The organism is Paenibacillus sp. SAFN-054, from assembly GCF_051966755.1.
GTDB lineage: Bacteria > Bacillota > Bacilli > Paenibacillales > Paenibacillaceae > Paenibacillus_AQ.
In genome coordinates, this window is the sequence record NZ_JBQCKS010000001.1 from 2,400,117 (window position 1) to 2,457,787 (window position 57,671).

The following is a 57,671-nucleotide window of genomic DNA, read 5'->3' on the forward strand; positions in this document are numbered from 1 at the left end:
GGCAAAGGCGAACGCTTCGCTTGTGCGCATTCGTCTGCCCTCTTCGCTGGGATTGTGCTTGTTCGTCACTTCTTCGAGCGGATTCAGGATGCCTCTGCGGCATATTGAAGACGCTGCGAATGAAATTGTTACGCATCACTCGGCGCAATAAAGCCCTGCGCGGTCAGACGATGTTTATGGACTACCGATTACCCCCACCACTTTCCCCTCAATTTTATCTATGGGTAATGGGCCGAACAACCTGCTATCATTACTCCGAAACCAATCATCCCCTACCAGATACACGCTGTCTTCGGGAATCCTGATTTCTTCCATGCTCTGTTGTCGGAAATATTTCAACTGATTTTCTATGTTTTTTCGTATGTACTCTTCGAAGTCTTCCCGCTCTAAAGCTTTTTCCAAACTCTCAAGATCATCACCCAGTCGATGTGCTCTTCCGTAAAAAGTTTCAAGCCGTTTGCCGTTAATATAGATCTGTCCTTTTTCCATCTTTATTTTTTCGCCGGGCAGTCCGATAACTCTAGAAATACTGTTTTTGCCAAGATTTTTATTAGTTTCAGGATTTGTGAAGTATACGATATCGCCACGGCTAATCGCTCGATCATGGTAATACTTCAAATCAAGTACAATCTGTCCTTCTAAATCATGATTCCCACGATCCATATTGTCATAGTTATGATGATAAATCATCTGACCGGATTTCAACTCATTGCTGGTCCATGTACTCATCGCTGGCTTGCTTATGGAATCCGTAATGATATCATCTGAACTGCATCCAGCAAATATCAATACCGATACAATAGCGAAAATGACCACTTTCATCATTTCTCACTCCCTTCGATTTCTTATTCCTTATACGAAATCTCAAGGCTAATTATACCTCATCAGCAGCAGAGCACCGGTTGGATAACTCATCCATAAGAAAAGGAACAGGCCTCACTTTTCAGTCTGCTCCTTTATTTATATCACTCACCATTACTCTGAATAGAGGAACATAGAATGTTATTTCGCGCGCCGGTCCCAATCCCATGGAGCAAAACTGGTGAAGGTGAGCGTTTTGACCATAAGCAGCGTAATGGCTGGCACGGCCGTCAGCCCCAGTATAACAGCAATCCGATGTCTCCCTTTACTGGGTTTTATCCGTAACCTTCTTTATGGCTTTGCTGACTTCTTGGTGAACAGATGCCTGATAGAGGTCGGCGTAAGTTTTCGAATCTTTGATGAGATCGTCGCAGAAAGCCGCTACGTCTCTGCCGGTGACTACGAGCACGCCTTTTCCCGAAGCGGCACCTTCTTCAAACAGATCGACAATCCCCGATAGCACCCCCGTTCCTTCCGTTAGCTCCACAGGGCCGACCTTAAAAAGATATTTTTGAATCTCTTTATACACGGTCTGGTAGTCTTGCGGAAGCGCTTTGACACGCGCCACGTGTGCCCGCCACTCTTTTTTGCCCTCGATTATATCTCTTATTCTCATGATATCCTCCTCATTATAGATAGAATGAACGAAAAGAAATAATGATTTACTCACCTAATTTTTTAGCGATATTATTGTTGAGCTGCTTGCGCCACTTGTCGCGAAAAGACTTGGTTCCCTCTTCGCCGGCCAGCGCTGAACAGAAGCCCTGGATATCGTCCCCCAGCACCTCTTGAACGCTCTGACCGTCCGCCGCTGTTTCTTCAAGCAGACCAAGCACACCGTCAAGAATAGGCATGAGGTTGCGGCCCGTGAAATCGGAGTGCGGCCAAAGGTAGGCATTGATCTTTGCCCATGCCGCTTGATAATCAGCCGGCAGCTTTTGGGCACGTGATTCAAAAGCTTTCATTTCCCTCGTCATGTCACTTCCCGTAATTTTTTCCCAAAAATTCATTGTTTCTCCTCCTTTAACTCGTTCAGTTTTGATGATACGAACTCCCATTTTTCCCAGAACGTCCGCAGCTCCTTCAGCCCTGCGTCGTTGATCGCAAAAAACTTCCGCGGCGGTCCCATGTCGGAGGGCTTTTTGGTGATCTCCACCCATTTGTTTTTCTCAAGCCGAGTCAGAATGGTGTACACGGTTCCCTCCACGACATCGGTAAAACCAAGGGCGTTCAGCTGCCGCGTAATTTCATAGCCGTAGGTTTCTTTGCGGCTTATAATTTCGAGGACGCAGCCCTCAAGCACACCTTTGAGCATTTCTGTTAAGTTATCCAGCTCAATCACCCCAAGCTATTCTGTATGACTGGTATAAAGTATTACTTACTTCAGGTATAAAGTATTACTTACTTCAGGTATAAAGTATTACTTACTTCAGGTATAAAGTAACACGCAGTAGTTGGTTTGTCAATCCTATTTGCTCTGCTCTTTTCCGTTTGAGTTTTAAGCTTATGTTTCGCTACAAAACAAAAAGCTGTCCATAAAGACAGCTTTTTGTCATTCCGATTGACTTTCATCCTCCAGAAGGATATCCAGCATCTGCTCGCGGTTGTTCATCATTTTCCGGGTGATAATGTAATGCTCGGTATCCTCGAGTGCGACCAAACGCATTCCTTCCTCATCCAGCTGCCAGATCTCGGCATTCGGATAGGACATTAAGATCGGCGAATGCGTGGCGATGATGAACTGCGACCGCTGGCGCACCAGTTGATGCATGCGCGTCAGCATCGACAGCTGTTTGAGCGGAGACAAAGCTGCCTCCGGTTCATCCATCAGATACAGCCCCCGGCCTCCGAACCGGTGCATGAAAGTTGCAAAGAAGCTTTCCCCATGGGATTGCTCATGAAGCGATTTGCCCCCATACGAGTGCCTGATGGGCGGCCCGCCCCCACCCTCGGCATCCATTTGGTCGATATTCGTTGCAACGTTATAGTAGCTTTCCGCCCGGAAGAAAAAGCCATCCTTGGGGCGGATCACGCCACGGGCCAATCGCATGTAACGGTGCAGCTCCGAGTGGGATGCCTGCGTTTCGAACGTAAAATTCTTGGTTCCTCCCTCTGGATTAAAACCCCAGGCAACCGCCATCGCTTCCAGCAGCGTCGACTTGCCCGATCCATTCTCGCCCACGATAAAGGTAACCGGTTTTTGAAAAGAAAGACTGTAAAAGTCGTGAACGGCCGGCAGACTAAAGGGATAAGAGCGGAAGGAAGGGACCTCTTCCCTTCTCAGCATGATGCTCCTTAAATACAGTGAGCGCGCATCCAGCATAATCAGCCCATCTCCTTTCGGCTTGGGTTCGTTCCTCTCCTTGCAAAAAAAAGGCATCATTTCAATCCATTATGGATTGAATGATGCCTTTTTACAACTTATCCGCTCTAAATTACAGCAGCTCTTTGCGAAGCTGTTCGGCCGATTTAGGCGACAGCATCCCAAACGGAATGTCGAACACGGTTTTGGCGCCTTTATCCCCTTGAGCAGACAACTTCGCTGCCGCACGGGCATAAGCCACCAGTACGCTTGCCGTGAACTCCGGATTGCTGTCCAGCTTCAAGCCGAATTCGATGATCTGCGTGCTGTTCTCGCCGGTACGTCCGCTGCGCAGCACGGTACCGCCATGCGGCATTGCCGAATGGCTTGCCTTCAGCTCTTCTTCGCTAATGAAGTTCACTGTCGTGTCATAGTCGGAGAAGTAGTTAGGCATTTCTTTGATTTCTTTTTCGATGCGTGCTTGGTCCGCGCCTTCTTCGGCTACCACGAAGCACTCGCGCAGATGCTTTTGGCGGGTCGTAAGCTCCGGATTTTCGCCAGAACGCACCTTGGCTACCGCTTCTTCGACCGGAATGGTGTACTGCACGCCGTTCTTCACGCCTTCGACGCGGCGGATCGCGTCCGAGTGACCTTGGCTCACGCCGCGGCCCCAGAAAGTATATTCCTTGCCTTCAGGCAGGATGGCTTCTGCAAGCATGCGATTCAAGGAGAAGAGACCTGGATCCCAGCCCGTGGAAATGACGCTGACATGACCGGCAGCCGAAGCTTCCGCGTCCACCGTCGCAAAATATTCAGGAATACGTGCATGCGTATCAAAGCTGTCAACCGTGTTGAACAGTTTAGCAAACTGAGGACCTTGCTCAGGCAAATCCGTCGCAGAACCTCCGCACAGGATCATCACATCGATTTTGCCGATATATTGTTCAGCTGCGGAAATATGCAGCACCGGTACGCTGGCCTCAACGCCATTCGGCTCGCGGCGGGTGAAGATCGCTTCAAGCTGCATGTCCGGGTTTTGGCGGATTGCCTTCTCCACACCTTTACCCAAGTTTCCGTACCCTACAATACCAACCGTAATTTGTTTCATATAATCCTCCCAAAGCAATCATTATAGTATCTTTTTTTCGTTCTCTATAAAATGAACTCATGTTCTATCTTTCTCTGGTTCATTTTATGTAACTGTCCTCTATTATAAACAGAATTACGCAGACATGCCATCTGGTGTGAGGAAAAGCACAAATTTTTCATCAAAAAATACAGGGACTAGAATGCCCCTGTACCACCGCCGCCACCGCCGCCGCCTCCTCCGCTGCTGTAACTGCTGCCGCTCGAGCTGGAGGAACTCGAGGGACTGAAGCTGAGATGGCTTTGCGTATACTGCATGGACGACAAAATATCTGTGCTGAACAGCAGCGGAACCGCTGCGGCATAAGCAGCCGTGCTGCCCTGCTCATCGGATTTCAGGCGCTTGACATATTTCGGAATCACACCGAGCAGAACCGCATGCTCCGCATCCCGCTCCGCCTGTATGGGATCGGATACCGCGTTCACGCCTTTGCCTTTGCGAAGCTCTTTTCTCCAATCCTTGAGCGCATACCGGAGCTGCAGCGTTCTCCATCTCATCCGGTATTTTGGAATCAGCGCCGCAAACAGGGCTGAACACACGACGAGCAGTACATAATCCCCCACCGCTTCCTCATGAACGATCTGACTTCCAATGATGAAGCAGGCCAGGTGGAAAAGGAGTATCCACAGCTTGGATTGATACTTGACCACAGTCCAAATTCCGCCAAGGCCGAGTAAACCTGCGACCAGAACGATGCTCACCAGGGATGCCACATCCGCGTAATACAGATAAAGCAGCAGCAAATAGTGAATGATTACCGTCACCGGAACGAATATCTTCAGCAGCCCGTTCTTTGTGATCTCTTCTGCATATGGTTCCGTGCTCGCCAGGGATTTGCTCCACTCTTTAAAATGCGCTGCATGCTCAAGAGATCTTTTGCGGTATTTTGCGATTAAATGGTCATCCTGCTTTTCTTTAAAAGTAGGTCCAGCCAGCGAGTCCATGCGGAAGGTCCGCACCCCGTCTTTTTCCACGAACAGCCATTCGACCAGCTTGCGGTCGGCAGCATTCAGCAGCCCCCTGTCCCCTTGGAAGGTGAACAGAAGCGTCGTATCCGGCGCGGTCGGCTCTTCCTGGAACCTTTTGGCGGAAGGAACCTCCTTGACCGTGACGAACCCGCGGCTGCGCAAGGACAGCAGGCCGGCAATGAAGTCCTTTTGCTTCAAACGGCTTTTTCGGATAATGAAGGTTTTCATCAAGGGGTCCAGCTGCTCCAGCTCTTCTTTGGAGACCTGCCTGCGGCTGAGCCATGCCGATATTCTTTTCCAGGACAGCAAATACAGGACGGCGCCTGCAAGAAAGACAACCGACAATACCTGAATGACCTTTCCAGCTTCCGTCATCCTTCCCTCGCGCTGCTCCAGCCGTCCTTCGCGCTTCTGCTCGGCGGCAAGCATCTGTTTCAGGGATACATCCTTATTGCTTACTTTCATTTGGGAGAGCTGGTCCTGAGGGAACAGAATCCTCATTTCCGCGTCACCGTATTCGGAAAGCGTTTCGTTCTCGTAATGAACCGCAGGCTCCCCCTGAGTCGTAATCTTGCCTCCGGTCCGATCATGGAGGAACGCATGCACGTCGGCTTTGTTGTAATCCGATGGCAGGAACACATCCACGCTGACGTGATGAATATCCTGGTTGCTGTTCTCAAAAAAACGGAAGTCCAGCTGTCCCACATCGCTGTATCTTACGGCAGCCTGACTGATGCGGTAGCGGTAGTACACCTGCTTCACTTCGTCTTTGGCGCTGTTGTATATGTAATACGTGTCGTCTTCCCCATCCCATTGAACGTTCAGGCTTTCGAGATTTTCATGGGAAAACTCGCCCAACTTTTTTCCTTGCGGAGGGGTATAGGCCTCAAAAAACTCGATGCCTTTCTTTTCACCCGGGTCGATATATCGGGTCGTCCCCTGGTAGCTGCCATGAAATGTGTACGTAAAAAGCTCTTCCACGTACAAATCCCCGTCAGGCATGACGTATGCTTTCGTGTCGACTTGGTCCATGGAGAAGCTTTTTTTGTCGCCGCAGCCAGCCAGAACCAATATAAAAACAAGACCGACCACCACCAGCATCCATTTCTTCATCCACTCACTCCTATCCTCATGCTCTAAGTTGAATGTCTCTCTACGTAAATTAAATCCGTTGTGTTCTCTTTAATATTAACAAATGCTGCCTATGGTGAATCAAGAGGATATGGTACCAAAATAAGGCCAAACTCAAAGCAGTAGCCTGTGTCATGCAAAAGAATCCCCTCGCCCTGATGAAAACGTATACATGGCGAAGGGGCAAGGCTTGGAATGTTAGCCTGCAGCTGTATTCCAACCCATTCACGGGATCAGCTCACGATGAATCTTAGGCACTCGGTCATAGGTGGGCAGTCTTCTCATTTCCTGCTTCCTGTCGGTAATCTCGTATACCGGAGGCCCTGAACGGCTGCTGATCCCCGGATCCGGTCCAATAGACCGCTGCAAGCAGGCAAGAAAATCCGAGTCCTACATGATCATCACAGCCATTACAAAAAACCGCTGTCAGCGCGGCGCCGGCCCGCTTTGAAGCCGGGCGGAACGCTCGCATGACAGCGGCTCTTCGCTTGAAACGACTATGAATTGAAATGCGGTATGAATTGGCGTGGCACAGGGTCGACCGGATGAAAGCCGGTGGACGTCTCAAACTGCATGTGATGAGAAAAGGGCTCCAGCAGCAGCTGGCCTGGAGCAAGTGCAGGCTCCTCCCGGGGCATGCCCTGTCGGTCGAAACAAACGGACAATATCGTTACATACTCCTCCTGACCGCTCTCCAGATTGGCCATCGTATCCCTGGCATGGACCAGAACGGTCGTCAGCGGCAGCAGCGCAAACAGCTCGCGGGCAATCCGGAACACGGAGCCGCATACGTACTTCAGCTCCAGTTCATGATATTCCCCGGGACTGAAACGGGTACGGATCACGCTGCCTTCGTCCGTCAGCCGCTTAGATTCATTCGGTATGATTCCGCCTAAATTAACGTCGAGTTCGACCTCGACGTTTTCAGCATCCAGAACGCTAAATTCCATGCCGCTGCCGAGCGAAAGCAAATCTTCAATTGGAGCAAGCTCCTCCAGAACCCGAAGATACGCCGTCCGGTTTCCCTCCAGAATATCCTGCGCAAAAGCGGTCAACGACTTCCATCCTGCATATTCCTGCCGGTCTTTATCCCTCGCTGATTCCAGCCTTTCCTCCATCTCTTGCTTTATTATGGCCTCCTGCTTGAGCAGCTTCTGCATCCGAGTCGGCTTATATTCAGTGTACTCTGCCTCTATCTGCCTTTCATGCGGCCCCTGTTCCCCCCGAACGAATGGTGCGGGCATTGCAGCGATCTCCTCCCAGGAAACCGGCTTCCCGCAAATATAGTGGATCGTTTCAATCCACGCCAGCTCATTCTCATACCACTCAGCTTCGAATGCTGCTTTTTCAGCCTCGGTCCAGTCCGCCCCATTCCGATGTTGGGAGCTTTTCTTCGCAATCAGCTCCTGCCGCTTCAAGCAGACGTCGCTCTGAATGTGCCGTTCGCGGAAAGGCTTCATGAATATATCGTATCCCATATCATTCTTCTCCTCATAAACATCCATGAATAGATCACAGATAATAGGTCAAAAATACTAGTGTTATGTAGGTAAATTTCGCCATCTCCTCCGAAATTCCTTCATAAATCCTCTGAATATTCAAAGAAATCGCTGGCTTGAGCTTAACTTCGTTCTTAATCATAGGAATTAAACCCAAAAAGAGAAGCCTAATCTGTTATAGGCTTCTCTTTTTGGGATCATGCTCCATTTTCGTCTTATAAGGCTAGTAGCTCGCGTATTTCCTTCTCCGAAAGGGCGGTCTGAACTTCCTCACCAGGCTCCATCACCTCGCGGATCAGATCCTTTTTACGCTGCTGAAGCTCAAGCATCTTCTCTTCGACCGTACCTTTGGTGACAAGCCGGATGACCTGAACGACATTCTTCTGGCCCATCCGGTGGGCGCGTCCGGCCGCCTGCTCCTCCACCGCCGGGTTCCACCACAGATCATACAATATGACCGTGTCAGCCCCAGTCAGGTTCAGCCCCGTTCCACCGGCCTTTAGCGAGATCAGAAACACGTCGTGCTCTCCGCTGTTAAACCGGCTGCAGATGTCCACCCGTTCTTTTGCCGGCGTCTGTCCATCCAGATAAAAGACAGGGATTCCCAGCTTCCCAAGCTCGCTGCGGATGATACGCAGCATGCTGGTAAATTGGGAAAAGATCAGCATCCGCCGGCCGCTCTCCAGGCAATCCTGCGCTACCTCAAGCAGCTGCTGCAGCTTCCCGGATTCCCCTTCGTAGCCGTCAACGAACAGGACAGGATGACAGCACAATTGCCGCAATCGTGTAATGCCCGCCAATATTTTCATCCGGCTGCGCTGGAAGCCCTCGAACTCCAGATCGCGTATCGTTTCTTCCTTGAATTCCTCGAGATAAGCGGCATAGAGCTTCTTCTGGTCACGAGTAAGCTCCGACTGCTGCACGGTTTCGATCCGTTCAGGCAATTCTTCCAGCACGTCCGCCCGCAGCCTGCGCAAAATGAAGGGCTGCACGATTCGAGCAACCCGGTCGCGGCTGAGACCGCGAAAATTTTTCAAACCGTCAAACAGCCCCGGGAAGACCGCGTCGAAAATCGACCAAAGCTCGTCCACCGAATTCTCAATAGGCGTTCCGGTAAGCGCAAACCTGCGCCCGGCCGAGATTTCCCTCACCGCCTGCGCCGTCTGGGTCGATGAATTTTTGATGGCTTGGGCTTCATCCAGCACTAATGTACTGAAATTGATTTCCCTATAGATGCGGATGTCTTTCCGCAGGGAAGGATAGGAAGTGATGATGACGTCCGCATCGAAATCGGGAGTGCTTTCTTCATCGGCCCCTTCCGGATCCAGCTCGGCCTCCGCCATGCGCAGAAGCATATCGTTCCGCTCCTTTTTGGCTCCGAGTGCGACCTGCACGTTAAGGGACGGCGCAAATCTCTGAAACTCATTCTCCCAGTTATACACGAGCGAAGCCGGGGCCACGATCAGGACAGGCTGCCGCACGGACTGCTCCCGGGCTTCCGACAGGATGTAGGCGATGCTCTGAAGCGTTTTGCCAAGGCCCATATCATCCGCCAATATGCCGCCGAAGCGGTAGGAACCAAGCGTCTTCAGCCACTGGAAGCCCTCCATCTGATAATCGCGCAGCACGGAGGACAGCTCTCCCGGAACGGGGAACTCCCCTTGCTCGGGACGCAGCATGTGATCGAGCAGGCCCCGGAGGGATCTGCCGAGCTGGAGACTGCCGCTGTCTTTATCCCGAAGCTGGAGACCCCTGAATACCGGAAGCTGCATGCGGCCGCCCGTGACGTCTCCTTTTCTCATTCCCAGCTCATCATACAGCTCGCCGAACAGCTGATAAGCCTCTCCCTCGAGCGAAAGGTAAGAGCCTTCGGGCAGCCTGTAATATTTCTTCTTCTCAACGATGCTGAGCAGAATCTTGCGGATGTCTTTGTCGCTGATCCCGTCCAGCTCAAACGTAATTTCAAGCCAATTGGTCGTCTGGTCGGTATCCGCCTTGATTTTGGGAGCCTTGCGACCCGTATGCATCATCTGCTTGACGCCGTCCGTGGCGTACACATCTACCCAGGATTCCAGTCGGGGAAGCAGATGATAGAGCACATCGTACACGCTGTCCTCCTCCGACAGGTCCAGCGACCACTCCTTGTCCAGCCGGATAAAATCGCTCCCGTTCAGCACGTCCAGCAGCCTTTTCTCCTTCTCCGTATCCCGGACGAGAATCAGGTCGCTGTCTTTGCGCGCTTCCCAATCGTCAGCCAGCGCATCGATGATGATGCCCCCATACCCGAACTCAACCCTGGCATAGAGCGCCGTTTCGTCCCGGTCGAGATAGAGCTTGGCGGACAGCGAGGGCTGGACGATGCGATCGCGTATCGCCGAATCAACCGATACCCTGCCGATTTTACGCAGCCCGGGGACCACCCTTTCCATGAGCGCATCCATTTGATGCGGGGATACCTGAATCTTCGTGTGGTCATTGCGGTACAGCAGCGATTTCATTTCTGACAGCAGAAACAGCTCGGATTCCGGGAGAAGGTACACCTTCCCTTCCAAAACGGCGCACTGATAGGCATCCATCACCATGACCCTTTTCAATCCCCGAATTTCCAGGCCGTAACCGTCACCGCTGCCGCTGCTGATATCAAACGTGACCGGAAGCCGCTCATCGGATGCCTCCATCGCGACCGGTTCTCCCAAATCCCGTTCGAGCAGCGCGCCTGCTGCGATCAAGCGGGGAAGCAGCGACTCCCACGCCAGAGGAGGCACCGTCAAAAGCCGCTGATTGCCTGATGTAGCGTAGCCCGCATAGAATCTTCCCGTATCATCGTAAGCGAATTCGCTGCCTGCAATCCGAAGCAGCTGCTCGATGACCGCCCAATCCTCGTCGCGAAAGGTCTGTAGGCTTGGATCGTACGTAAAGAGCTTGGTGAAGGGAAGCGGCCTTCCTTCCTCGATATGCAGCAGCAGCTGACGGATGTTTTGTACGACATACAACCGCTTCTGACCGACTTTCATTTCAATTCTGAATTTCGGGTCCGGCAGAAATTCGTCCGTTATTTTGCAGACGAATTCGACGCTCAGCGTCTCCTTCAGAGCGCTTGCGAGCCGCTGCCCCGCCTTGATCCGTCCCAGATCAGCCGCCTTGTCGAACAGCTCAATCAGGCCGCCAGCGAGCCGGATATCGCGTGAGGTAATACCTGGGGTCGGAAGGGGTATCACTTCGCCTTGGCGCGGGTTCAATGCTTCTCCCCCGTTCTTTTCTTCCTCCAGCATCTGAAGCAGCACAGCCGCGATATGCTTGCAGTAGGGATAATACCCGCCGTAACCCGCGCATTCGCATTCCGCGCTGAAATCCGCTCCGTCGACGTCGACATGGACGTGGAAGACTTCTTGGTCTTGGACGACAGCCAAGCTGCAGCGATTGTCCTCATCTCGCTCCATGACCATCACTTGGCCCTGCTCCATCATCGTCTCTCCGCGTTTAAAGCCTGTGACCCCGCACAGGTTCTTGATTCGCTCTGCAGTAAATGCCAGCATGAATGAATGTATCCTTTCCGAAAAGCCATATTCGTCTATCCAATATACCATAAAAAGCACGGATAAAGCGAAAAATAGAGAACGGCTGTTCTCTATTTCATGGTTGCTTCGCTGTCTCTTTAATCAGGCGGAAAACGGAGGAAAGAGCATCCGGATGCTTATTATTTTGCATGGCATCCACGAATTGCAGACGATTGCTATATACTTCATTCACCTCATGAACCAAAGAAGCTGCGTCCAGTCCCTCCTCATCCAATACCCGGCAGTACCCGGATTTCTCGAACGAACGCGCATTCAGGATTTGATCTCCCCTGCTCTGCTGCCGGGTCAGCGGTATGAGCAGCATCGGCTTGTGCAGCGCCAGAAACTCAAAGATGGAATTGGATCCGGCGCGTGAAATGACCATATCCGACATGGCCAGTACATCCGGCAGCTGTTCGTTTATGTATTCGTATTGCCGGTATCCGGGCACGTTGAAGCTGGAATCCACTTGGCCCTTACCACATAGATGGACAATCTGGAAGCGGGCTGTGAGAACCGGAAGCGCTGCTCTTACGGATTCGTTGATTTTACGGGCGCCAAGACTGCCTCCCATGATCAGCAGCACCGGTTTGCCCGGCTGGAAACCGCAATAACTTCTGCCTCTAGAGGCATTTCCCTGTTGCAGCTCCTTGCGAATGACGGCGCCTACATAATGCGTCTTGTCCTTGCTCATTTGTTCGGCAGTCTCCGGAAAAGTCGTGCAAACGGCTGATGCCATCGGAATGGAAATCCGGTTGGCGAGGCCCGGCGTAATATCCGATTCATGGATGATGACAGGCACTTTGTTCAGCCACGCTCCAATGACCACCGGCACCGAAACAAATCCGCCTTTCGAAAACAGAACCTGCGGTTTCCTTTTCCGGATCAGAAGGTAAGCTTGCCATACACCCTTCGCGATTTTAAAAGGATCCTTCACATTCTGGATATCCAGATACCTCCGCAGCTTACCTGTGGAAATCGGGAAATAATCCACACCCTGAACCTTCCCTACCAATTCTCTTTCGATTCCGCCGGCCGAGCCGATGTAATCCACGGACCAGCCCTCCTGCAAAAATTGCGGCATCAGAGCCAGATTCACAGTCACATGGCCCGCAGACCCGCCCCCGGTAAACATAACCTTCTTCATATGTACCTCCCGCTCAAGCGCTCTGTTGCTATTGTATTATACCGCGGGATTTTATATAAGCGTAATCGCCCCCGTTTCTCCTTGGCATGATCAGTGACCTCTTGCGTTCCGGCAGCAAACCGTTTAAAATGTACGTAACTTTTGTATTGAAGGAGGTGAGGTAGCAGTGGCACAACATTTTTCGAACAACCGGATTCATCAGCTTCCGATGATCATTTCCGGCATTTTTTACAATGTCGCAAATCACGGGATACGTCTGTCTATTTTTAAATATCCGATGGTTCTAAAAAAATGTGAAATGCCGCTCCTACCTTAACTTCAACGGAACATTTGCGTTGAACGTTCAGCCGCAGGGTCATTTCCCTGCGGCTTTTTTCTATGGGTCCGGCATCTATGGAGGAATTCAAGATGATGATTCAATGCAAAAACGTACAAAAATACCACGGCGCCCAGCTGGTGCTGTCGGATATCAGCTTCGAGATCGGGCGCGGGGAGAAAGCCGCCCTGATCGGCCGCAACGGCAGCGGCAAAACGACCTTGTTCCAGCTTCTGAAGGGAAATGATGTTCCGGATCTAGGAAATATCGCCGTCCAAAAGGGCGCGAAAATCGGCTTGCTCGCCCAGATTCCGGGTGCCGCCGCCGAGGAGACGGTATACGATGTGCTGCTGCGTCCATTTGCCGACGTGCTCCAGTGTCAGCAGCGCTTGCGTACCTTGGAAGCCCTGATGTCCGATCCCGGGGAAAGCGGCGATACCGAGGCGCTTGCACGCTGGCTTGAGGAGTACGGCAAGCTCCAGGAGCGGTTTGAACAGTCAGGCGGCTACGAGGTTGAAGCATCGATCGCAAAGGTTGCAGGCGGTCTCGGGATCCCTGCCCAGCAATTTACGCATCCCTTCGCCTCCCTTTCCGGCGGAGAGAAGACCAAAGTCGGGCTTGCCGTCCTCCTGCTGGAAAAACCAGACGTCCTGCTGCTGGATGAGCCGACGAACCATTTGGATTTGGGGGCCATTGAGTGGCTGGAACAATTTTTAGCAGAATATGCGGGGACCATCCTCGCCATCTCCCATGACCGCTACTTCCTGGACCGGCTTGTCACGAAAGTCATCGAAATCGAAGACGGCGAAGCCTTCGTATACCATACGAATTACAGCGGCTATCAAAAAGAAAAGGAAGAGCGGCTGCTCCTGCAGTTTGCGCATTATCAAGAGCAGCAAAAGAAGATCAAGCAAATGCAGGAGAGCATCAAACAGCTGATTCAATGGGGAAACGAAGCCAATCCGCCGAATGCCGGCTTCCACCGCAGGGCTGCCTCGATGCAAAAAGCGCTCGACCGCATGGTCAAACTGAAACGGCCCGTGCTCGAGCGCAAAAAGATGAACCTTCATCTACAACAGAGTGACCGTTCGGGCAAGCAAGTGCTGATCCTCGATCAGGTTGGCAAAGCCTTCGGGGATCGCCGTCTGTTTCACGGCCTGAATGGGCTTCTCCGGTACGGTGAAACGGTCATGCTTCTAGGGCCGAACGGCTGCGGCAAAAGCACCCTTCTGCACATGATCCTGGGTAGCGAGGACGTATCTGAAGGGACCATCGCGCTGGGCTCGCGTGTTTCCGTCGGCTATTTGGCACAGCAGGAGAATCCCGGGAACACGCGCCAAACGGTGCTCCAGTTTTACCGTGAGCAGGCTCAGATCGAAGAGGGTGAAGCACGGGGCAAGCTGGCTCGCTTTTTGTTTTATGGAGCTGATGTGTTTAAGAGCATCTCCAGCCTGTCCGGGGGTGAATGGACGCGGCTGCGATTTGCCGTTTTAATGGAACAGAAGCCGAATCTGCTGATCCTCGACGAACCGACCAACCATTTGGACATCGATTCCAGGGAAGTGCTTGAAGAAGCGCTGGAGGATTTCGCAGGAACCGTTCTTTCCGTTTCCCACGACCGCTATTTCATTAACCGCCTGGCGGATACGATCTGGAGTCTGGAACCCCATACGCTTCGGGCAGTTACCGGGGGATTCGATGCATACAGGGCACGTTCCATTGTAGACAAAGCGAAGGTAACGGCGGATTCACTGAAGCCGACTACCGCTCCTGATTCGACTCCCGCTAAATCGCGTGCTCCCCTTCCGAGAGCCGTCTCGTGGGAAGCTGAAATCCAAAACGTGGAACGCGCTCTTCAAGAGCTTGAAGAGCAAATGACGAATCCTGAGATTGCTTGCGATGCGGGCAAGCTTGCCGAGCTGCACGGTGAAAGCGAGCAATTAAAGGCACAGCTGCAGCAGCTCTATGAGGCATGGATGGACTCCGTACAGTAAGACACCAGCCCGTTCTCCTTGGGCTTTCGTTCATATTCCAGCAAAGAACCCCCGGCCAATTAGGCCGGGGGTTCAAGTATATATGCATTCAACCGATGTATGTTATTCCTGGGACTCTTCCCCCGAAGCTTCAGGAGCTGCTTCCTCCTCGGAAGTCGTCTCGCCTTCTGCTTCCGCAACGGCGCGTGGAGCGATCACGTGAGCGACCAGTTCTTCCGGTGAAGCGGTCAATGTTACACCTTCAGGCAGCTTGATGTCTGCAGCAACCAGCTTATCGCCCATATTCAAGTGGCTAACGTCCACTTCAATGGATGAAGGCAGGTTCGCAGGAAGTGCTTCAACCTCAAGCTCTGTTTCCAAATGCTGAATGATGCCGCCGGATTTCGTACCTTCCGGAGTACCTTGAAATTCGATTGGCACGCGAACTTTCAGCGGTTTATTGGCGGAAATTTGCAAGAAGTCGACATGGCTCCAAGCCCCGCCCTTTTTCTGGAAATCTTTAATGATGACGTTGAAATCGGAGGAGCCCTCCACTTGAAGCTTGAACATCTCCGTACGTCCCGTTCTGGCTACCTTCGCGAGTTCCTTGGCATCTACGCTGAGCGGGATGCTTTCGGTCTGGGACCCGTATACGACGGCGGGAATACGACCGCTTTCTCTAATGCTGCGCAAGCTCGAATGTTTGGTGTCGGTTCTTCGTTCTGCTGTAAGTGAATGAGATGACATCTTGAATAACCTCCTTTGATAGTTGCTGTCTATGGGCCGCAAGTTAGACGGCATATCTATGTATTACCCAATCCGGCATTGATACAAACGTTTTTCCGTAAGAAGTATTCCCCATAAAGCTTTTTTGTACGCAAAAAAACCTGCCGCGGTTGTCCTGCAGCAGGTTTTTTCGATTCAATAATCGGAGTTTGCGTATATGAGGCCCGGTTAATCAATCATCGTAAAATCGTCAAAATGAAAGCCCGGAGACACGACGCAGGATACCAGAATCGGTTCATCGCCAAGAGGACGCGCCTCTTGCCATACATTGGCCGGAACGAGAGCCTGAGGTACCTGTCCTTTCTCCAAATCCATGCCGAGAATGATCTCGGTACGCTCGCCCGGCTGATCGTCGTCACCGCCGAGGACTAGCAGCAGCGGACTGCCGGAATGCCACATCCATAATTCGTCCGAGTAGACCCGGTGCCATTTGGAGAATTCATGCGGATGCAGCAGGAAATAGATGGACGTCGCTGCCGGACGGGGGCCGGAATATTTCGGGTCAAGCACATCCTTCGGAATTTCGAACGAAGCTTCCCACAGCCTTTTGTACCAGCCGCCCTCAGGATGAGGCTGCAGGTCGAGTTTTTTTACCCAAGGGGACAACAATGCTTCTGTCATGCTTTCTGCCTTCTTTCTTCGGTCGGGATTCCGTCAAAAATCCTCGTGTAAGTAACCCTGTTCACAGGGAATCTGCCATTTACTTTAACAAACGGGTACAAGCTTGTAAATGATTGAATGAAGCTATTGTTTAAAGGCTTTCGCTGTCCATATCATGATGCCCGTTTAAACCCCGATTGGTACCAGCTAATTTCCGGTTATCCGCTGCCGCTTTCCGGATTCAGGGTCAGAGACCCGTTTGCTTTCCTTCCCGAACAGCATCGTCCAGCGCTTATCGCCGCCATACGAGGGCCAGTCCAGGTGTTCCGTGGACGGACTGCCACTTTTGGCGAATGCCGCCCAGGCATCCTGCATGATTATGGCAACAGCTTCAGCCCCCGGATCAATAGGCAGGCCGGCTGACGCCAGCAGCCCGAGATTCCCGAGCACGAACGGGATCTCGGCAGAATGGAAGGCCGTTCCCAATACACGGTGTCCAGGAACCAAAGCGAAATCGAAGCGGTACATCCATACGGGTGCGTATTTCCGCTGTGCTTCGGCAAACTTCAGTGCCGATCTCCAGAAATAGAGCTCGGTCATTGCCTGGCGCTGGCCGTCCACGGTCTCCGGATAATCCCTGATCCATGTCGCCGCTTCAGGCTCTCCCGTTACCGCCGCATACGCCTTGGCATTCTTGTCTCCGGACAATAGCGGCATGCCGTCCTGTATAAAGAGCGCCCCCTCCTCACGGTTGGTACCAATGATGACTTCGATGCCTGCAGCGGAGCCTCGGGCAACGCACTCCAGCGGATCGAGCGGGAGTTCCTTCCCGTCGATGACGGGCTGAAACAGCATGATCGCGCTGGCTCCTGCAGCCTGTTTCAACTTGTTCCCCGCCGTTAGGATGTCTTCCGTCTTCAAAGAAGGTAACGTATCCAGGTTATCCTGGGAAACGCCGAGCGAATCCAGCAGCTTTCGTGCGAGATAGCTTCCTTGCTCGCTTGATATCGCCTGGGAAGCTCCGCTTTGCATAATGGCACGGCCGAACAGTCCCTTGGCCGCCGGCATGGCAAGCAGGGCCGCGATGCTCATGCTGCCCGCCGATTCCCCAAAAACCGTCACCTGCCGTGGATCGCCTCCGAATGATTCAATGTTGTTCTGAACCCATTCCAGCGCGGCGATCTGATCCAGCAGACCCGCATTGCTTACATATCCGTCCTCGCTTCCGTCCGAATAAGTTCCCATATGCGTGAAACCAAGCGCACCGAGCCGGTAGCTGATCGAGACGACGATCAGACCACCCCGGCGTGCAAGCTGCGATCCGTCGTAGATCGGCAGCCCGCCGCCTCCCGTTACGAATGCGCCGCCATGAATCCATACCATGACCGGCAAAGGCTTGTCCGTCACCGCATCAGGCGCCCAGACGTTCAAATACAAGCAGTCCTCGGACTGCGGAATTTCGCCGCGTTTCAGGCCAAATATCCCTCCGGAAGGGTCAACCGGCTGGGGGGCAAGAGGCCCGGAAACATCGGCTTGGCGAATGCCATTCCATGGCTGTGCCGGCAACGGTCTGCGGAAACGGCGTTTACCGATCGGAGGCTCGGCATAAGGAATTCCCTTCCAGGCACGAACGCCAGGCTGCCTGATCCCTTGCAGTAACCCCTGTTGTGTACGAATAACGAGCTCGTCCAATATGTAAACATCCTCTCTGTCTTCGGTTGTTCTCCCATTTTAACATTAAATAAAATGTAAACCCAAGCGCTGGTGCACCGGGCTTCGCGCCGCTTCACCCGGCCGTCCAATTGAAAAAGGAACCTGCTCCGGGCAGGTTCCCTTGGGCTCACTTTTATTGATTTACCAACGCTCACCTGTCTTCCTAAGCAGACAATAAGCCGATTCCACTTCTTGCATCAGCCTTTGGGCGGCACCTTGCGGGTCAGCCTCGGCCGTAACCGCCGAAATGACGGCGATGCCATCCGCCCCGGCTTGGATGACCTCTTGAACGCAATAGCAGTTAATTCCCCCGATCCCGACAAGAGGCAGCGTCACGTGCCCCGCTCTAATCTCGCGGATGGGTGCCGTCCCCCTAGCCGCACGGGCATCCGCCTTAGAAACGGTCGGATAAATCGGGCCGACGCCGATATAATCCGCATCCGCCTCTGCCGCCAGCAACGCTTCTTCCGCTGAATGGACCGATATCCCCAATATTCTGTTTCCGATCCGGTCTCTTACGGATCGTGCCGATTCATCTTCCTGTCCGACATGGACCCCGTCGGCATCCACCGCCAGCGCCAGGTCAACGTCATCATTGACGATAAACGGAATGCCGTATCTGCGGCACACCGCTTGGATCCGTTTGGCGAGTTCTTCCTTCTCGCCCCCCGTCTTTGCGTCCCTCCCCTTCTCCCGGAACTGCACCAACGTTGCCCCGCCCCGGATGGCCGCCTCCGCAACCAAGGCGGGATCATCATTGCAATCGGTGCTTCCCAGAACAACGTAAAGCCGCAGCGCATCCTTCAGCCGTTCTGTATTCATACGGCTCATCGCAAGGCCCCCTGTCTTCTGCGGTTGTATGCCCAGTGATTCGTGGGCCCGCATCCGCCGCCGATAGCAAGCGTATCCTCAATGGCCGCCTGAATATATTCCCGGGCCGTACGAACCGCCATGGCGACCGGCATGCCCTTGGCGAGTCCTGCCGTAATGGCCGCCGAGAAGGTGCAGCCTGTCCCATGGGTGTGTTTTGTCGTTATTCTCGGACATGAAAGCAGGGTGAAGGATTGGCCGTCGTACATCAAATCTACCGCGTCGTCCGTTGCCGGATCATGTCCCCCCTTGATGACGACGACCCCCGCTCCGTATTCCGAGATTTTCAAGGCTGCCTCCCGGCGATCCTCCATCGTCAGAATCTGCATGCCTGCGAGCACCTCTGCCTCGGGGATATTGGGCGTTACGACCATAGCCAGCGGAAGTAACCTGCGTTTTAGAGCGGATACGGCGTCTTGGCGCAAGAGCTCGGCTCCACCTTTCGCCACCATTACAGGATCTACCACGACATTCTTCGATCCGAAAGCACGGATTTGATCTGCGGCTGCCTCAATGATGTCCGCGCTCAGCAGCATTCCCGTCTTGATCGCATCGATCCCGAGATCCGTATGAACGGCGCGCATCTGCTCTGCCACTGCATCCGCCGGCAAGGGATACAGGGCTTGAACGCCGAGTGTATTCTGGACCGTTACAGCCGTGATGGCCGACATGCCGAACACGCCCAGCTCCTGAAACGTTTTGATATCTGCCTGAATTCCCGCTCCTCCGCTGCTGTCGGAGCCCGCCACCGTCAACGCCTTGACCGTGCTCATTGCAGAAACCCTCTTCCGGCCAATGCTCTGTGGCAGATGATCGACTCATCCATAACCGGGAATTGATCCATTTCGGCTAAAGCGTCCAAAAAAGCCGTCTGGAAACTCCCCGGGCCGCGGTGCCCGGCCGCAGCGTACGCACGGTCTGCAGCCGCTCCATAGAAGGCCAAAGCCGCAGCGCCCGCCGTCAATAAATCAGGCTCTACCGCCGCAAAAGCCCCCATCACGGAAGTCAGCAGGCAGCCCGTCCCGGTGACCCGGGTCATGATCGGGTGGCCGCCGCGGATCACGTAACCCTTCGTACCGTCCGTAATGACATCTTCTTTGCCCGTTATGGCAACCACGGTACCGATGCGGTTGGCAGCCCGCGCCGCCAAATCGACAGGCGCCTCGTCTTCCGCCTCATCGGCATCCACGCCTTTGATGACCGCTGCCTCGCCGATCAAATGCGCGATCTCTGCAGCGTTGCCGCGAACTATGGAGACGCGTACCTCCCGCATAATTTCGAGCGCCGACTTCGTCCGGAACAAGGTCGCGCCCGCCCCAACAGGATCGAGAAGCACCGGGACACCGTGCAGATTGGCTGAACGTCCCGCGAGGATTGCCGACTCGACCATTTCCGTGCTGAGCGTCCCCAGATTAAGCACCAAAGCCCCTGCCATCTTCGCCATATCCGCAGCCTCTTCGCGGGCATATGCCATCACGGGGGAAGCGCCGATCGCCAGCAGTCCGTTCGCCGTAAAATTCGTCACCACCACATTTGTCATATTATGTACAAGCGGCCGCCGCTGCCGGATCCTTTGCGGAAGATGCTCCATATCGGTCATCATGAGCGCACCTCCTCAGCCTGCGCCATGCCGACCGGCCATTTTTCAAGGGTATATGCCATGTTCCAGAACTTATATTCCAGCTGGCAGCTTTTCACAAAATACTCCGTCAGCCGGCTTTTTCGCGCAGGAGACAACAACTCAGCCCCATCATCAAGCAGGAGGCGAAGCTGCTCCGTCACGCCGAATTCCCGGTCTCCATAAAAATGCATCCAATCATAAAACGGATGGCTCCGTTCCGGCCTGATTTCCTCCAGCAATCGCTGCCCGATCTCCGCGTACGTCCATGGGCATGGAAGCAGGGCGGCAACAATATCCTGGAGCGTTCCCTCGTGCGCAACATTCAGCATATGCCGGATATAATGGTCGGCGGAAGGGGCTAATGAATATCCCTGCATCTGTTCGTAGTTCACACCGGCCACCTTACAAAAGTTATGATGTGGATGAGTCTCGCTGCGGAGAACAAACGAGATCTGTTCATTGAAAAGCGCCATGGCAGAACGGCTGTCGCATTTGGAGATTGCGATTCCGTAAATCCGGATAAAAGCATTCAGGTACTCGAAATCCTGCTTGACGTAATGAATCAGCTGTTCTTTCCCCAGCGTTCCTTCGGCAATTCCCCGCACAAACGGATGATCAAATATCGCGTTAAATATCGGATCTGCCACACTTCTGAGTTCCTCGGTAAAACGGTACATATCAGGACACCTCCGCCTCGATTTGGATGAAATCCGAAAGAGAGCCAAGGTTGGTCGAAAGAGGCAATTTTGCTTGGAGAAACGCAGCATTGAATCATGTTCCAATACGGCAATCAGGGGAGCATTTCGGGCCACGGCATTTGCGTATCAAAAAAGCCGCCCCGAAATGGAGCGGCTTATCAAGTCATGTTGAAATCATCATCCATCCATACATGAGAAGGCCGTCTCCACTTCCCTACGCCGGTATGATCCGGATCAGGTTCAAAGGGTCCAAGCATCCTTGTCTCAGCCGCCTACGCGCGGCTCCCCCAGTGGATTTCGTATGAAGTTTGTATACACGTCTTACTTTAGCCCGCCTCGTGCACCCTTGTCAAATCCCGTTTCAAAACTGCGCTTGTCAGCTGATCATTTTGGACGGATCCGCACCGCTTCGTATTTGTACCTTAACGGTATTTTGACTATGGCTTAGGTCGATGAACCGATCCTGCTCCACGTCCTTCGCTTCCCACTCGTTCAAACGCACGATAAAGCCAAGTCTTTTCATGGATGCAGGAACTGTTATCGAAGCAACCGCTCTGCCGTGCTCTACCCGTTCAAAATCCACCTGGTGCTCGCCGAGTCCCGTACCCCAGACCCACAGATTCCAGCCGTCGTAATTGCCGTCGGGCCGCTCATATTGAAACTCCACGCGTTTGGCTGGCCGAGGTATACCCCCGACTTCTTCATAGAGCACCATCATGGTCAAGCCGGGAACATTCACGGTTTCCTCATTGAGCGATTCGAGCGCTGCATTTCCGGCACGCTCCCCATTTACAGCTATCTTCCAACCGGTAAGGGAAAAGGGGATCTCCATCCGGATTTCATGCCTGTTGGCATTGTAAATGACGATAATATTTTTCCATGCGTCGCCGTTCGCACAATTCTGCAGCATGTACGCCACTGTGTTGTCCTGGCAGCGGAGCACCTTCAAATGCTTCTCGATCTGTTCCCTTGATGTCATGCGAAAGGCCGGATGGCTGCTCCGGAGCTGGATCAGGCCGCGATAATAGTCAAAGACCGGCTTGAATCTCCGCTTGTTCTGCCAGCGGATCGCATTGATCGCATCGCCGCTGCGATAGCTGTTATGGTCGCCGTATTTGGTGCGGAGCAGCTCCTCGCCAGCCTGGATCAGGGGAATACCTTGGGAGGTAAGCACGATGCCATTGGCCAAAATGGCCCTTTTCACGGTTTCGCTGTTCATGATATGGTCGCTATTCACGCTTCGGTACGGTTCGGTATGCTCCACCGCTTCCCGCAGGATGCCTCCCCCGGCAAGCTTACCGTCCCGAATCTCCTGGAATCCCGCCTCACCCTGTAGCCCTTGCGTAAGCAGCACTTTATCCCATAGATTCAAATTATCATGCACGGTGACATAGTTGATCGATTCGGACGGAGCATCGGCAAAATCATGCACGGCGCCCTTGATCCCTTCGAGTATCGCGCCTTCGAGCCCGGGCTGGCCTGTCGCAAAGCCAAGGCCCGCGCCGTCGCTGTCGCCTTTAATGGCGCCCCGGAAGTGGTCGTTGAAAACCGCATACCCCCGATTTCTTTGAGCCCCCTTCAAGGTTTGCTGCTTCAAAGGCGTCGCCCCGCCGGTCCAGGGCTCACCGTAGACGAGAATCGTGGGATCTACCTCGCGGTGCAGCATCTCCGTAATTTGGGCCATCGTATCGGTATCGATAAGTCCCATCAAATCAAAGCGAAAGCCGTCAATGTGATATTCCTGCGCCCAATACTTAACCGAATCCACAATATATTTTCTTACCATTGGACGCTCTGTCGCCAGCTCGTTCCCCACGCCGGAACCGTTGGAAAGTCTCCCCTCTCCATCCCGCCGGTAAAAATAACCCGGTACGATGGGATCGAAAGGGCCGTTCTCCACGCTGTAGGTATGATTGTATACCACATCCATGATAACGCGTATGCCCTGGCGGTGCAGGGCCATGATCATTTCCTTGAACTCCAGAATCCGGACTCCGGGGAGCTGCGGGTCAGTCGCGTAGGAACCCTCCGGAACATTGAAATGCTGCGGATCATATCCCCAGTTATATTCCGGTTCGACCGTATCCGGATGATCCGCCTGGAGCTCGTTGACCGTTGCAAAATCGAATACCGGCAGCAGGTGGACATGTGTGACGCCCAGCTCCTTCAAGTGGTCGATGCCTACCGCATTGCCGTCCCTGTCTTTCAGTCCCGTTTCGGTAAACGCTTTAAATTTGCCTTTGTGCTTAAAGCCCGCATCGGGATCAGCCGAAAAGTCCCGCACATGCAGCTCATACAATACGGCATCCTGCGGTCCCTTCAGAGCCGGCCGCCGGTCCTTCTCCCAGCCTGGAGGACTCCAGTACTGCATATCTATAATGGCCGACCTGGCCCCGTTCGCGCTTACGGCCCTTGAATACGGGTCAGCTGCATAACGGATGCTTCCATCCGGACCTTCGATTTTGTACATGTAATATCGTCCGGCAAGATCCCCGTAATAACGCAAAAACCACACGCCATCCTTGAGACTTTTCATAACGATTTCCATACCGCCCGTGTGGTCAGCAACCTTTCCGCTTGGGTCATAGCTCCCCGCATTTTCGTAGAGGGCCAGAGTTACCTTCACGGCATCGGGAGCCCACAGCCTAAAGGCGCTTTCCGTTCTGGTATAATTGCAGCCGAGATCATCGCCTGCGTAATATGCGTTAAATTCATTCATGATTTATACACCACCATATTTATGACATTCGATGTATGCACATCACATCCTATGTGTCTTTGTTGCCATTTGCTAGGGTTTATATGCGTTATATCGGCCCAAATTCATGCTTGCTGAATAGCAAAGGGCTTGTCCGCTCAGGAAAATTAAGGCCGGGATCCAAATCGATGCCTAATAGATTCATAGTATAATCCAGGTGATTTTATGCGGGGAGATTCGGCAAGGTTAAAATGCTTTGCTGCACTGGTTTTCGCCTTCCTGACAGCTTTAGGAAGTTCAGCAGCCTGGAAGCCGTACCCCCGCAGGGCAAAAGAAAAGGCGTGCCGGATATGAGCATCCGCACGCCTTTTCTCGCTGTAGCTATTCCTCAAGAAACTTCTCATATTGCTCTGCGCTGAGCAGTGCGGCAAGCTGTTCATCCAGATCGCCCTGCACTTCGATCTCTGCCATCCATCCGCCTTCATAAGGTTCGTTATTCACCAGTTCCGGTTCATCGGTGAGCTGCGAGTTGATTTTCGTGATTTGACCGCCGACAGGACTGAACAGGTCCGACACGGTTTTGACGGATTCAATCGTCCCGATGCTCTCCTCGGCTTTGACTTCCGCACCTTCCTCGGGCAGCTCCACAAATACGATATCGCCCAGCTGATGCTGTGCAAAATCACTGATGCCGATGCGCACGACATTTCCACTTACCTTTTCAACCCATTCATGGTCCTTGCTGTACCAACGGTTTTCCTTCACATTGCTCATTCTTTTCAACTCTCCTTTGATTAATGTAATCATCTGGCGATATTCGATGAATGATGAAGAGCGGGCCTTTATTCGGTGTCTGACGGTGGCTGTTTGGCTTCTTTCGCTTTTCTGCGGCGCTGCTCCACCAGCTCCTTGGTCAGCTTGCGGCCGGTTGGTGTCGCGGCCAAGCCGCCCTTACCGGTTTCCCGGTGCTTGGTCGGCATGGCGCTCCCCACTTCCAGCATGACCCCGATGACTTCATCGGCCGGTATGACGCTGCCCACGCCGGCAAGGGCCATATCGGCAGCAGCCAGCGCGGTCACGGATCCAAGGCCGTTTCGCACGATGCAGGGAATTTCCACGAGCCCGGCTACGGGATCGCAGATCAGGCCCAGACAGTTTTTCAAGGCAAGGCCGACGGCGTGAACGGCCTGCTGCGCGGATCCCCCTCTGAGCTCCACCATGGCCCCGGCAGCCATCCCGATCGCCGAGCCGACTTCCGCCTGGCAGCCCCCTTCGGCGCCGGAAATCGACGCGTTGTTGGCGATCACGTAACCGATGGCCCCGGCGGCAAATAAACCGCGAACCATCCGGTCATCGTCCCAGCCAAAGCGTTCCTGCGTGCTCACGAATACGCCGGGAATAATTCCGCAGGAGCCAGCCGTCGGCGTGGCGATGATTCTGCCCATGGAGGCGTTCACCTCGGAGACGGCCAGCGCATAAGCCATGGCCGCAGCGGAAGCTCCGCCGAGCAGCGGTTCACTCTGCCGCATGTAGTCCGCCACCTTCTTGGCATCGCCGCCGGTCAGACCGCTGCGGGATTTGGTATTGCCTGTCAGCCCTTTCTGAACGGCTTCCTTCATAACCTGATAGTACTCCGCCATCTGCCGGAACACATCGTCCTCCGGGATGCCCGTTTCCTTCGCTTGGTCCTCGAGCATCACTTCGGCAATCGTTTTATTCTCTTCCCGGCATATGTCTGCCAGCTGTTCCAGCGTTTCGAATCTCATAGGTCTACGAGCTCCTTTGGGTCAAATCAATCATCGTTACTTCCAAAATATGCGGCAGCTCCATCATTTCTTCGATCGTCCCCTCAGACGGAGTCGTGTCCAGTTCAAAGACCGTCATGGCCGCACCGCTGCGTCCTTTACGATCGACATCCATGTAACCGATGTTGATGCTTTTCCGGCTGAGCAGCGCCGTCAGGCTGGCCAGGACGCCTTGACTGTCAGAGTGCATAACGGCAATGGTTGGATATTCGCCGGTAATCTGCACGTCGAAGCCGTTCAGGGAATATACCGCGATGGTCCCGCCCCCGATGGAGGCCGCAACGATCTCCGCTTTGCGCTCGCCTGCAGACAACGTGATTTTCACGGAATTCGGGTGAGGACCATTTCCCTTTCCCTGCACCCATTCCATGCTCATGCCGGCTTTTTCCGCTTCGAGGTCCGCTTCCGGAATCCGTTCATCGTCCGTATCAAAGTTCAGCAGCCCTGCGGTCAGCGCCAAATCCGTACCGTGCCCCCAGTAGGTTTCGGCAAAGGAACCGAACAATGTCATCTTCGCCTGTTCCGGCTGGCGTCCGAGCAGCTGACGCGCCACACGGCCGATCCGGACGGCGCCCGCGGTATGGGAACTGGAGGGCCCGACCATGGAGGGACCAATGATGGAAAATACGTTTTTGAATCTCAAGGTCTTCCACGCTCCTGTAACATATTCATATCAGGAAATGGTACAATCTTCAAAATTACCAGCAAAAAAAGGACAGCAAAAAAGGTGTGCAGCACCTTTTCTCTGTCCTTTGTACCTGAGAGTTTGGTCGGAATCCTGTGATTCCGCGTTCCCCTTGGGTGGCTGACGCTCTCTCCAGAGCTGCGTCCGGCGACGGTTCCTTGTACCTGAGAGATTAGCCGCGCGGCCTGCGCGTACCTGCAGCTTGCTCCTTCGGTGCCGCCCCGATTTCCGGGCGGTCTCTCCCTTTCGCCTTCATCCGCTATATATGAATTTCAATGACATGTGCAACCATTTACGATCCTAATCCCCTTAAGAATAAAGCAGAGCGAGCGCCGGTGTCAATATAACGTCCCGTGTCCAATTTCCTGAAGGGTCGGCCACCATATTGGCAGGAATTGAAGGTATTGTCTCTTCTTCTCGTATGAATGGGAAACAGCTTATACTAGTGCCTGAATCTCCCCGCCTACAGCTGCATGCCGCTGCGCATATACTCCATGGCGCCGAGCGCGACGATTCGCTTGGGATCTTTTACGGGAGCAATCAGACAGCCATTGAACATATCCGGCAGCGTATGCTTTTTCGCTGTTTCAAGCGCATGCTCCATATACCCCGGATACGTGGCCGTACTGCCGCCAATGACAAGCGCATCCGGATTAAACAGATGGATCACATTGGTTAATGCAAGACCGAAATGCGCGCCTGCCTGTTCAAGCAGCTTCAGGGCAGATGGCTCCTCGCCGTGAATGCGCTCAAGAAATTCCTCAATGCCGCAGCCCGCCTGCATCAATATGCCGATCCCGCCCGCGATGCTGTCCAGCGTTTTAGGACCGTTCTCGGTATGCGTGACACAGTAGCCCAGTTCTCCGGCAAACCCATGTGCTCCCGTAATCATGCGGCCTTTCGAGTAGACGCCGAGCGCAATGCCTGAACCTGCCATGATCACGGCGATCGTGTCCTTGTCCTGATAGTTGACGGTTTCCGCGACGGTCGCAGCTTTAACGTCATTGATGAAGCGTACCGGAAATCTTCCCCCTCCGAAATAATCCGCAGACAGGCCGTTCAGCGAGCTGATATCCGAAAACTTGACCTGGTGGTCCCCTTCCACGAGACCCGGCACGGCCATGCCCAAACCTTCCGGCACAAACGGCAAACCGTCGATAAAGGAGTCAATATCGCGTTTCAGCCGCTCCTTCGGGCAGTCCAGCCCGGTCGGTACCTTCTTCTCAATATGTTCCCCGTTCACCTGCGCATAAAGAAACATTTTCGTGCATCCCATGTCTATGCCAACCACTCGATCCATCCCTATTCCCTCCCAATAGTTCATAAATGGACACTCCTGAGAACATTGTACCTTGCCCGGCTGCAAATCTGTAGCACGAATTGAACGAAAAGAAGACACGGCGTTAGGACGGTAATTCTTTGGCATTGAAACGGTTCCCCGCCTGATTTCCTGTTGACACAAAGCAGGGCTTTGAGTATTAATGATAATAAGACAATTCAATAGCGGATGAAGGTAATGGGAGAGATTGCTGCTTGTTGGTGACGCCGAAGGAGTAAGCCTTTGAAGAAGGTGAATCTCTCAGGCAAAAGGACCATTATTGGACGCGTCTCTGGAGAGAATTCTTAAGCGAAAAGAATCACCCAAGGGGAAACTTGCTGGCCGGTACGGAAATCGCAATGAAAGCCTTTTCCTTTTTTGGCCCGGAATCAGCAAGGTAACTCTCAGGTACCAAGGACAGAGCATAAGTTCAGTATGCCGGATAAAGGCATGCTTGTTCTTCTGCCTGTCCTTTTTGCGTTGCGACCAAAGAGATTCTTATTTTCTATTAAACGAAAAGAGAAGGTGATGACGTGTCCGAGCTTAAACGTACTCCGCTTTACCCTCAATATTCGCAAATTCCCGGCGTGCGCTGCATTGATTTTGGCGGCTGGGAGCTTCCTGTCCAGTTCAGCGGGATCCACAAGGAGCATGAGGCTGTCCGCGAAGCGGCCGGCCTGTTCGACGTATCGCATATGGGCGAATTCTTGGTGAAAGGGCCTCAGGCCGAGAGCTTCATCCAGCATGTTACCGTTAATGATGTCAAGACCCTCGTTCCGGGGCAGGCGCAGTACAGCGCGATGTGTTATCCGGACGGCGGCGTCGTGGACGATCTGCTCGTCTACAAGCTTGAAGAGCAGTCCTATATGCTGGTCGTGAACGCATCAAACATCGACAAAGACTGGGAATGGCTGCAGCAGCATCTTGAGGATGGCGTGCAGTTAACCAACGAATCGGAGGGAACGGCCCTGATCGCGCTCCAGGGACCGAAGGCGGAGAACATTCTGTCTCCACTTGTCAGCGAGGACCTCAGCAAGCTTGGCGCGTTTCACTTTCTGCAGCAAGTGCCGCTGCTCGGCGCATCCGTTCTGCTCTCCCGAACCGGCTACACCGGCGAAGACGGTTTTGAGATTTACCTGCCCGCCGCCGATGCGCCGTCCGTATGGAAGGGACTTCTTGAGCATGGCGAAGGCAGCGGTCTGCTGCCTGCAGGACTTGGCGCCCGCGACACGCTCCGTTTTGAAGCCAAGCTCCCGCTCTACGGCCAAGAGCTGTCTCAGGACATCTCTCCGCTGGAAGGCGGCATCGGCTTTTTCGTGAAGCTGAATCAGGCGGATGATTTTATAGGGAAAGAAGCGCTCCAGCGGCAAAAAAACAATGGCGTTCCCCGCAAGCTGGTCGGCGTGGAAATGATTGAACGCGGCATTCCCCGTTCGCATTATCCCGTCTATGCCGGAGACAAGCAAATCGGTGAAATTACGACAGGCACCCAGTCTCCCACGCTGAAGCGCAATCTGGGACTCGCCCTGATCGACAGCAGCCATGCCGCGATCGGTACCCCGCTTGAAGTAGATATCCGGGGCAAACGCCTGAAAGCCGAAGTCGTTAGTGTTCCATTTTACAAACGAGCCCGAAAAGGAGCTGACTCCCAGTGAAGCACCGTTATCTGCCCATGACCGAGCAGGACCAGCAGGAAATGCTGGCAACCGTCGGTTTGGAATCCATCGATGATCTGTTCAAGGACATTCCGGAAGAAATCAGGTTCAAAGGCGATCTTCCCGTATCCAAAGGCCTTGACGAATATGCCCTGACCACCCATTTGTCCGCGCTTGCCGCGAAAAATGCGAACACCGACCAATATCCAAGCTTCCTCGGAGCCGGGCTGTACGACCACCATATTCCTTCTGTCATCAACCATGTCGTATCCAGATCGGAGTTTTACACCGCTTATACTCCATACCAGCCCGAAGTCAGCCAAGGCGAGCTGCAGGCGATTTTCGAGTTCCAATCCTATATTTGCGAGCTGACCGGCATGGCCGTAGCCAATGCAAGCATGTACGACGGAGCCACCGCGCTTGCCGAAGCAGGCTCTCTCGCAAGTGCTGCCACCAAACGCAGCAAGCTCGTCGTCTCATCCGCCGTTCATCCTGAATCCAGACAAGTGCTGCATACGTACGCTCACGGCCTGGGACTCGAAATCGTAGAGGTAGCTTTGACAAACGGCGTAACCGACATGGATGAACTGTCCAAAGCCGTTTCCGACGATACCGCTGCCGTGCTGGTGCAGAATCCGAACTTCTTCGGGTCTGTTGAGAATCTGGCTGCCATCGGCGATTTGGTCCATGGGTGCAAGGGCCTCATGATCGTGAGCACGAACCCGCTATCCCTTGGGCTTCTGGAAGCACCCGGCAAGCTTGGCGCCGATATCGTTGTCGGCGACGCCCAGCCGCTTGGCATCTCTTCCTCCCTGGGCGGTCCTACCTGCGGATTCTTCGCCGTATCCAAGGATCATATGCGCAGAATGCCGGGGCGCATCGTTGGCCAGACGGTGGACCGAAATGGCAAACGCGGCTTCGTGCTGACCTTGCAGGCACGCGAACAGCATATCCGCCGCGAAAAGGCTACCTCCAACATTTGCTCGAACCAGGCGCTGCTCGCCCTTTGCGCTTCCGTCTACATGTCCGTCATGGGCAAACAAGGCATGATCGAGGTCGGACAGCTGAACTTGCAGAAGAGCCATTACGCAGCCAAACGCCTTGCTGGCGTGCCCGGTGTAACGCTGCCCTTTACATCCCCATACTTCAACGAGTTCGTGATCAAGCTGCCTGAAGGCGTCTCTATATCCGCCGTGAACGCGAAGCTGCTGAAGGAAGGCTTCATTGGGGGCTATGATCTCGGGCGTGCTTATCCGGAGCTGGAGGGCCATATGCTGGTTGCCGTGACGGAACGCAGAACCAAGGAACAAATGGACCAATTCGCATCCTTGCTGGAGGGCTGTTTATGAACCAGGAAAAAGCACTGATATTCGAGCTGAGCCACCCGGGCCGCATCGCCTATTCCCTGCCGGAGCTAGACGTCCCGGCCGAGGCGACCGAATCCATGATCCCGGCCTCCATGCTGCGCAGCGAGCCGGCTGCGTTGCCGGAGGTATATGAAGTAGACGTCATCCGTCACTATACGGAGCTGTCGCGCCGCAATTTCGGCGTGGATAACGGCTTTTATCCACTGGGCTCCTGCACGATGAAATATAATCCGAAGGTCAATGAAGACGTCGCACGTTATCCCGGCTTTGCCAAAATCCACCCCTACCAGCCTGAAGAGAGCATCCAGGGCGCCCTGGAGCTCCTGTATCAGCTGCAGGAGGACCTGGCCGGGCTCACCGGCATGGATGCAGTCACGCTGCAGCCGGCGGCCGGCGCCCATGGCGAATGGACCGGCCTGATGATGATCCGGGCTTACCATGAAAGCCGGGGAGAAAACCGCGATAAAGTTATCGTGCCTGACTCGTCGCACGGCACGAATCCGGCGAGCGCCTCTGTTGCCGGCCTCACAACGATCACGATCCCGTCGACCGACAAGGGCCTCGTTGATCTGGAGGCTCTGCGCGCAGCCGTGGGCAGCGACACCGCCGCCCTGATGCTGACCAATCCGAACACGCTTGGCCTGTTCGAAGAGCAGATCCAGGACATTGCGGCGATCGTGCATGAAGCGGGCGGGCTATTGTATTATGACGGCGCCAACTCCAACGCAATCATGGGCATCACCCGTCCAGGCGACATGGGCTTTGACGTCGTACATTTGAATCTGCATAAAACGATGAGCACGCCGCATGGCGGAGGCGGTCCCGGTGCGGGTCCCGTAGGCGTCAAAAGCCTGCTTGCGCCGTTCCTGCCGCGTCCGTTCGTCTCGAAAAGAGAAGACGGATCCTTTACCCTGGATGGCGGAAATGATCAATCGATCGGCCGCGTGAAGGCCTACTACGGAAACTTCGGCATCCTGGTACGTGCTTACACCTACATGCGCAGCTACGGTCCGGAAGGTCTGCGCCGCGTATCCGAATGCGCCGTGCTGAACGCCAATTATATGATGAAACGGCTGGAGCCGTACTTCGATGTACCTTATCCGGGCATCTGCAAACATGAATTCGTCATGTCCGGAACGCCTCTGAAGAAATACGGCGTGCGCACGCTCGACGTAGCCAAACGGCTGCTCGATTTCGGGTATCATCCGCCGACCATCTACTTCCCGCTGAACGTAGAGGAATGCATGATGATCGAACCGACCGAAACCGAAAGCAAGGACACGCTTGACGCGTTTATCGATACGATGATCCAAATCGCCAAGGAAGCCGAGGAGCAGCCGGAGCTGCTGCTGAACGCCCCTTACGACACGCCAGTGACCCGGCTGGACGAAACGACAGCGGCGCGTAAGCCTGTGCTGAATTGTGCCTGCAGCTGATCGGTCTTCATCTTTATTCATGGCAACCCACGTTCTCTGCCAAACGACTCTTTCAATTTGACTGCAAGCTTGAAAGCCATCATAAAAAGCGCATTCCCTCGCGGAATGCGCTTTTCTTTAAATTCATCGGTGAAGTACAAATGGAGCATATACCTTAAGTACTATATTATTCCTTCGCCGCTCCGGCCTCCAGGCTCACCAGGTCAGGCACAGGCTGCTGGGCAACTACCGGAGCTGGCCTGGACTTGCCGGTCAGGTTCTTGATCAGGCTCTCCACATCGATGCCGGACACGTTCTTCAGCATTTCAGGTGCCGTGGACATCAGCTCGGTGACATAGTTGCTCACGCGTGCTGCCCCTTCGCCTTTTCCAGTGTCGACCACCGTAAGCTTGTCGATCGAGGAGATCGGCTGCGCGATTTTACCTGCCAGTTCAGGCAGCATCTTGACGATGATATCGAGTACGGCGGCTTCGCCGAACTTCTGGAAAGCTTCCGCGAGCTTCTCTTTCGCCTCGGCTTCGGCCAGACCGCGCAGACGGATGACTTCCGCTTCCGCGGTACCCTTTGCGCGCTCCGCATCGGCTATAGCCTGACCTTCCAGGCGCTTCTGCTCCGCAGAGGCCTTCGCCTGCGTCTCGATGGAGTATTGCAGCGCGTCGGCTTCGCGCATTCTCCGTGCTTTGTCCGCCTCGGCCGCCTGCTCTACTGCATAGCGGTCGGCGTCCGCCTTTTTCTTCACTTCCGCGTCATACTGCTTCTGGCGAACCATGATTTCTTTCTCCTGCAGGTCAATTTCGCGTTCCTTGCGTACCAGCTCTACCTTCATTTGCTCCTCGACCATGGTCTGCTTGGCGCGCGCCTCCTGAATATGATACGCCTGATCGGCTTCGGCCTTGGCGGTATCCTGATCCTTTTTAAAGGAGGCGACCTTCAGTTCCTTCTCTTTCGATGCTTCCGCGATATTCGTATCCCGCAGCAGCTCGGCTTTCTGCCCTTGCTCCTCGGCATTGGCTTTCTGAATCCGCGCATCGCGCATCGCTTCGGCTTCCGCAATTTCCGCATCCCGTTTGACGGCTGCAATTCGCGGTTTACCCAGCGCGTCCAGATATCCCTGCTTGTCGCGAACATCCTTGATGGTGAAAGAAACGATCTGCAGACCCATTTTCTTCAAATCGCGTGCGGCCACGCCTTGAACCTCCTGCGCAAATTTATCCCGGTTCCGGTACACTTCCTCTACCGTCATGGAGCCCAGGATTGCGCGCAGATGCCCTTCCAGCACTTCCTGGGCCTCGCCCTTCAGCGCTTCAATCGGTTTGCCGATGAACTGCTCCGCCGCTGTTGCCACGTCTTCGATCGAGCTGCCTACCTTGATGATGGCAACGCCGTCCGCGATGACCGGTACCCCCTGCTCGGTGTATACTTCCGGTGTTGACACGTCCAGCTTATGGGACAGAAGCGAGATAAATTCAGATCGCTGAAACACCGGCAAAATAAAGGCACCGCCCCCGCGGACGATTTTGATTTTGCGTCCGGATTCATCCTCCGCAATGTTTTTGTTCCCCAGGAACGAACCCGTCACGATCATGGCCTCATCGGGTCCAACCGTTTTGTAACGGGCCCAAAAGGCTAAACCAAGAACAATTATAACCCCTACCACAATCGCCGGGATCATCAGGTACTCAGGTAATTCCATTAAACAACATCTCCTCTTCTCTCATCTAATTTGGTGACGCGCAGTACCCCATCATGCACATCGACGACGACGACTCGCGTGCCGGCAGACAGCAGGTGACGCTCAAAACTGGATGCAATATGAACGGTATTGCCGGCGCCGAGCTTGATCATGACCTCGCCAAAACCCGTTTCGGGGATCGGAATGGTCACTTCGCCAATGCGGCCGGAAAGCTCGCGGATGGAATAACCTGTGGAGTTCTCGCTGTTGTCCATCGGCTTCACGTAAAATAAATAAACGAGCGCCGAAATCACGACAGCAACCACTACCGAGAGCAGAATCGTAATCATACCGCCAAGCTCCGTGTAATGCGTCAATAAAATGCCCGCTCCGCCAAACACCGTTACCGCGCTTGCGATGACCATCGGCTTCAGGAAATCGACCGATAAAAAGTCGAGCAGCCCGTCTAGGGCATGACTGACCAGGTCTCCAAGCACGACACTAACCACCGCAAACAGGATTCCGCCTGCCAGACAGCTCAAAAAAAGCGTTTCCATGGTAGCATCCTCCTAAATATGTTCCAAACTGTCTATATAAGGATATACGTATGAAGGTTCGATCTTGTTTCAAAACTTTCCTGCCTGATAAAATACTGGAAAGAAAAACGTCGTTTTTTGATAGCATGGGAACTTTACGGTCGGTCGATTGTCTACTTTATCAAGAGGGGGGATACGTATGGAAAGCGCCGGCGGCATCATGATCTCTGATGATCCTTATGACGCGCTGCAGGAATTAATGCGGGATTATGGTCAGGATGTCTGGCATTTCGCCTTTGTGATTACGAAGAACAAAGAAGCGGCCGACGATATTTCGCAGGAAGCGTTCCTGAAAGCCTTCAGGCATTGGAGCGGATTCGAGAAGCGAAGCTCGCCCAAGACCTGGCTGCTCGCCATCACACGCAACTTGGCGCGCAATTGGCTGAGATCCCATTCAGTAAGAAGAATCGTGCTCTTGGACCGAATGGATGATCGGAATAGCGCCGGCTCCGCGGAGAGCGAATATATGGACCGGTGGACGACGCAGACCATCTGGCGCCATGTGCTGGAGCTGCCCGCGAAGTATCGGGAGGTTCTTTTGCTTGAAGCGCATTACGGACTCGGCTACAAGGACATATCCAGCATGCTTGGAATTGCGGAAGGGACGGTCAAATCACGGATTCACCGGGCCAGGAAAAAGATGGAGAACGCGATGAAGGGAGATCTCACTTATGAAGAGTTCTGAACCGCATTGGTATGAGGAACTGAAAAAGCCGCCTTCTGACCGGAATATGTTCACGCCGGAAATGGAGAAGCGGGTGCTGCGTCACCTAACAATCCAAGGCAAACGGCAAAAACCATTTATACGCTTCGGGCTGTTTGCCGCCGTTTGCGCTGCCGTCCTTGCCACTGTCATTGTACTCTCTTCTTCCGGAAAACTGCCAGCTGTCAGCAAGCTTGCAAGCATGGCCGGGATTCCTTTGAAAACCAGCACGCCTAAAGATTGGCAACCCCACTCCTTTTATAAGGATGGGCCTAATTTACTTCTGGAGGCTTATCCTGGAGGAGATTTCAAAGCCGGTCAGCGGGCCGGAAGCTGGTGGAACATTCACGAGCCTTATGAGGAGCTGCAGTACTCCACGATCAAAATCACGGCCACCCATCGCCAGAGCGGGATCGTCGTAGACGAACTGCCGGAGACCCCCGTCGATAAAAGCATGATCTATGATGATTTCGTCCGGGTATCCTCCGACTTTGCGCTTCCCCTTCCCGGGACCTGGAGGTTCGATGTATGGATCGATGGACAGAAGCTGGGAGATACCGTATTCGAGGTTTCCGATTCCGATTGGCAGGTAAGCCCCCGATTCGAGTACGAGAAATCAAAGCTCAGAGGAAACCAGGGCAGGAGCGGGTATGTTTCAAGCGGATTCATTGCGGGAAGCGGCAATAAATTTCTGTGGCATCTTTGGGATACGAAGGAATTGTCCGGGCAGCTGCTCGTCAAAGCCGTTAAAAAGGATACCTCTCAAGTCCTTACCATTCTTGACACCAAGCTCAGCGGCAGCCAGAAGCATCAATCGGTGCCCAGCACCATGGAACTACCCGAAACGGGACTGTGGAGACTGCTGATTTATGTGGACGGCACATTTTTTGACAGCATGGTCGTGAAAGTGGAAGCAACCTGGACGGATGAGCAGGATTAAAATAAGAGATCAAAAAAAGGCTTCCCGAGTCGGGAAGCCTTTCGAGTGTTACCTTACAGCGACATTTTATAAATTTCAACCACGTCTTCTTTATTAAGCGTTCTGAATTTGCCGAAAGGTCCGAAACGAACCGTCTTCTCGGCCATCACGTCGATGTGGCTGGCATCGATATCATAGTCAGCCAAGCGGCTTGGCGCACCGATGGAGCTCCAGAAATCGCGAAGGGCTTGTATCCCCTCCTCGCCCACCTGCTCGGCGGTTTTGCCGGCCGGGTCGATATGGAATACGTTCACGGCAAGCTGCTTGAAGCGTTCCGGGTTCGTATGAAGGTTATATTTCATCCAGTTCGGGAACAGGATGGCCAGGCCGCCGCCATGCGGGATATCGTATACAGCCGATACGGCATGCTCGATGTTATGGGTAGCCCAGTCCCCGGCATAGCCCATGTTCAGAATACCGTTCAGCGCCATCGTACCGCAGTACATAATGGTTGAACGGTCCTCGTAATTTCCCAGATCGCCAATCAGGCGCGGCGCCGTTTCGATCACGGTCCGAAGGATGGTCTCGCAGAACCCGTCCTGCACCGGTGTGTTCGTCTCCGGATGGAAGTAATGCTCCAGCACGTGGGACATCATGTCTACCATGCCGTACACGGTCTGGTCTTTAGGCAGTGTGAAGGTGTTTACCGGATCCAGAATCGAAAAAGCCGGATAGGCATGCGGGCTGCCCCAGCCCATTTTTTCCTGCGTCTGTTCGTTGGTAATGACCGAGCCGCCGTTCATTTCCGAGCCGGTTGCCGCAATCGTCAGCACCGTTCCGAGCGGAAGCGCATCTTTCGGAGCCGCTTTGCGCTCCACGAAATCCCACATGTCGCCTTCGTATTTGGCTCCAACGGCAATGGCCTTCGCGCAATCGATGACGCTGCCGCCGCCAACGGCCAGAATGAGATCGATGTTCTTTTCGTGGCACAGCGCTACGCCCTTATGAACCGTGGACAGGCGCGGATTCGGCTCGACGCCGCTCAGCTCGCTAACCTCGGCGCCGATTTCCTTCAGCAGACCGATGACGTTATCGTATAGGCCGCTGCGCTTGATGCTGCCGCCGCCGTAAACAAGCAAAACGTTCTTGCCGTACTTTGGAACTTCGTTCTTTAATGTATCAAGCTTGCCTTTGCCAAAGATCAGCTTGGTTGGATTATGGAATTCAAATGGATTCACTACAGGATCGCCTCCGGGTTAAAAAGTAAATGTTGCTCAACTATTATACCCCTGTATGCATATAAGAAACAAACCGCCCTGATCCGAATACACGGAAATGGACGGTTTGCCTTATCGAAACTTGGCCGGAAACGGCCTATGAACGATAGAATATATTATTGCACAAGACCACAGCCGATATGCGAAACGAAACGCCGGAACGCTTCCTGGCCTTCATCCGTTCTTTTGTATACCCCAGCATGACCCAGAATCTCGACGAAAATGCTGCCCACCTCGGATTGGACGAGCTCCCACGCCTCTTGCTTGCTGCGGTTGGTGCCGTATTTCTCTACGAGTTGACCGATCCATTCCCTGTGCAGTTTCAATGCATGGTCTTCCTGCTGCGTCAATGCATCGTAAAGAGCGGTGTCACCGGCAAGAATATCGGCCGTCAAATCCAGCTCCTCCTTCAGTCTACCCGGTAGAATCGCCAGACCCATCACTTCGATCAGGCCGATATTTTCCTTCTTGATGTGATGCATTTCCTCATGGGGATGGAATATGCCTGCCGGATAAGCCTCGTTGGTACGGTTGTTGCGCAGCACCAGGTCCATTTCATAGCTTCCGTCCGGCGTACGATGCACGATCGGCGTCACCGTGTTATGAGGAACTCTCTCCCCGTTTTCTTCGCTGAAAGCCAGTATGTCTGCTGCCGGGTCGCTGTACTGCTTCCAGGATTCGTAAATCATGTCGGCCAGTTCGAGCAACACGCTGCTGTCCTTGCCCGTCAGACGGAGCACGGACATCGGCCATTTGACGATGCTCACCGTCACACCGGCATAATCCGGGTGAGTGAACACAGCTTCTTTCGGTGCATTCTGGATGGGGAACGTATGCCGTCCACCCTGAAAATGATCATGCGTCAGGATCGATCCGCCCACGATCGGCAGGTCGGCGTTCGAGCCGATAAAATAATGCGGATAGTGATCCACGAACGCCAGCAAACGACGCAGGCTGTCTTTTGTCAGCTTCATCGGCACATGGTCATGATGGAATACGATGCAATGCTCGTTATAGTACACGTAAGGCGAGTACTGAAAAAGCCACGGCTCTCCGTTCAGCTCAAGAGGTATAACCCGCAAATTTTGGCGTGCAGGATGGTTAACACGGCCCGCATATCCAACGTTCTCACGGCAAAGCTGGCACTTCGGATAGACCGGAGGCGGCAGCAGCTTCGCCATGGCGATCTCCTTGGGGCTTTTCTCAGGCTTGGACAGGTTGATGGTCATTTCGATCGTGCCGTATTCGGATTCATGCTCCCAGTATACGTTTTTATTGACCCGGTCCATACGAATGTAGTTGGAATCAATAGACAGCCGGTAGAAGCGGTTCGTCGCGGCCTCGATCCCTTCGGTCTCTGCCAAATGGTTGAATTCCCGAACAATCTCCGATGGACGGGCCATAAGATGGCCCATAATTTTGGCATCAAGCAGGTCGCGGTAAGTGTCCGTATTCTCTGGAATAAGTCCGATGCTGAAGCCATAATCGATCAATGCATCCAGGGCCGGCTGCGGTTCCGCCAGCTGCTCCAGCTCCTCCCCTTCCAGATTCGGCTCGCTGAAGCCGAACAGCTCCAGCAGGAGATTGCGGCAGTAATCTTCGTCCAGCGGCTCGATCAACCGATTGTCCAGCGCAAACCTTACAAGCTGGTCGATGGCTTGAAGCGCTTTTTGCTCCTGGGGCGTTCTTGTCGTTATCTGTGTGCTCAATGCTCTTCCCCCTTACTCTTCCCCGTATCCCTGCGGATGGTTCTGGTGCCAGCTCCATGCGCTCTGAATGATGTCCTCCAGCTTCTCGCGGGAAGGATTCCAGCCAAGCACCTCTCTGGCTTTCTGCGACGAGGCGACGAGTACTGCCGGATCACCTGCACGGCGCGCCTGCATGACGACAGGAATTTCAAGACCGGTTACCTTCTTCGCCGTTTCAATGACTTCCTTGACCGAAAAGCCTTCGCCGATGCCGAGGTTGAATACGTTGCTGCTCTCACCTTTGCGCAAATAATCGACGGCGAGCAAATGCGCGTCCGCCAAATCGCTCACATGGATATAGTCGCGGATACAGGTTCCGTCTGCCGTTGGATAATCGTCACCGAATACGGCGATGCTGTCCCGCTGTTTCAGTGCGGTTTGCAGCACGAGCGGAATAAGATGACTTTCCGGGCGATGATCTTCCCCGATCTTGCCGCTGTCATGTGCACCGGCTGCGTTGAAGTAACGCAGGGCCACGTATTTGATGCCAAGCACCTGATCGAACCAGGACATCATCCGTTCCATCATCAGCTTCGTTTCCCCATATACGTTCGTTGGCTGCGTACGGTCGCTTTCCATGATCGGCACGCGTTCCGGCTCCCCATAGGTTGCTGCGGTCGAGGAGAATACGATGCTGCGCACGTTGGCCGCATCCATCGCTTCCAGCAGGCATAGCGTTCCAAAGACGTTATTGTCATAGTATTTGACCGGCTTCTGCATACTCTCGCCTACCAGCGAATTGGCTGCAAAATGAATCACCGCATCGATGCTGTTCTCGCCGAACAGCTTTGCAAGCAGCTCTTTATCACGAAGATCCCCTTCGTACAATTTGCCGCCCAGCAAGGCACCGCGGTGCCCTGTTTGCAAATTATCAAGCACCACGACTTCTTCGCCGCGCGCAAGCAGCGCCGCTACCGTATGGGAGCCGATATATCCCGCCCCGCCCGTTACTAGAATGGCCATCTTATTTGTCCTCCTTCAGTTCTTTTACGCCATCGCCCGTACCGCAAACATAAAATTCAGGCTTCAATCCCGTCCGCTCTTCGTAGGCTTGGCCCACCTGCTGCACGAACCGCTCCACGGAATCTTCGTGGACCAGCGAAACCGTGCATCCGCCAAAGCCGGCTCCCGTCATGCGGGCACCCAGCGTTCCCGGTATGCGCTGCGCTTCCTCGACCATGACGTCAAGCTCCTCGCAGCTCACCTCGTACAGGTACCGCAGGGATTCATGCGATTCGTTCATCAGCTTGCCGAAAGCTTCCAAATCGTTATTCTTCAAGGCTTCCACGGAATCGAGCACGCGCTGGTTCTCCTCGACGACATGCTGCGCACGGCGTCTGACCGTTTCATCCGCAATGTGGTTTTGCAGCGTTTCAAACTGCTCCGGCTTCAGCTGCGCCAGATACTTGAGCGCATGAATCTCATTCTTCAGAATTTGCAGGGCCTCTTCGCACTGCTGTCTGCGCTCGTTGTATGCCGAATCCACGAGACCTCTGCGCTTGTTGGTGTTGCCGATAATGATTTTGTACGCTCCCGTGCGGAACGGTACATGTGTATATTCAAGCGTATCGCACATCAGCAAAATCGCATGATCCTGCTTGCCGTTCGCTACCGCGAACTGGTCCATGATGCCGCAATTCACGCCTACGTATTGATTCTCCGCGCGCTGCGCAAGCAGCGATATTTTGACGGTATCCGGCTCATAGCCTTCCAGGGTCTGCAGGGCAAAGGCTGTGACCACCTCAATCGAAGCCGATGAAGAAAGCCCTGCTCCGTTCGGTATTTCGCCATGGTACAGCAGGTCGTAGCCTGTCGTGAGCGGACATCCCGCCTTTTTGTTTTCGACCATCACGCCTACCGCGTAATCCACCCATTCGCCCGTTTTTTCCTTGCCCAGCTCTTTCAGGGTGAATTCCTTCTCATATGGGAAATTGGTTGTAGCAAGATGGATTTTTTCGTCGTCACGCTGGCGGGCGAGCAGCGTCGTGCCGAATTCCAGAGCCGCCGGAAGCACATAACCTCCGTTATAGTCGATATGCTCTCCGATCAGATTCACGCGTCCCGGTGCCAGAAATACCTCCACGTCTTTCTTGCTTTCGCCGTACTTTTCGATAAATTGTTTTTTTAGGGAATCTACTTTCATTTGCAATGCACCATCCTTTCCTTATGGTTTGGTTCTATTTACATTATAGGAACAACACGGCCTTCCGTTAATGCAATTATGTTTGTTCAATATGGATTTATGTGACCTGAGAGCATATAATGGCATTAACATCTATCTATCATTACCCCGTTCAGCGGAAAAGGAGACTGATTTATGGCCTACGAGGAAAGCTACAGCGTTGCTTCCAATCCGGTATTTCATGATCAAAGCCCGCTCCATGTGCTGTTTGCCGGCGAGAGCCAGACCAAGCCGCTGCACATCGTCGGTCCCAAAATATATGACTACTACTTGCTTCATTACGTGGAAAGCGGCAGAGGCATGTTCCGCTCTGAGCAACACACGTACGAGCTTGGGGAAGGAAGCTGCTTTCTCATCCATCCCGGGAGGCTGGTCAGCTATGCTTCGGACGCAAGCGACCCCTGGCGCTACCGCTGGACTGCCTTTTCAGGGAGTGAGGCGGGAGCCCTTGCGGATTCGGCGGGATTCTCGGACGGGCAATCGGTCCTGTTTACGGACTGCGAAAGTCTGATCCCCTCCTCCATCACCCGGATCGCAGAAGCCTTCTACAGCAAAAAGGAAAGCGCGGACATGGCTGCGCTTGGCCACCTGTACCTTATTTTTTCCGAAGCCAGGGACATCCTGACGAGCGAGATCCGTATGACGGGAACCGAATCGCAGGTGCAGCGGACCGTAAAGCAAATGATCCATTATATGTCGGCGCAGTACGCGCACCCCGTATCGATCGAGCAGATGTCCGAAAGCCTCGGCTATAACAGGGCTTATCTGTCCCGCATATTTAAGAAGGAGACGGGCATGTCTCCCGTCACGTATCTGCTGAAGCTGCGGATCGACAAATCGCGCCAGCTGCTGAGAGAACGGCCCGAGCTGTCCATTGAACAGGTTGCCGCTTCGGTTGGCCTGACGGACGCCCTATATTTCTCGCGCCAGTTCAAACGGCTGTGCGGACATTCGCCCAGCCATTACCGCACGCTAGTTGCCGCCTCTCCGGCTGCTCTGCACGACTGTTTATACTAACCTGACCGCTTAAGTCAAGAAGCCCGCTGCTCCTTCCGGAGAGCGGGCTTCTTACATGCAAGCAAGCATATGGATATTTAGGATTCGTTTTCCGTCTTTAAAATGGCTTCGATTCGCTCAAGCTCTTCGGTGGAGAATTCGAGATTTTTCAAAGCTGCGACGTTATCCTCAATCTGGCTCACGCGGCTTGCCCCGATCAACGTCGAGGTGACCTTGCCGCCGCGCAGCGCCCAGGCCAGTGCCAGCTGTGCCAGACTTTGACCGCGGGCAGCGGCGAGCTGATTAAGCGCACGGATCTTGCGCAGCACTTCAGGCGTGATATCGTTCTCGCTTAAGAATACCGATGAGCTGGCTGCCCGGGAATCGTCCGGTACGCCGTTCAAATATTTGTTCGTAAGCAGGCCTTGTTGAAGCGGTGTGAAGGCAATGCTGCCGACGCCGTTCTCCTCCAGCACGTCCTGCAGTCCGTTCTCGATCCAGCGGTTGAGCATGGAATAACTCGGCTGATGAATCAGCAGCGGCGTTCCCAGCGATTTCAGTATCGAGATGGCTTCCGCCGTCTGCTCTGCCGTATAGTTGGAAATTCCCACGTACAGGGCTTTGCCTGAGCGGACGATATGGTCCAGAGCCATCATCGTTTCTTCGAGCGGCGTATTCGGGTCAAACCGGTGTGAATAGAAAATATCCACGTAATCCAGCCCAAGCCGTTTCAGGCTTTGATCCATGCTGGAGATCATATTTTTGCGGGATCCCCATTCGCCGTATGGTCCTGGCCACATATAGTACCCGGCCTTTGAGGAAATGATCAGCTCGTCCCGGTATCCCTGTAAATCCTGCTTCAGGATTCTGCCGAAGGTCTCCTCGGCGGAGCCTGGAGGCGGGCCGTAATTGTTCGCCAGATCAAAATGAGTGATGCCCAGGTCAAAGGCACGCGTGACCATATTGCGGGCGTTGTCGAATGTAGTGACGCCGCCAAAATTATGCCAGAGGCCAAGGGAAATCGCCGGAAGCTTCAAGCCTGACCGGCCGCAGCGGTTATATACCATTTCTTCGTATCTTGCTTCGCTTGGTGTGTAAGCCATTGCAATCCGCCTTTCTATAATAAGGTGCCGTTGCTTTTTAACCATTCTATCTCTGCCGTGATGCCTTTGACAAGAAACCATTTCACATTAAATTCTCCGCTTTCAAACTGCTGCCCGATCAGATGCCAAGAACGCTGCTCACGCGATCCATGACTTCACCGATTTTGTCGTTCATCTTCAAACTGGCCTTTTGGTCATATGGAGTCGGATCCATGTTCAGCAGTACCGATCTGGTTCCTTCAAAGTACGATACGAGCTCTGCCGCCGGGTGCACCGTAAGCGACGTCCCGCCGACAATAAGCAGATCGGCCTGGGCGATCGCATCCATGGAGCTGATGAGCACCTGTTGATCCAGCGCTTCTTCATACAAGACGACATCGGGTTTGATGATATCTTGGCAGTATGGACACCGCGGTACAAGATGCTTGCTGGCCATGACCTGCTCCAATCCGAAATAACGCCGGCATCCCATGCAGTAATTGCGGTGGACCGAACCGTGGAGCTCCAGCACTTCCTTACTGCCTGCCTTTTGATGAAGTCCGTCGATATTTTGCGTTACGACAGCCTTCAGCTTCCCTTGGGCTTCAAGCTTTGCCAGAAGCCGGTGACAGCCGTTCGGCTGGGCATCGGGATGCAGCATTTTGCTGCGGTAGAAATCAAAGAAGATGTCAGGCATTTTGACAAAAAAGGACCGGCTGAGCATCTGCTCGGGCGGGTATGGAGAATGCTGTTCGGTCTGATATAGGCCCGCGGCGGATCGGAAATCGGGAATACCGCTTTCAGTAGAGGTACCGGCTCCGCCAAAAAAGACGATGTTATCACTCTGTTCAATCCAAGAGGCCAATGTTTCAATCTTTTGCACCTTTTGTGCACCTCCACTTGTGATCGGGGTTTTCCCATACATATATAATGTAAATCCATGCTCTCTGAATCTGGGAATCGTATGGATACGTGATCAGCCTGCCTCCCAAGGGGATGGCAGGCTGCTGCTTCGGCCGTAAAGCAGGTTCAAATGAACCCCGCTCCCCGGCAGGAATGAAGATAGATAAGATTACATTTGCTTTGCTTGGCGGTAGGCCTGTATGTACTGCTCGGATTTTTGACGCACAAGATCCATATTTCCGGTCTTCACGGCGTCGCTTGTCAGGTCTGAGCCGATGCCCACGGCAACGGCGCCGCCTTGGATCCAGTCTTTCAGGTTCGAAAGCGAAACCCCGCCTGTCGGCATAAAGTTGGCCTGCGGCATCGGTCCCTTCATCGTCTTGATAATGCCCGGTTCATACAGGTTGCCCGGGAAGAGCTTGACGATGTCGACGCCGAGCTCCAGCGCGTGCTGTACTTCCGCAATCGTCATGACCCCAGGCATGATGGGAATCCGGTACAGATTGCATATTTTAACGGTCTCCGGATTCAGCGAAGGCCCTACGACGAACTCGCTGCCGGCCATGATGGCCGCACGTGCGGTCTGCGGCTCCAAAACGGTCCCCGCGCCAATCACCGCGAATTTCTCCGGATCTTCCGTTCTCCAGCTGTACATGCGGCTCAGCTTCTCTATGGCCTGCAGCGCCCCCGGGACGGTCAGGGTAACTTCAATGACTTTAATGCCCCCGGCGATGGCCGCTTCGGCCATGGCAAATACCTGATCCGCAGACTCCCCGCGCAGGACGGCCACTACGCCGTTGTCCACAATTTTCTGTATGACCTGAAGTTTTTTCACGATAACATGCTCCTTTTCACTCATTATATGGAAATCCTGTCAGGATGTCTACGGATGTGAGCAGCGGCAATGATCCCCGGAATTCCACGCCAATCTATGTACATACTTATCGTTCGATATGTGCCTTGCGTCCAAGCTTGGCCTCAACCTGCTCCCAGGTTGGGAGCGCTTCCCAATCTCCGACGGCTTGAATGACCATGGAGCCCATGAGATTGCCGAGGCGCACCGCTTCCACGGTTGTATGCCCTTTCAAAAGTCCGGCGATAAACCCGGCGCAGAAGCCGTCGCCAGCTCCGACCGTATCGAGCACCTGCTCCGCTTTGAAATAAGGAACTTCCGTCAGGGTACCATGCTCCAATACATAGGTCAAATCCGGTCCGCCCTTAATAATGGATATGGCCTGAAGCCGGGATAATTCGCTGAAGACCGTCTCGTCCGCTTCCGTATCATAAAGGAGCTTCAATTCATCCAGCCCGGGCAGAAAATAATCGGCCTTTTCCGCCAGCCGCAAAAGCACGCCCCTTGCTTCTTCCAGTGTCCACAGCTTCAGACGCAAATTAGGATCAAAGCTGACCTTGACGCCGGCGCTGCGCGCCACATCCATCGCCTGTTCCACGCACGCCAAGGCAGACGGGCTGATCGCCGCCGTAATGCCGGTCACGTGTAGGATTTTCGCATTCCGGATGTAGGATTTGTCCAGCTGTTCAACGTGCATCATGCTGGCTGCTGAACCTTTGCGATAGTAATATACCGAGGATTTGCCAGCCGTGTTCTCGCGGATCATCATCCCCGTAGGCGCCTCGCTGCTGATCACGGCACGCGAAACGTCGACGCCTTCGCCGCGGATCGCTTTATATATCATCGTGCCGACCGGGTCGCTGCCAAGCGCGCCAAACCAGCCCGCCCGGTGACCAAGTCTCGCTACGCCGATGGCCACGTTGCTCTCTGCTCCGCCGAAGGACTTCTGCAACGTCGAAGCATATTCCAGTCCTCTGGAATCCTGTGCCGTCAATAATCCCATGCTCTCGCCGAAGGTAACCAATTCAGGTGCAATGACTGCTGTATCCTGCTGCATAATAGTCCCCTTTCCGTATTCGAATCTCTACTTATTGTCGGCCGAGGGGCAAAGGTTGTCAATACAAAATGATTTCATCACTTTGACACACTTACAATGAATGATAGCGTTTGCTTATGTGATTATAATCACAATGTTGCGTAGTCCTGCGTAGTACCTTAAAGATGTAGAAAATGGAGGGAATCATCATGGAAAAGACGTTAAGTAAACAGGGAGAAACCTACTTTTTAAATTTACGGTTCATTTTGATCCTGACCGTTCTTATAGGCAATGCCATCGAGCCGTTGATCCGTCAAATGGACGGCGTCCACGCGCTTTACCTTTGGATCTTCACCTTCCACATGCCGCTGTTCGTGTTCGTGACCGGGTATTTTGCCAAAGGCACCCTCGCCGGGGCGGCCGGTCGCAAAACCCTGCTGCAAATCGGGCTGCAATACGTTATATTTCAAAGCCTGTATCAGCTTCTGGACGTCACCGTGTTCCAGGTTCAGAACATCCATCATTCGTTCTTTGCGCCTTACCTGCTGCTCTGGTTTCTCGCGAGCCACCTGGGATGGAGGCTGCTGACGGCAGCCATGCATAAGCTTACGCCTGCGATGCAAATCGCCATATCGCTCATTTTCGGCGTCCTGATCGGATATTTGCGGCTGGACGGAGCTTGGCTGAGCTTTAGCCGGACTTTCGTATACCTGCCCTTCTTCGTGATCGGGTACCATTTTTCGTTTGAAGCATTCGCACAGTTTTTTACGAAACAAAAGAAACGGATTGCCGCCGCTGCATCGGTCGTGCTTTTCGCCATCATCGCCTTGTGGGGGCTGCAAATGCCCGAAGGCTGGCTTTTCGGGAGCATGACGTATATGCAGCTTGGACATCAAGAGTGGTACGCAGGATTTTACCGGATCGCACTCTACGGCCTTGAGTTTATTTCGGGCGCAGCGTTCCTCGCTTGGGTGCCCTTCCGTGAACGCCGTATAACCGATCTGGGCCGCCGTACCCTGTACGTCTTCCTGCTGCACGGCTTCATCATCCGCTTGGCTGCGGTATCGGGACTTTACACTTATATTCACCATCCGCTCGCCGTGCTGGCATTGATCACCGGAGCCGTCGCACTCGCGTTTGTGCTTGCACAGCCAGCCGTGAGAATGATAGCCCGTCCCGTTATCGAGCCACCGGTCACGTGGATCATTCGACTGGAGCGCATGGCTTTGGGAAGACCGTTATAATAAAAGCCCCATGTTAGCAAGCAAGTTATTTACCAAATTCTATGTAAATTAATTGTTTCACTCCATTTTAGTGGTGGTAAGTAAATGTTGCGGGCAACAAAAACAAAAAACGACTACTAAGGAGTGATTTGTAATGGCACGTAATAATGACGGTAAAATGAGCAGAGAAGAAGCAGGTCGTATGGGTGGAGAGGCAACCGCCAAAAACCATGACAAGGACTTCTATCAGGAAATCGGTAAAAAAGGCGGAGAAGCAACCTCCAAATCGCATGATAAAGATTTCTATCAGGAAATCGGCCGCAAGGGCGGAGAAGCAACCTCCGAATCCCATGACAAGGATTTCTACAAAGAAATCGGCCGCAAAGGCGGAAAAAACTAAAAAATAAGCTTCATTTTATGATAACAACGGCGGAAAAAAGGCATCTTCCATCCGGGAACGGATTGGAGGTGCCTTTTTTTCTCCTTCCCCTTCCTAGCCCCTTTTTCCTTTGGATTCATTGCTAGAAAAAGCTCTCATTTTGTGATAGACTCATTTAAAATCGTTTATTCGGGCACTTCTTTGAGTAACCGCGCTAAAGCGAGAATCGTCTTCACATTTAACTAAATAGGGGGAAGAGACATCATGGCAGCTAATAAAATGCGTTCAGACATGATCAAAAAAGGCTTCGACCGCGCTCCACACCGCAGTCTGCTGCGTGCAGCAGGCGTAAAGGAAGAGGATTTCGGCAAACCGTTTATCGCTGTGTGCAACTCCTACATCGACATCGTTCCAGGACATGTCCATCTGCAGGAATTCGGTAAAATCGTGAAGGAAGCGATCCGCGAAGCCGGCGGCGTTCCATTCGAATTCAACACAATCGGCGTTGACGATGGCATCGCCATGGGACATATCGGCATGCGCTACTCGCTGCCAAGCCGTGAAATTATCGCTGATTCCCTGGAAACCGTCGTTTCCGCTCACTGGTTTGACGGGATGGTCTGCATTCCGAACTGTGACAAAATCACTCCCGGCATGCTGATGGGTGCCCTGCGCGTGAACATTCCGACGATCTTCGTCAGCGGCGGACCGATGAAAGCAGGCGTAGACAGCAAGGGCCGCAAGCTCTCCCTGACTTCCGTATTCGAAGGGGTAGGCGCCCACCAGGTCGGCAAAATCACCGACGATGAACTGATGGAGCTTGAACAATACGGTTGTCCTACTTGCGGCTCCTGCTCCGGCATGTTTACTGCCAATTCCATGAACTGTCTGGCAGAGGCGCTCGGCCTTGCGATGCCGGGTAACGGAACCATCCTCGCTGTCGCTGAAGAGCGCAAGGAATTCGTTAAACAATCGGCACGCCAGCTGATGGAACTCGTCAAAATGGATCTCAAACCGCGCGACATCGTCACTCGCGAATCGATCGACAATGCTTTTGCGCTGGATATGGCCATGGGCGGCTCCACCAATACCGTACTGCATACCCTGGCACTTGCCCAGGAAGCAGGCATCGATTACCCGCTGGAGCGGATCAATGAAGTCGCTAACCGCGTGCCTCATATTTCGAAGCTTGCTCCTGCTTCCGATTACTTCATCGAGGACGTTCATACTGCCGGCGGCGTCAGCGCCGTACTGCACGAGCTTCTCAAGAAGCCGGATGCATTGTTCGGAGACTGCATGACCGTAACCGGCAAAACGATCGCAGAGAACGTAGCCGGATGCGAAATCCAGGATAAGAACGTTATCCATCCGATCGATCAGCCTTATTCCGAACGCGGTGGTCTGGCCGTATTGTACGGCAACCTGGCTCCGGAAGGCTCGATCATCAAGGTCGGAGCGGTAGACCCTTCGGTTGGCGGCTATCATAAAGGTCCTGCCATCTGCTTTGACTCCCAGGAGCAAGCTCTCGAAGGCATCGCGAACGGTAAAGTCAAAGAAGGCATGGTCGTGGTTATCCGTTATGAAGGCCCTAAGGGCGGGCCGGGCATGCCGGAAATGCTGGCTCCTACTTCGCAGATCGTGGGCATGGGACTCGGCGCCAAGGTCGGCTTGATTACCGACGGACGTTTCTCCGGCGCATCCCGCGGCATCAGCATCGGGCATATTTCTCCGGAAGCTGCCGAAGGCGGACCGATCGCTTTCGTTCATGATGGAGACATCATTGAGCTTGACCTGAACAACCGCAAGATCGAGCTGCTGGTAAGCGAAGAAGAAATGGCTGCCCGTCGTACCAACGAGTGGAAGGGCTTTGAGCCGAAAGTAAAAACAGGCTACCTCGCCCGTTACTCCAAGCTTGTTACCAACGCCAGCCAAGGCGGCGTCATGAAGATCTAATATCATCCCATTATGCGAAAGGAGCAGTTCCGATCGGTTCTTCATCGAACCGGCAGAGCTGCTCCTTTTTTATGGCCTTCCCTGCCCGTGATCAAGGATAACTTATAGGTACAAAAAGAGCTTGTCCCGTAGCAGCTCACCAACCTTCTGCTTAAGAACAAGCCCTCTATTAAATGCTTGGCATTATCGTCATCCTTCAAGGAATCCGATCCCAGCATTATATGCTCATCATTATTATTTCCCAACCAGGACAAACACATTGCCGTCCGGCGCTTCCATAATGGCCACATGCCCCGATTCGGTCTCGAAAGGCAGGCCGATCCATTCGATCTCCTCATGCTTGCTCAGCTCTTGATACGCTTCCCTCACATCATCTACGAGGATTTCAATTTCTGTTGACTGATTCTGAGGATGGTTGCTGAGCACGAGTTCAGAGCTGTTAAGCTCCGGGAATATCAATCCGACCAATGTCCATACAAAACCGCTGTCCAAAACCCTTTCGATTCTCCAGTTCTCTTTCAGTCCCATCGAGGTGTAAAATGACAAAGATTTATCAATATCCTTCGTATGAATACATACACATTCCAGCTTCTTAAACATCGGATGATCCCCTCCTCACCATATCAGAACAAACGTTCCTATGCCACTATAATATGCTATTCAGAAAGGGAATGCAAGTACTTTTTACTATAAAATGGATTATTTTTTCATAAAAAGAAACCCTGCTGGCACCAAACCAACAGGGCTTCATGGTTGTATATATTATGAAAGGTTAAATTGCAGGAGTCGAACTTTCCAGGCCCTGCGCCGACGCGGCCAAGCTGAGGTCGCTGTTGTCGGACGAATCCGGCTGGCTGTTTTGGGCCCGTTTCATTTCCTGATGATGCCTGTGTGATCCGTTCTCGGCAAAACGCTCCAGAAGTACGCTGATCGGCATGAGCAGCATTTTTGGAATCAACTGCTGGGTATGCTCCTTCAGTCTGGATTGTCCCGAAGGGTGAATTACGCTAAGCAGAAATTTCAAATAAAGGCGTGACGACCTTGCAAAGAGCCCGTCCTTCAAGTCAACGATCTGAAACCCGAACTGCTGAGGGCCCCGATTTACCATGGTTACGCCATACAGCGCTTTGGCTTTTCTGGTGGCAGGATTCTCCATCATCAGATGGGCCAGCGTCGGCAGTTCCTTTTCCATGGAACGGATCATCTGAATGGCCAAATGAACCGATGAGCGTGAACGGATACCGAAGCGGAACAGCTTCTCGTTGTCAAAATGCAGTTCCACAACTTTATCGCCCTTTTGCAACAGCTCTCCGTTCTCCAGCTTAATGGTTTCGCCGCTGTATTTGCGCAGGCGGTAATGGAGCAGCGGATCATGAGGATTGACTGTCTTGAGGCGGAATACTTTGTGAAAGATGGTTTCCCAGATCAGCCATAGCTTGACGATGGCCAGCTTGCCTCGGGAAAGCTTTTTTTCCGGGGCGTTCTCTTTGGCCTTGATCATCTCGTCGACCCGGATGCTTTTCAGGCCGCGGCGACCCGCTTCCTTCAATACTCGTTCCAGCGCGATCAGCATCTGCTGAGGCGCATCTGGATTGGCTCCGGCCGTCGTACCGCAGTCATGGAGCAGCAGCACCTCTCCCGGCTGCAGCTTGTTGAGAATCCGTTCCGTGAGCCGGTCTGCGCCGATTCTTTCCCTCCAGTCGCCGAACATGGCAGACCAAAGCACGATTTTGAATTGGCCGCCCCTTTTTTTGAGGTCGAAAAGGTTGACGATGCCCCACGGTGGACGGTAATACGACGTGCGCTCACCCGTAATGGAGTGAATGATCTTGTCGGTCTTCATAATCTGCTGGCTCACAGTCGCAGGCCGCATCAGCCAGTTTGACTTGTGAACATAGTTATGAATGCCGATGAGATGTCCTTCATCATGCATCCGCTTGACCAGCTCGGGATTCTGCTCGGCATGCGAGCCGACGACGAAGAAGGTCGCCTTGGCGTCATACCGCTTCAACAAATCCAGCAGCAGAGGCGTATAATGCGCGTCAGGACCGTCATCGAAGGTCAGAGCATATTCATGCTCGCCGCTGCCCCTCCGAAATACGCGGAAACCGAAAATACGGGTAATGAGTCCGGGAATGAAGGCATAAAACGATGAAATATAAAACAACCAAAGCAGCAAAGTCTGCATGTCATAATCCCCACTTTTCTCTGATTGACTTTGACTTGCCGAAAGGCAGGTTACTCTATAGAATGAACTAAGAGCGGAAAGCTGTTACCAAGATATAGGAAACCCGTCTCATTTCTGCATAAAAAATCAAACGTTCAATGAAAAATATAAAGACGCTATCTTTTATTTTATCACAGCCGCCCGCGAAATAGGCGTTTTTTTATAAATTTAGTCCCGGGTTACAAAACAAACCTTTAGGAGTGATGTTCATTCATGCTTCCGCTGTACAAAAAATACTGGAGGACTTTTATTGATATTGGAATGATCGTGCTGACCGTACTGCTCATTATGTACGTGTTCAGCAAGCTGTACCAGATCGCGGCCCCCGTCTTCCTGTCCTTTCTCGTATTTTTCATGATCGAGCCTTTGGCCAAATTCCTGAATCGGCGGGGACTGCCCAAGACGCTTGCGGCAGCCATATCCGTCCTGGTCTTCGTGCTCGTCATACTCGGCATTCTGTTCGGCATCGGACTTGTCGTCGTATCCCAGATTGCCCAGGTTCAAGATAATTTGCCCCAATACACACAAATGATTCAAACGGCTTTTTCCAAAACGACTGCATTTCTCCAGCATAAGATCGAAGCGCTTCCTCCAAACATAACCGACAAAATGAACGAGAACTTCAGAAACTTTACCGACTATGCCACCGGCTGGGCCACCAGTTTCTTAAAGTATATGGTCTCCCTGTTCAGCTCGTTCTCATCTTTTATGGCTAATTTCGGCGTTGCGATCATTCTGGCCTTTTTCCTGAGCACGGAAATCGGCGGCTGGCGCAAAATCGTGAAGGACAAGTCTCCAAAAACGCTGAAAAACGCCTATACGTTCTTGACGACATATGTTCTTAAAGCTATCGGTTCCTACATAAAAGCCCAGTTTATTATGGTGCTGATCACCTTGGTCCTGGTCTACGTCGGTCTGCTGATCCTCCGAACTGGCAACGAATTGTCGCTCGCGCTCGTATGTGCTGTCTTCGATATTCTGCCGCTGGTTGGCGTGCCTGTCATTCTGATACCGTGGATCGTATATTTGTTCATCGTCGGCAACGTCAGCCTTGCCATCGGCCTCTGCGTGCTGCTCGTCGTGGTGCTGCTGACCCGCCAGCTGCTGGAGCCTAGAATTACCGGCAATTCCATCGGCATCTCCTCGGCTTTTCTGATGCTGTCGTTCATGATCATCTCGCTCTCCATCTTCGGCGTAGCGGGCCTCATTTTGTCGCCCATCCTGCTGATTCTGCTAAAAGAGCTTTTACAGCAGGGATATTTGCAGCGCTGGATCCGGCTTCCGCAGGAAGAGTTCGATATATCTCCGTTCGATATGAGTACCGCGGCAACAGCCCCGGAAACTACGATGCCCGAGAAGCCAGCAGATTCATGATTTCGCCGAACAAAGCGGTGGCTTGATTGCCGCCTTCGGTAGGCATATCCTGGAACAGGACGGCAGCTGCATATTTCGGGTGGTCAACGGGTCCATATCCGATGAACCACTGATTGTTGCGCTGCCTGCCCTGCACCAGCACCTGAGCCGTTCCTGATTTACCCGCAAGCCTCCATTTGGAATTTCGCAGCGACTTCCCAGTCCCCTCCTTAACCACGGTTTCCATCCACCCGCTGACCAGCCGCGCCGTTTCCGGACGGATGCTTCCCGCTTGAGATGGGGCAAGATGCGGCTTAAACTCTTTCATGAGCTGTCCGTTTGCGTAAGCAACACTCTGTACGATCCGGGGTGCACGCACCTGCCCCCCGTGCAACAGCGTAACCACCAAATTGGCTGCCTGCAGCGGCGTTACCCGCACATCCCTTTGTCCGATGCCCGACTGCGCTCTGATGCCCCCGTCAAGCGAAGCGGCTGCGCTGGAATATACGATACCGGCCTCTTCATGATCGAACGGTCTCAGCAGCGGCATTCCCGCCACATTTTTGGCTTCCCAGCCAACGACCCGGCCGAGGCCCAATTTACTGGCGGCGGTTTGAAGTTCTTCCCCCGTCATCCGCTCCGATAGCTCTGCAAATACGACATTGCTGGACTCCGCGAAGGCCTTCTCCAACGTAAGCTTGCCATGACCGTCCGGTCTCCAGCAGGAAAGACCATATTTGCCGTACGCACCCGTGCAGTAAAATACTTCATCCTTCGATGTGACCCCTGCCTCCAGTGCCGCAGCTGCAACGACGGTTTTGAAGATGGAGCCCGGGACAGCAGCCTGTACCGCACGATTGTTCCACGTAGCTTGCTCGGGATGGACATCAAGCGGATTGTAAAAGGGGCGGGATACCATCGATACCACATCGGCATTTGCCGCATCCAGCAGCACGACAGCCCCTTCCTTCATTCCCGCTTTTACAGTCAAAGCCTCGATTTGCTGCTGCAGGGATAAATCGATGGTCGTGCGCAGCTTCAGCGGATAATAAGGGTTATGAGGCGATTTGAGCTGAATGCCTACGCCAGGTATCGCCCGATTCGTTCCATCCACAGAATAAAAAGCCGTTGTCGGCCCTACGCCGCGAAGAAGCGGTTCCAGTGTCTTCTCGAGTCCGGCTCCTCCTTCCTTGAATGCAAAGCCCGTATGAGGCATATGCTTCTGATCGGGCCGCTCCGTCAAAAAGCCAAGCCACTGCATCCCGTTTTGCCTGTTGACATATCTTTGGGTATAAGGAAGCACTTCCAAACCGCTGTAATGAAGCGCCGCAATCTTTTCAGACTGTGCTTTATTGAGCGCCGCCGGCGTATTTTTGAGTGTCCCCTGCCATAGGACGGGAACGCTCAGCTTGTCCCAAAGCTGGCGCAGCTTCCCGGTATCCGTTCCGAGCGCCGCTGCAACCCCATCCAGACGGCCATCCTTATTGGATAAAGCCTTGTGGTCTATCGGGAAGAGAACAGCAGCAGAAACCGTTTCTCCGGTAATCGGTAAGCCGTTCCGATCCAGAATGTTCCCCCTTCCGGAATCAAGCACGACTCCGCGCTCGCGCTGCAGAACCGACATTTCCTGCAGCGTATATACGCTGTCCGGCAGTTTGGATACCCGGTATACGAGCTGTATATATGCCAGTCTCAAGATGATGACAACCAGGATTCCCGTAAGGAAGACAAGTCCGTAAAATATCCGCTGTTTCTGTTTAACCATGCCGCGCGCCTCCGCTTCCCCTGTATTCGACGTTTTTTTCCATTATGTCCTATTCCGCAGGCTTCCAGTCAGCCTTTCCAAGACTCCGTCTGAAGCAAAAAAGAGGCTGCTCCCAAAGGTATACATACCTTTAGGAACAACCTCTTGCTGAACATGCACCGGGCAGATCAGCGAATAATCTTATAGGGTGAAGCGAGACAGCGTTTCTTTCAGCTCGTTCGATACGTTCTCCAGCTTGCCGGACAGCTGTACCAGCTGACTGCCGATGCTTTGCTGCTCGTTGCTGAGCGATGCGACCTCTTCGGAAGTCGCGGAGGATTCCTCCGCAACCGCGCTGACATTGCTCATCGCGTCGGAGAGCACGGCCTGCGAGTGGTTCAAGGTCTCGATCGATTGGGTGACGGAATCCAGACGCTGAGTGAAATCAGCCATTTGCTCCTGCACGGAAATAAAGATCGCATTGGTTTCCTTAACCGAATTCATTTGCTGCTGGAACAGCGGGTTGGCTTCCTGCAACGCCTCGACCGTCTCGTTCATCTCATTCATGATTTTCTCGGTAATTTGTCCTACCATATCGATGGATTGTCTCGATTGGTCCGCCAGCTGGCGAATTTCATCCGCAACGACCATGAAACCCTTGCCGGCAGCGCCTGCCCGCGCGGCTTCGATCGTCGCGTTAAGGGACAGGATGTTGGTCTGTTTCGTGATGTTTTGAAGCACGTCCAGCACCTTATTGACGGAGGAGGTCGTCTGTTTCAGATTGTCCACCTTATGCATGAGTGACCGGGTCATATCTTCAGTTTGATGCGTTTTCTCCATCAGGCTGCTCAAATGGTTCGTTCCCCGCTCGCTCGACTGCTCGACATGATGTGCCGCGCTGCTCATTTCCTCATTGGCGGTCACCACGATTTGCATTTGCCGCGAGATATGGTCCGTCAGCTCGTTGCCGCGTTCCGCCTCCGTTGCCAGGCTGCTGGCCCCATTGGCGATTTCCTCTGTGGCGACGGCGATTTCTTTTGCAGAGAGGGCGGTTTTCTTCGAAGCATCCGTCAGCTCGCTCGCCGTTTCGAGAACGGCCTGTGCCGTCGTATTCGTCTGCTGAACGAGCTTCGTGATCTGATCCATCATCAGGTTGAAGCTGTGGCCGAGCTCCCCGATTTCGTCCGAGGATTTATGGCTCGTGCGCACTTTCAAGTTACCTTTCGATCCTTCGATCATCAAATCTCTCAGATGGCTAACCGGTTTAGCGATCAGATGGACCATCCACCAGCCGATCAGGATCGCGATAATGATGACCCCGAATACGAATCCGAGGGTCAGCAGCAAAATCCCCTGCGCGTCCTTGACAAGCAGCTCTGTCGGAACCGTGCTTACAAGCTTCCACCCGTTGGAGCTCAGGGTGTTGTAAACAGCCAGAATGCTGTGGCGCTGGTTATCCTTCGTATAAAAACTATTCACGGCTTCCTTTTGGTCCTTCATAAACGTAAAGCTGGAAGCTTTACCTGCTTCACCTTCTTTGCTCGAACCAACCACTTTGTTATCCGTAGAGATCAGCTGCAGCTCGCTGCCTTTCCCCAGGTTGACCGCTTTCAATTGATCTTCAACAAGCGCGGATTTCAGTTCAACGACGATCACGAACGATTGTCCGCCGCGGTTCAGGCTCTGCAAAGGTCGAACGAGCTTGAAGTTCTCCGCTCCGTCTTTGCCCATCTCCGTTGCAACCCAGAATGGCTTGGTTTGTCCTGCCGCCTGCTTGAACCAGGCTTGATCCCGAATGGAGCTCATTTCCGTACCGCCGCTGCCGGCGATGATCGGATTCTGCGCGGGCTTTGGCGGAATCAGGTAGATCGCTTTAATCGTACTGTTGCTGTTGATCTGATTGCTCAGCTTTTTGCCGATTTTGTCGTTCAGCACGAAGCTGTCATACGCGCTCAAGGTTGACGAGGACATCTCGTCGATCAGCGATTGCGTTTCAGGATCGAAGAAAATTTGCATCGAAATATCCTCGTACTGCTTCAAGATGATATCAAGCTTTTGGGACGTCTGAATGATGGTCTGCTGGTTAGCGGATGCAGCATTATTTTTTATCGTGCTTTTCGCTTTGTTGTAAGACGTCAGACCCAGAATCAATACAAAAGATACAATAGCTATGAAAAAGATTAAAAACAGCTTAACCCCTACCGACTTTGCAGGATTCATCTTTCCTAACCGTTCCCCCGCGGAACGCATGCTGAATTTCTCTTTCTGCGCACCTGCGTTCCCCGGAACGGCCGCCGCCTCCTGCTGCTCCTTTTTTCGCTGCTTCCCCCAACGGCTTGCCTTGCCTTCTTCCTGTTCCTTCTTCTGAACCTCTCCCATTTCCTCACCTACCGCAATAAAATTCTTGCCTCACGTGAATATGTAAGCAATCCTACTTTATTCTTCGACATTTTCCACCATTATCCTTTGGTTTTCCGTAAAATTCTTTATAACTATTTTCCTAAAGAGGATGGTCCTGTCGTCCCGCATCAAAAAAACCGCTGAACGTGAAGTGTTCAGCGGTTTCACCGGCAGTTTGTAAGGGGAACTATCAGCTGTTAATGCTTTCTGCGCAGCATATCGAAGTATGCGACCGGATGATCCACCCGCATGTGAATTCGCTGCAGGGGATG

General features: G+C 53.3%; 48 protein-coding genes, 1 pseudogene and 4 riboswitches (1 of these 53 only partly in view). Of the genes and pseudogenes, 12 read left to right on the plus strand and 37 right to left on the minus strand.

The features are described from left to right. Nucleotides 1–174: 174 nt before the first annotated feature. The 10 genes from lepB to ACTHPM_RS10980 all read right to left on the minus strand — a co-directional run bounded on the left by lepB (nucleotide 175) and on the right by ACTHPM_RS10980 (nucleotide 12,612). Nucleotides 175–822, minus strand: coding sequence for a signal peptidase I (gene lepB / locus ACTHPM_RS10935; protein ID WP_440395191.1), 648 nt, complete (start codon nucleotides 820–822; stop codon nucleotides 175–177). A 304-nt stretch (nucleotides 823–1,126) separates the two neighbouring features. Further along, nucleotides 1,127–1,477 carry a DUF1048 domain-containing protein gene (locus ACTHPM_RS10940; RefSeq protein ID WP_440395192.1) on the minus strand — a complete coding sequence of 117 codons (351 nt, stop codon included), beginning with the start codon at nucleotides 1,475–1,477 and terminating at the stop codon, nucleotides 1,127–1,129. Between the two features lie 46 nt (nucleotides 1,478–1,523). After that, entirely contained in the window at nucleotides 1,524–1,871 is a 348-nt protein-coding gene (locus ACTHPM_RS10945) for a DUF1048 domain-containing protein (RefSeq protein WP_440395193.1), read from the minus strand. Further along, nucleotides 1,868–2,176 (minus strand): PadR family transcriptional regulator, encoded by a 309-nt coding sequence (locus ACTHPM_RS10950; RefSeq protein WP_440395194.1) that lies wholly within the window; start codon nucleotides 2,174–2,176, stop codon nucleotides 1,868–1,870. Before ACTHPM_RS10950 ends, ACTHPM_RS10945 begins: the two co-directional genes overlap by 4 nt. Nucleotides 2,177–2,413: 237 nt before the next feature. Further along, nucleotides 2,414–3,184, minus strand: a complete 771-nt coding sequence (locus ACTHPM_RS10955) for an AAA family ATPase (protein WP_440395195.1) — start codon at nucleotides 3,182–3,184, stop codon at nucleotides 2,414–2,416. A 112-nt stretch (nucleotides 3,185–3,296) separates the two neighbouring features. After that, nucleotides 3,297–4,271: a diaminopimelate dehydrogenase gene (locus tag ACTHPM_RS10960; protein ID WP_440395196.1), complete on the minus strand. Its 975-nt coding sequence runs from the start codon at nucleotides 4,269–4,271 to the stop codon at nucleotides 3,297–3,299. Nucleotides 4,272–4,447: 176 nt separating this feature from the next. Further along, on the minus strand, nucleotides 4,448–6,391 hold the full coding sequence (locus ACTHPM_RS10965) for a DUF2207 domain-containing protein (RefSeq protein WP_440395197.1): 1,944 nt from the start codon (nucleotides 6,389–6,391) through the stop codon (nucleotides 4,448–4,450). Nucleotides 6,392–6,906: 515 nt separating this feature from the next. Beyond that, a complete protein-coding gene (locus ACTHPM_RS10970) occupies nucleotides 6,907–7,887 on the minus strand; it encodes a hypothetical protein (protein WP_440395198.1) in 981 nt (326 codons plus the stop codon). A gap of 236 nt (nucleotides 7,888–8,123) precedes the next feature. Beyond that, nucleotides 8,124–11,444: a DEAD/DEAH box helicase gene (locus tag ACTHPM_RS10975; RefSeq protein ID WP_440395199.1), complete on the minus strand. Its 3,321-nt coding sequence runs from the start codon at nucleotides 11,442–11,444 to the stop codon at nucleotides 8,124–8,126. A gap of 97 nt (nucleotides 11,445–11,541) precedes the next feature. Next, on the minus strand, nucleotides 11,542–12,612 hold the full coding sequence (locus ACTHPM_RS10980) for an undecaprenyldiphospho-muramoylpentapeptide beta-N-acetylglucosaminyltransferase (protein ID WP_440395200.1): 1,071 nt from the start codon (nucleotides 12,610–12,612) through the stop codon (nucleotides 11,542–11,544). Between the two features lie 166 nt (nucleotides 12,613–12,778). Between ACTHPM_RS10980 and ACTHPM_RS10985 the strand changes: the two genes are divergently transcribed. Then, complete coding sequence (locus ACTHPM_RS10985) at nucleotides 12,779–12,928, plus strand: RAxF-45 family protein (RefSeq protein ID WP_440395201.1); 150 nt, start codon at nucleotides 12,779–12,781, stop codon at nucleotides 12,926–12,928. Nucleotides 12,929–13,020: 92 nt separating this feature from the next. Further along, nucleotides 13,021–14,922, plus strand: a complete 1,902-nt coding sequence (abc-f, locus tag ACTHPM_RS10990; protein ID WP_440395202.1) for a ribosomal protection-like ABC-F family protein — start codon at nucleotides 13,021–13,023, stop codon at nucleotides 14,920–14,922. 102 nt (nucleotides 14,923–15,024) lie between these two features. On the opposite strand, the gene ACTHPM_RS10995 is transcribed toward abc-f, so the two are convergent. The 12 genes from ACTHPM_RS10995 to ACTHPM_RS11050 all read right to left on the minus strand — a co-directional run bounded on the left by ACTHPM_RS10995 (nucleotide 15,025) and on the right by ACTHPM_RS11050 (nucleotide 27,677). Further along, nucleotides 15,025–15,648, minus strand: a complete 624-nt coding sequence (locus ACTHPM_RS10995) for a 50S ribosomal protein L25 (protein ID WP_440395203.1) — start codon at nucleotides 15,646–15,648, stop codon at nucleotides 15,025–15,027. A gap of 207 nt (nucleotides 15,649–15,855) precedes the next feature. Beyond that, the gene (locus ACTHPM_RS11000; protein ID WP_440395204.1) at nucleotides 15,856–16,308 is read right to left on the minus strand and encodes a cupin domain-containing protein; all 453 of its coding nucleotides are present in this window, start codon (nucleotides 16,306–16,308) and stop codon (nucleotides 15,856–15,858) included. 186 nt (nucleotides 16,309–16,494) lie between these two features. Next, on the minus strand, nucleotides 16,495–17,979 hold the full coding sequence (locus ACTHPM_RS11005; RefSeq protein WP_440395205.1) for a carboxylesterase/lipase family protein: 1,485 nt from the start codon (nucleotides 17,977–17,979) through the stop codon (nucleotides 16,495–16,497). Nucleotides 17,980–18,141: 162 nt separating this feature from the next. Then, complete coding sequence (gene thiE / locus ACTHPM_RS11010) at nucleotides 18,142–18,831, minus strand: thiamine phosphate synthase (RefSeq protein ID WP_440395206.1); 690 nt, start codon at nucleotides 18,829–18,831, stop codon at nucleotides 18,142–18,144. Next, nucleotides 18,828–19,643: a bifunctional hydroxymethylpyrimidine kinase/phosphomethylpyrimidine kinase gene (gene thiD, locus ACTHPM_RS11015; protein WP_440395207.1), complete on the minus strand. Its 816-nt coding sequence runs from the start codon at nucleotides 19,641–19,643 to the stop codon at nucleotides 18,828–18,830. The genes thiE and thiD overlap by 4 nt, the downstream gene beginning before the upstream one ends. Next, nucleotides 19,640–20,470 carry a hydroxyethylthiazole kinase gene (gene thiM / locus ACTHPM_RS11020; protein ID WP_440395413.1) on the minus strand — a complete coding sequence of 277 codons (831 nt, stop codon included), beginning with the start codon at nucleotides 20,468–20,470 and terminating at the stop codon, nucleotides 19,640–19,642. The genes thiD and thiM overlap by 4 nt, the downstream gene beginning before the upstream one ends. Beyond that, the gene (gene tenA / locus ACTHPM_RS11025) at nucleotides 20,470–21,168 is read right to left on the minus strand and encodes a thiaminase II (RefSeq protein ID WP_440395208.1); all 699 of its coding nucleotides are present in this window, start codon (nucleotides 21,166–21,168) and stop codon (nucleotides 20,470–20,472) included. Before tenA ends, thiM begins: the two co-directional genes overlap by 1 nt. 215 nt (nucleotides 21,169–21,383) lie before the next feature. Then, nucleotides 21,384–21,488, minus strand: a riboswitch (TPP riboswitch). A gap of 77 nt (nucleotides 21,489–21,565) precedes the next feature. Then, nucleotides 21,566–23,908, minus strand: a complete 2,343-nt coding sequence (gene pulA, locus ACTHPM_RS11030; RefSeq protein ID WP_440395209.1) for a type I pullulanase — start codon at nucleotides 23,906–23,908, stop codon at nucleotides 21,566–21,568. Nucleotides 23,909–24,268: 360 nt separating this feature from the next. Further along, entirely contained in the window at nucleotides 24,269–24,661 is a 393-nt protein-coding gene (gcvH, locus tag ACTHPM_RS11035; RefSeq protein ID WP_440395210.1) for a glycine cleavage system protein GcvH, read from the minus strand. Nucleotides 24,662–24,729: 68 nt separating this feature from the next. Continuing rightward, entirely contained in the window at nucleotides 24,730–25,653 is a 924-nt protein-coding gene (gene sdaAA, locus ACTHPM_RS11040) for an L-serine ammonia-lyase, iron-sulfur-dependent, subunit alpha (protein ID WP_440395211.1), read from the minus strand. Between the two features lie 4 nt (nucleotides 25,654–25,657). Then, nucleotides 25,658–26,335 carry an L-serine ammonia-lyase, iron-sulfur-dependent subunit beta gene (sdaAB, locus tag ACTHPM_RS11045; protein ID WP_440395212.1) on the minus strand — a complete coding sequence of 226 codons (678 nt, stop codon included), beginning with the start codon at nucleotides 26,333–26,335 and terminating at the stop codon, nucleotides 25,658–25,660. Nucleotides 26,336–26,519: 184 nt separating this feature from the next. Beyond that, nucleotides 26,520–26,632: riboswitch (glycine riboswitch) on the minus strand. Between the two features lie 208 nt (nucleotides 26,633–26,840). Then, the gene (locus ACTHPM_RS11050; protein WP_440395213.1) at nucleotides 26,841–27,677 is read right to left on the minus strand and encodes an ROK family protein; all 837 of its coding nucleotides are present in this window, start codon (nucleotides 27,675–27,677) and stop codon (nucleotides 26,841–26,843) included. A gap of 207 nt (nucleotides 27,678–27,884) precedes the next feature. Beyond that, nucleotides 27,885–27,982, plus strand: a riboswitch (glycine riboswitch). 3 nt (nucleotides 27,983–27,985) lie between these two features. Beyond that, a riboswitch (glycine riboswitch) is annotated at nucleotides 27,986–28,118 on the plus strand. A gap of 110 nt (nucleotides 28,119–28,228) precedes the next feature. Here ACTHPM_RS11050 and gcvT point away from each other — a divergent pair. From gcvT to gcvPB, 3 genes are read left to right on the plus strand one after another with little or no spacing between them, the layout of a single operon-like run. Continuing rightward, the gene (gene gcvT, locus ACTHPM_RS11055; RefSeq protein ID WP_440395214.1) at nucleotides 28,229–29,350 is read left to right on the plus strand and encodes a glycine cleavage system aminomethyltransferase GcvT; all 1,122 of its coding nucleotides are present in this window, start codon (nucleotides 28,229–28,231) and stop codon (nucleotides 29,348–29,350) included. Further along, on the plus strand, nucleotides 29,347–30,699 hold the full coding sequence (gene gcvPA / locus ACTHPM_RS11060) for an aminomethyl-transferring glycine dehydrogenase subunit GcvPA (RefSeq protein WP_440395215.1): 1,353 nt from the start codon (nucleotides 29,347–29,349) through the stop codon (nucleotides 30,697–30,699). Before gcvT ends, gcvPA begins: the two co-directional genes overlap by 4 nt. After that, nucleotides 30,696–32,153, plus strand: coding sequence for an aminomethyl-transferring glycine dehydrogenase subunit GcvPB (gcvPB, locus tag ACTHPM_RS11065; RefSeq protein ID WP_440395216.1), 1,458 nt, complete (start codon nucleotides 30,696–30,698; stop codon nucleotides 32,151–32,153). The genes gcvPA and gcvPB overlap by 4 nt, the downstream gene beginning before the upstream one ends. Nucleotides 32,154–32,319: 166 nt before the next feature. On the opposite strand, the gene ACTHPM_RS11070 is transcribed toward gcvPB, so the two are convergent. Further along, nucleotides 32,320–33,846, minus strand: coding sequence for an SPFH domain-containing protein (locus ACTHPM_RS11070; RefSeq protein WP_440395217.1), 1,527 nt, complete (start codon nucleotides 33,844–33,846; stop codon nucleotides 32,320–32,322). Next, the gene (locus tag ACTHPM_RS11075) at nucleotides 33,846–34,382 is read right to left on the minus strand and encodes a protease (RefSeq protein ID WP_440395218.1); all 537 of its coding nucleotides are present in this window, start codon (nucleotides 34,380–34,382) and stop codon (nucleotides 33,846–33,848) included. Before ACTHPM_RS11075 ends, ACTHPM_RS11070 begins: the two co-directional genes overlap by 1 nt. 178 nt (nucleotides 34,383–34,560) lie before the next feature. On the opposite strand from ACTHPM_RS11075, the gene ACTHPM_RS11080 reads away from it, so the two are divergent. Beyond that, entirely contained in the window at nucleotides 34,561–35,106 is a 546-nt protein-coding gene (locus ACTHPM_RS11080; RefSeq protein WP_440395219.1) for an RNA polymerase sigma factor, read from the plus strand. After that, nucleotides 35,093–36,064, plus strand: a complete 972-nt coding sequence (locus ACTHPM_RS11085; protein ID WP_440395220.1) for a DUF4871 domain-containing protein — start codon at nucleotides 35,093–35,095, stop codon at nucleotides 36,062–36,064. The genes ACTHPM_RS11080 and ACTHPM_RS11085 overlap by 14 nt, the downstream gene beginning before the upstream one ends. Nucleotides 36,065–36,117: 53 nt before the next feature. Here the strand turns inward: ACTHPM_RS11085 and ACTHPM_RS11090 are convergent, their stop codons facing one another. The 4 genes from ACTHPM_RS11090 to ACTHPM_RS11105 form a co-directional block, all read right to left on the minus strand. Next, nucleotides 36,118–37,281: an iron-containing alcohol dehydrogenase gene (locus tag ACTHPM_RS11090; RefSeq protein ID WP_440395221.1), complete on the minus strand. Its 1,164-nt coding sequence runs from the start codon at nucleotides 37,279–37,281 to the stop codon at nucleotides 36,118–36,120. Between the two features lie 155 nt (nucleotides 37,282–37,436). After that, nucleotides 37,437–39,029, minus strand: a complete 1,593-nt coding sequence (locus ACTHPM_RS11095) for a UDP-glucose--hexose-1-phosphate uridylyltransferase (protein WP_440395222.1) — start codon at nucleotides 39,027–39,029, stop codon at nucleotides 37,437–37,439. A 12-nt stretch (nucleotides 39,030–39,041) separates the two neighbouring features. Further along, on the minus strand, nucleotides 39,042–40,031 hold the full coding sequence (galE, locus tag ACTHPM_RS11100; RefSeq protein ID WP_440395223.1) for a UDP-glucose 4-epimerase GalE: 990 nt from the start codon (nucleotides 40,029–40,031) through the stop codon (nucleotides 39,042–39,044). 1 nt (nucleotide 40,032) lies between these two features. After that, nucleotides 40,033–41,211: a galactokinase gene (locus ACTHPM_RS11105; RefSeq protein WP_440395224.1), complete on the minus strand. Its 1,179-nt coding sequence runs from the start codon at nucleotides 41,209–41,211 to the stop codon at nucleotides 40,033–40,035. A 174-nt stretch (nucleotides 41,212–41,385) separates the two neighbouring features. Here ACTHPM_RS11105 and ACTHPM_RS11110 point away from each other — a divergent pair, with 174 nt between their 5' ends. After that, entirely contained in the window at nucleotides 41,386–42,267 is an 882-nt protein-coding gene (locus tag ACTHPM_RS11110) for an AraC family ligand binding domain-containing protein (RefSeq protein WP_440395225.1), read from the plus strand. A gap of 77 nt (nucleotides 42,268–42,344) precedes the next feature. Here ACTHPM_RS11110 and mgrA read toward each other — a convergent pair whose 3' ends face one another. From mgrA to ACTHPM_RS11130, 4 genes are all read right to left on the minus strand, one after another. Further along, nucleotides 42,345–43,349: an L-glyceraldehyde 3-phosphate reductase gene (gene mgrA / locus ACTHPM_RS11115; RefSeq protein ID WP_440395226.1), complete on the minus strand. Its 1,005-nt coding sequence runs from the start codon at nucleotides 43,347–43,349 to the stop codon at nucleotides 42,345–42,347. A 118-nt stretch (nucleotides 43,350–43,467) separates the two neighbouring features. Continuing rightward, the gene (locus ACTHPM_RS11120; protein WP_440395227.1) at nucleotides 43,468–44,211 is read right to left on the minus strand and encodes an NAD-dependent protein deacylase; all 744 of its coding nucleotides are present in this window, start codon (nucleotides 44,209–44,211) and stop codon (nucleotides 43,468–43,470) included. 189 nt (nucleotides 44,212–44,400) lie between these two features. After that, complete coding sequence (locus ACTHPM_RS11125) at nucleotides 44,401–45,066, minus strand: bifunctional 2-keto-4-hydroxyglutarate aldolase/2-keto-3-deoxy-6-phosphogluconate aldolase (RefSeq protein ID WP_440395228.1); 666 nt, start codon at nucleotides 45,064–45,066, stop codon at nucleotides 44,401–44,403. Between the two features lie 106 nt (nucleotides 45,067–45,172). Then, on the minus strand, nucleotides 45,173–46,141 hold the full coding sequence (locus ACTHPM_RS11130; protein WP_440395229.1) for a sugar kinase: 969 nt from the start codon (nucleotides 46,139–46,141) through the stop codon (nucleotides 45,173–45,175). 188 nt (nucleotides 46,142–46,329) lie between these two features. Between ACTHPM_RS11130 and ACTHPM_RS11135 the strand changes: the two genes are divergently transcribed. The 3 genes and pseudogenes from ACTHPM_RS11135 to ilvD all read left to right on the plus strand — a co-directional run bounded on the left by ACTHPM_RS11135 (nucleotide 46,330) and on the right by ilvD (nucleotide 49,675). Continuing rightward, complete coding sequence (locus tag ACTHPM_RS11135) at nucleotides 46,330–47,364, plus strand: acyltransferase family protein (RefSeq protein WP_440395230.1); 1,035 nt, start codon at nucleotides 46,330–46,332, stop codon at nucleotides 47,362–47,364. A 133-nt stretch (nucleotides 47,365–47,497) separates the two neighbouring features. Further along, nucleotides 47,498–47,737, plus strand: a pseudogene (locus tag ACTHPM_RS11140) (KGG domain-containing protein); the annotation flags it as partial. 249 nt (nucleotides 47,738–47,986) lie between these two features. Next, on the plus strand, nucleotides 47,987–49,675 hold the full coding sequence (gene ilvD / locus ACTHPM_RS11145; RefSeq protein WP_440395231.1) for a dihydroxy-acid dehydratase: 1,689 nt from the start codon (nucleotides 47,987–47,989) through the stop codon (nucleotides 49,673–49,675). 234 nt (nucleotides 49,676–49,909) lie between these two features. On the opposite strand, the gene ACTHPM_RS11150 is transcribed toward ilvD, so the two are convergent. Beyond that, entirely contained in the window at nucleotides 49,910–50,275 is a 366-nt protein-coding gene (locus ACTHPM_RS11150; protein ID WP_440395232.1) for a VOC family protein, read from the minus strand. A gap of 172 nt (nucleotides 50,276–50,447) precedes the next feature. Continuing rightward, nucleotides 50,448–51,863 carry a polysaccharide deacetylase family protein gene (locus ACTHPM_RS11155; protein WP_440395233.1) on the minus strand — a complete coding sequence of 472 codons (1,416 nt, stop codon included), beginning with the start codon at nucleotides 51,861–51,863 and terminating at the stop codon, nucleotides 50,448–50,450. Between the two features lie 252 nt (nucleotides 51,864–52,115). On the opposite strand from ACTHPM_RS11155, the gene ACTHPM_RS11160 reads away from it, so the two are divergent. After that, nucleotides 52,116–53,276, plus strand: coding sequence for an AI-2E family transporter (locus ACTHPM_RS11160; protein WP_440395234.1), 1,161 nt, complete (start codon nucleotides 52,116–52,118; stop codon nucleotides 53,274–53,276). On the opposite strand, the gene ACTHPM_RS11165 is transcribed toward ACTHPM_RS11160, so the two are convergent. From ACTHPM_RS11165 to ACTHPM_RS11175, 3 genes are all read right to left on the minus strand, one after another. Beyond that, entirely contained in the window at nucleotides 53,245–55,020 is a 1,776-nt protein-coding gene (locus ACTHPM_RS11165) for a peptidoglycan D,D-transpeptidase FtsI family protein (protein WP_440395235.1), read from the minus strand. The two genes, ACTHPM_RS11160 and ACTHPM_RS11165, sit on opposite strands and share 32 nt — an antisense overlap. Nucleotides 55,021–55,200: 180 nt before the next feature. After that, entirely contained in the window at nucleotides 55,201–57,378 is a 2,178-nt protein-coding gene (locus tag ACTHPM_RS11170) for a methyl-accepting chemotaxis protein (protein WP_440395236.1), read from the minus strand. 218 nt (nucleotides 57,379–57,596) lie between these two features. Then, a protein-coding gene (locus ACTHPM_RS11175) for a peptidase U32 family protein (RefSeq protein ID WP_440395414.1) crosses the window boundary here: on the minus strand, nucleotides 57,597–57,671 show its end. 1,203 nt of this gene lie beyond the right edge of the window; only the last 75 of its 1,278 coding nucleotides appear in the window; its start codon lies beyond the right edge, outside the window — the gene reads right to left on this strand; its stop codon occupies nucleotides 57,597–57,599.

Bases quoted from the DNA above. Each gene is read 5' to 3' on its own strand.
- mgrA (WP_440395226.1), bottom strand. From the start codon at position 43,349: ATGGCTTACACACCAAGCGAAGCAAGATACGAAGAAATGGTATATAAC.
- thiE (WP_440395206.1), bottom strand. From the start codon at position 18,831: ATGAGCCGTATGAATACAGAACGGCTGAAGGATGCGCTGCGGCTTTAC.
- ACTHPM_RS11155 (WP_440395233.1), bottom strand. From the start codon at position 51,863: ATGCAGACTTTGCTGCTTTGGTTGTTTTATATTTCATCGTTTTATGCC.
- ACTHPM_RS11135 (WP_440395230.1), top strand. From the start codon at position 46,330: ATGGAAAAGACGTTAAGTAAACAGGGAGAAACCTACTTTTTAAATTTA.
- ACTHPM_RS11070 (WP_440395217.1), bottom strand. From the start codon at position 33,846: ATGGAATTACCTGAGTACCTGATGATCCCGGCGATTGTGGTAGGGGTT.
- ACTHPM_RS10970 (WP_440395198.1), bottom strand. From the start codon at position 7,887: ATGGGATACGATATATTCATGAAGCCTTTCCGCGAACGGCACATTCAG.
- ACTHPM_RS11105 (WP_440395224.1), bottom strand. From the start codon at position 41,211: ATGAAAGTAGATTCCCTAAAAAAACAATTTATCGAAAAGTACGGCGAA.
- ACTHPM_RS10945 (WP_440395193.1), bottom strand. From the start codon at position 1,871: ATGAATTTTTGGGAAAAAATTACGGGAAGTGACATGACGAGGGAAATG.
- lepB (WP_440395191.1), bottom strand. From the start codon at position 822: ATGAAAGTGGTCATTTTCGCTATTGTATCGGTATTGATATTTGCTGGA.
- ACTHPM_RS11075 (WP_440395218.1), bottom strand. From the start codon at position 34,382: ATGGAAACGCTTTTTTTGAGCTGTCTGGCAGGCGGAATCCTGTTTGCG.
- abc-f (WP_440395202.1), top strand. From the start codon at position 13,021: ATGATGATTCAATGCAAAAACGTACAAAAATACCACGGCGCCCAGCTG.
- ACTHPM_RS10955 (WP_440395195.1), bottom strand. From the start codon at position 3,184: ATGCTGGATGCGCGCTCACTGTATTTAAGGAGCATCATGCTGAGAAGG.
- ilvD (WP_440395231.1), top strand. From the start codon at position 47,987: ATGGCAGCTAATAAAATGCGTTCAGACATGATCAAAAAAGGCTTCGAC.
- ACTHPM_RS11085 (WP_440395220.1), top strand. From the start codon at position 35,093: ATGAAGAGTTCTGAACCGCATTGGTATGAGGAACTGAAAAAGCCGCCT.
- ACTHPM_RS11160 (WP_440395234.1), top strand. From the start codon at position 52,116: ATGCTTCCGCTGTACAAAAAATACTGGAGGACTTTTATTGATATTGGA.
- ACTHPM_RS10980 (WP_440395200.1), bottom strand. From the start codon at position 12,612: ATGAAGAAGGTTATGTTTACCGGGGGCGGGTCTGCGGGCCATGTGACT.
- ACTHPM_RS11080 (WP_440395219.1), top strand. From the start codon at position 34,561: ATGGAAAGCGCCGGCGGCATCATGATCTCTGATGATCCTTATGACGCG.
- ACTHPM_RS11170 (WP_440395236.1), bottom strand. From the start codon at position 57,378: ATGGGAGAGGTTCAGAAGAAGGAACAGGAAGAAGGCAAGGCAAGCCGT.
- ACTHPM_RS10995 (WP_440395203.1), bottom strand. From the start codon at position 15,648: ATGTCATCTCATTCACTTACAGCAGAACGAAGAACCGACACCAAACAT.
- galE (WP_440395223.1), bottom strand. From the start codon at position 40,031: ATGGCCATTCTAGTAACGGGCGGGGCGGGATATATCGGCTCCCATACG.
- ACTHPM_RS11130 (WP_440395229.1), bottom strand. From the start codon at position 46,141: ATGCAGCAGGATACAGCAGTCATTGCACCTGAATTGGTTACCTTCGGC.
- ACTHPM_RS11000 (WP_440395204.1), bottom strand. From the start codon at position 16,308: ATGACAGAAGCATTGTTGTCCCCTTGGGTAAAAAAACTCGACCTGCAG.
- ACTHPM_RS10960 (WP_440395196.1), bottom strand. From the start codon at position 4,271: ATGAAACAAATTACGGTTGGTATTGTAGGGTACGGAAACTTGGGTAAA.
- thiD (WP_440395207.1), bottom strand. From the start codon at position 19,643: ATGAGCACGGTCAAGGCGTTGACGGTGGCGGGCTCCGACAGCAGCGGA.
- ACTHPM_RS10950 (WP_440395194.1), bottom strand. From the start codon at position 2,176: ATGCTCAAAGGTGTGCTTGAGGGCTGCGTCCTCGAAATTATAAGCCGC.
- gcvPB (WP_440395216.1), top strand. From the start codon at position 30,696: ATGAACCAGGAAAAAGCACTGATATTCGAGCTGAGCCACCCGGGCCGC.
- thiM (WP_440395413.1), bottom strand. From the start codon at position 20,470: ATGACCGATATGGAGCATCTTCCGCAAAGGATCCGGCAGCGGCGGCCG.
- gcvH (WP_440395210.1), bottom strand. From the start codon at position 24,661: ATGAGCAATGTGAAGGAAAACCGTTGGTACAGCAAGGACCATGAATGG.
- tenA (WP_440395208.1), bottom strand. From the start codon at position 21,168: ATGTACCGTTTTACCGAGGAACTCAGAAGTGTGGCAGATCCGATATTT.
- ACTHPM_RS11050 (WP_440395213.1), bottom strand. From the start codon at position 27,677: ATGGATCGAGTGGTTGGCATAGACATGGGATGCACGAAAATGTTTCTT.
- sdaAA (WP_440395211.1), bottom strand. From the start codon at position 25,653: ATGAGATTCGAAACGCTGGAACAGCTGGCAGACATATGCCGGGAAGAG.
- ACTHPM_RS10975 (WP_440395199.1), bottom strand. From the start codon at position 11,444: ATGCTGGCATTTACTGCAGAGCGAATCAAGAACCTGTGCGGGGTCACA.
- ACTHPM_RS11165 (WP_440395235.1), bottom strand. From the start codon at position 55,020: ATGGTTAAACAGAAACAGCGGATATTTTACGGACTTGTCTTCCTTACG.
- ACTHPM_RS10940 (WP_440395192.1), bottom strand. From the start codon at position 1,477: ATGAGAATAAGAGATATAATCGAGGGCAAAAAAGAGTGGCGGGCACAC.
- ACTHPM_RS10965 (WP_440395197.1), bottom strand. From the start codon at position 6,391: ATGAAGAAATGGATGCTGGTGGTGGTCGGTCTTGTTTTTATATTGGTT.
- pulA (WP_440395209.1), bottom strand. From the start codon at position 23,908: ATGAATGAATTTAACGCATATTACGCAGGCGATGATCTCGGCTGCAAT.
- ACTHPM_RS11110 (WP_440395225.1), top strand. From the start codon at position 41,386: ATGGCCTACGAGGAAAGCTACAGCGTTGCTTCCAATCCGGTATTTCAT.
- ACTHPM_RS11150 (WP_440395232.1), bottom strand. From the start codon at position 50,275: ATGTTTAAGAAGCTGGAATGTGTATGTATTCATACGAAGGATATTGAT.